59 protein-coding genes and 1 tRNA gene (1 of these 60 cut by a window edge) are annotated in these 53230 nt (G+C 68.7%); 31 read left to right on the top strand and 29 right to left on the bottom strand.

Features of this window, described 5'->3' with window-relative positions; genetic code table 11:
• Positions 1-260: the 5' portion of an iron-sulfur cluster biosynthesis transcriptional regulator SufR gene (gene sufR / locus H6G16_RS10265; RefSeq protein ID WP_242036355.1), read on the bottom strand. Its footprint begins 412 nt before the window's first position; the window shows 260 of its 672 coding nt (coding positions 1-260); its start codon is at positions 258-260; its stop codon lies off the left edge, out of view.
• Positions 261-435: 175 nt separating this feature from the next.
• Here sufR and H6G16_RS10260 point away from each other — a divergent pair, with 175 nt between their 5' ends.
• Genes H6G16_RS10260 through H6G16_RS10240 form a run of 5 tightly spaced genes read left to right on the top strand, consistent with a single transcriptional unit; the run spans position 436 to position 5519 of the window.
• Positions 436-789, top strand: coding sequence for a ferredoxin-thioredoxin reductase catalytic domain-containing protein (locus H6G16_RS10260; protein WP_190390229.1), 354 nt, complete (start codon positions 436-438; stop codon positions 787-789).
• 14 nt (positions 790-803) lie between these two features.
• Positions 804-2243, top strand: coding sequence for a Fe-S cluster assembly protein SufB (gene sufB / locus H6G16_RS10255; RefSeq protein ID WP_190390228.1), 1440 nt, complete (start codon positions 804-806; stop codon positions 2241-2243).
• A 47-nt stretch (positions 2244-2290) separates the two neighbouring features.
• A complete protein-coding gene (gene sufC, locus H6G16_RS10250; RefSeq protein WP_190390227.1) occupies positions 2291-3106 on the top strand; it encodes a Fe-S cluster assembly ATPase SufC in 816 nt (271 codons plus the stop codon).
• Positions 3106-4218 carry a Fe-S cluster assembly protein SufD gene (sufD, locus tag H6G16_RS10245; RefSeq protein WP_190390226.1) on the top strand — a complete coding sequence of 371 codons (1113 nt, stop codon included), beginning with the start codon at positions 3106-3108 and terminating at the stop codon, positions 4216-4218. Before sufC ends, sufD begins: the two co-directional genes overlap by 1 nt.
• A gap of 2 nt (positions 4219-4220) precedes the next feature.
• Positions 4221-5519, top strand: coding sequence for a SufS family cysteine desulfurase (locus tag H6G16_RS10240; RefSeq protein ID WP_242036363.1), 1299 nt, complete (start codon positions 4221-4223; stop codon positions 5517-5519).
• Here the strand turns inward: H6G16_RS10240 and H6G16_RS10235 are convergent, their stop codons facing one another.
• Positions 5520-6227, bottom strand: a complete 708-nt coding sequence (locus H6G16_RS10235) for a class I SAM-dependent methyltransferase (RefSeq protein WP_190390224.1) — start codon at positions 6225-6227, stop codon at positions 5520-5522. It lies immediately after the preceding gene.
• 18 nt (positions 6228-6245) lie between these two features.
• On the opposite strand from H6G16_RS10235, the gene H6G16_RS10230 reads away from it, so the two are divergent.
• Entirely contained in the window at positions 6246-6797 is a 552-nt protein-coding gene (locus H6G16_RS10230) for a DUF1543 domain-containing protein (protein ID WP_190390223.1), read from the top strand.
• A gap of 68 nt (positions 6798-6865) precedes the next feature.
• Here the strand turns inward: H6G16_RS10230 and H6G16_RS10225 are convergent, their stop codons facing one another.
• Together H6G16_RS10225 and H6G16_RS10220 are read right to left on the bottom strand one after the other, a co-directional pair.
• Positions 6866-7204, bottom strand: coding sequence for a P-II family nitrogen regulator (locus H6G16_RS10225; RefSeq protein WP_190390222.1), 339 nt, complete (start codon positions 7202-7204; stop codon positions 6866-6868).
• A gap of 10 nt (positions 7205-7214) precedes the next feature.
• Complete coding sequence (locus tag H6G16_RS10220; protein WP_190390221.1) at positions 7215-8666, bottom strand: ammonium transporter; 1452 nt, start codon at positions 8664-8666, stop codon at positions 7215-7217.
• Between the two features lie 157 nt (positions 8667-8823).
• On the opposite strand from H6G16_RS10220, the gene mtnA reads away from it, so the two are divergent.
• The 3 genes from mtnA (at position 8824) to H6G16_RS10205 (ending at position 11815) form a co-directional block, all read left to right on the top strand.
• The gene (mtnA, locus tag H6G16_RS10215) at positions 8824-9951 is read left to right on the top strand and encodes an S-methyl-5-thioribose-1-phosphate isomerase (RefSeq protein ID WP_190390220.1); all 1128 of its coding nucleotides are present in this window, start codon (positions 8824-8826) and stop codon (positions 9949-9951) included.
• A 104-nt stretch (positions 9952-10055) separates the two neighbouring features.
• Positions 10056-11129, top strand: coding sequence for a phosphotransferase (locus H6G16_RS10210; protein WP_190390219.1), 1074 nt, complete (start codon positions 10056-10058; stop codon positions 11127-11129).
• Between the two features lie 5 nt (positions 11130-11134).
• Positions 11135-11815, top strand: coding sequence for a class II aldolase/adducin family protein (locus H6G16_RS10205; RefSeq protein ID WP_242036354.1), 681 nt, complete (start codon positions 11135-11137; stop codon positions 11813-11815).
• Here the strand turns inward: H6G16_RS10205 and H6G16_RS10200 are convergent.
• Positions 11797-13161, bottom strand: a complete 1365-nt coding sequence (locus tag H6G16_RS10200) for a sodium/glutamate symporter (RefSeq protein ID WP_347238860.1) — start codon at positions 13159-13161, stop codon at positions 11797-11799. The two genes, H6G16_RS10205 and H6G16_RS10200, sit on opposite strands and share 19 nt — an antisense overlap.
• Positions 13158-15068: a prolyl oligopeptidase family serine peptidase gene (locus H6G16_RS10195; RefSeq protein WP_199289346.1), complete on the bottom strand. Its 1911-nt coding sequence runs from the start codon at positions 15066-15068 to the stop codon at positions 13158-13160. Before H6G16_RS10195 ends, H6G16_RS10200 begins: the two co-directional genes overlap by 4 nt.
• 213 nt (positions 15069-15281) lie before the next feature.
• Here H6G16_RS10195 and def point away from each other — a divergent pair, with 213 nt between their 5' ends.
• The 5 genes from def to H6G16_RS10170 all read left to right on the top strand — a co-directional run bounded on the left by def (position 15282) and on the right by H6G16_RS10170 (position 17317).
• Positions 15282-15866 carry a peptide deformylase gene (gene def, locus H6G16_RS10190; protein ID WP_242036362.1) on the top strand — a complete coding sequence of 195 codons (585 nt, stop codon included), beginning with the start codon at positions 15282-15284 and terminating at the stop codon, positions 15864-15866.
• A 10-nt stretch (positions 15867-15876) separates the two neighbouring features.
• Positions 15877-16074, top strand: coding sequence for a hypothetical protein (locus H6G16_RS10185; protein WP_190390217.1), 198 nt, complete (start codon positions 15877-15879; stop codon positions 16072-16074).
• 60 nt (positions 16075-16134) lie between these two features.
• A complete protein-coding gene (locus tag H6G16_RS10180; protein ID WP_347238859.1) occupies positions 16135-16773 on the top strand; it encodes a DUF3747 domain-containing protein in 639 nt (212 codons plus the stop codon).
• 86 nt (positions 16774-16859) lie between these two features.
• Positions 16860-17030 (top strand): 30S ribosomal protein S21, encoded by a 171-nt coding sequence (gene rpsU, locus H6G16_RS10175; protein WP_010304532.1) that lies wholly within the window; start codon positions 16860-16862, stop codon positions 17028-17030.
• 104 nt (positions 17031-17134) lie between these two features.
• Positions 17135-17317: a hypothetical protein gene (locus H6G16_RS10170; RefSeq protein WP_190390245.1), complete on the top strand. Its 183-nt coding sequence runs from the start codon at positions 17135-17137 to the stop codon at positions 17315-17317.
• Here H6G16_RS10170 and H6G16_RS10165 read toward each other — a convergent pair whose 3' ends face one another.
• Positions 17318-18898: a YifB family Mg chelatase-like AAA ATPase gene (locus tag H6G16_RS10165; protein WP_190390237.1), complete on the bottom strand. Its 1581-nt coding sequence runs from the start codon at positions 18896-18898 to the stop codon at positions 17318-17320. It abuts the gene before it with no gap.
• A gap of 61 nt (positions 18899-18959) precedes the next feature.
• Here H6G16_RS10165 and H6G16_RS10160 point away from each other — a divergent pair, with 61 nt between their 5' ends.
• Genes H6G16_RS10160 through H6G16_RS10150 form a run of 3 tightly spaced genes read left to right on the top strand, consistent with a single transcriptional unit; the run spans position 18960 to position 21534 of the window.
• A complete protein-coding gene (locus H6G16_RS10160) occupies positions 18960-19322 on the top strand; it encodes a histidine triad nucleotide-binding protein (RefSeq protein ID WP_190390215.1) in 363 nt (120 codons plus the stop codon).
• Between the two features lie 39 nt (positions 19323-19361).
• Positions 19362-21353: an ABC transporter ATP-binding protein/permease gene (locus tag H6G16_RS10155; protein WP_190390214.1), complete on the top strand. Its 1992-nt coding sequence runs from the start codon at positions 19362-19364 to the stop codon at positions 21351-21353.
• 4 nt (positions 21354-21357) lie between these two features.
• A complete protein-coding gene (locus H6G16_RS10150; protein WP_347238858.1) occupies positions 21358-21534 on the top strand; it encodes a chlorophyll a/b-binding protein in 177 nt (58 codons plus the stop codon).
• On the opposite strand, the gene H6G16_RS10145 is transcribed toward H6G16_RS10150, so the two are convergent.
• The 4 genes from H6G16_RS10145 to H6G16_RS10130 all read right to left on the bottom strand — a co-directional run bounded on the left by H6G16_RS10145 (position 21531) and on the right by H6G16_RS10130 (position 23656).
• Positions 21531-21995, bottom strand: coding sequence for a hypothetical protein (locus H6G16_RS10145; RefSeq protein WP_347238857.1), 465 nt, complete (start codon positions 21993-21995; stop codon positions 21531-21533). The two genes, H6G16_RS10150 and H6G16_RS10145, sit on opposite strands and share 4 nt — an antisense overlap.
• Before the next feature lie 8 nt (positions 21996-22003).
• Positions 22004-22393 (bottom strand): hypothetical protein, encoded by a 390-nt coding sequence (locus H6G16_RS10140; RefSeq protein ID WP_347238856.1) that lies wholly within the window; start codon positions 22391-22393, stop codon positions 22004-22006.
• 181 nt (positions 22394-22574) lie between these two features.
• Entirely contained in the window at positions 22575-23477 is a 903-nt protein-coding gene (locus tag H6G16_RS10135) for a Ycf66 family protein (protein ID WP_190390212.1), read from the bottom strand.
• A gap of 56 nt (positions 23478-23533) precedes the next feature.
• Positions 23534-23656, bottom strand: coding sequence for a photosystem II reaction center X protein (locus tag H6G16_RS10130; RefSeq protein ID WP_190390211.1), 123 nt, complete (start codon positions 23654-23656; stop codon positions 23534-23536).
• A gap of 90 nt (positions 23657-23746) precedes the next feature.
• Between H6G16_RS10130 and H6G16_RS10125 the strand changes: the two genes are divergently transcribed.
• Positions 23747-24091 carry a YggT family protein gene (locus H6G16_RS10125; RefSeq protein ID WP_190390210.1) on the top strand — a complete coding sequence of 115 codons (345 nt, stop codon included), beginning with the start codon at positions 23747-23749 and terminating at the stop codon, positions 24089-24091.
• 19 nt (positions 24092-24110) lie between these two features.
• Here the strand turns inward: H6G16_RS10125 and accC are convergent, their stop codons facing one another.
• Positions 24111-25469, bottom strand: a complete 1359-nt coding sequence (gene accC, locus H6G16_RS10120; protein WP_190390209.1) for an acetyl-CoA carboxylase biotin carboxylase subunit — start codon at positions 25467-25469, stop codon at positions 24111-24113.
• Between the two features lie 136 nt (positions 25470-25605).
• On the opposite strand from accC, the gene H6G16_RS10115 reads away from it, so the two are divergent.
• The 3 genes from H6G16_RS10115 to msrB all read left to right on the top strand — a co-directional run bounded on the left by H6G16_RS10115 (position 25606) and on the right by msrB (position 27514).
• A tRNA-Leu gene (locus H6G16_RS10115) sits at positions 25606-25687 on the top strand.
• Positions 25688-25739: 52 nt separating this feature from the next.
• Positions 25740-27044 (top strand): glycosyl transferase, encoded by a 1305-nt coding sequence (locus H6G16_RS10110; protein WP_190390208.1) that lies wholly within the window; start codon positions 25740-25742, stop codon positions 27042-27044.
• A 26-nt stretch (positions 27045-27070) separates the two neighbouring features.
• Entirely contained in the window at positions 27071-27514 is a 444-nt protein-coding gene (gene msrB, locus H6G16_RS10105) for a peptide-methionine (R)-S-oxide reductase MsrB (protein WP_190390207.1), read from the top strand.
• A 10-nt stretch (positions 27515-27524) separates the two neighbouring features.
• Here the strand turns inward: msrB and H6G16_RS10100 are convergent, their stop codons facing one another.
• Positions 27525-28628: a PRC-barrel domain-containing protein gene (locus H6G16_RS10100; protein ID WP_190390206.1), complete on the bottom strand. Its 1104-nt coding sequence runs from the start codon at positions 28626-28628 to the stop codon at positions 27525-27527.
• A 68-nt stretch (positions 28629-28696) separates the two neighbouring features.
• Positions 28697-32308, bottom strand: a complete 3612-nt coding sequence (gene smc, locus H6G16_RS10095; protein WP_190390205.1) for a chromosome segregation protein SMC — start codon at positions 32306-32308, stop codon at positions 28697-28699.
• A 98-nt stretch (positions 32309-32406) separates the two neighbouring features.
• Here smc and H6G16_RS10090 point away from each other — a divergent pair, with 98 nt between their 5' ends.
• Together H6G16_RS10090 and H6G16_RS10085 are read left to right on the top strand one after the other, a co-directional pair.
• Complete coding sequence (locus H6G16_RS10090; protein WP_190390204.1) at positions 32407-32829, top strand: DUF883 family protein; 423 nt, start codon at positions 32407-32409, stop codon at positions 32827-32829.
• Entirely contained in the window at positions 32826-33239 is a 414-nt protein-coding gene (locus H6G16_RS10085; RefSeq protein WP_190390203.1) for a phage holin family protein, read from the top strand. The genes H6G16_RS10090 and H6G16_RS10085 overlap by 4 nt, the downstream gene beginning before the upstream one ends.
• Here the strand turns inward: H6G16_RS10085 and H6G16_RS10080 are convergent.
• The 4 genes from H6G16_RS10080 to H6G16_RS10060 all read right to left on the bottom strand — a co-directional run bounded on the left by H6G16_RS10080 (position 33236) and on the right by H6G16_RS10060 (position 36881).
• A complete protein-coding gene (locus H6G16_RS10080; RefSeq protein ID WP_190390202.1) occupies positions 33236-33979 on the bottom strand; it encodes a histidine phosphatase family protein in 744 nt (247 codons plus the stop codon). The genes H6G16_RS10085 and H6G16_RS10080 overlap by 4 nt on opposite strands.
• A gap of 7 nt (positions 33980-33986) precedes the next feature.
• The gene (locus tag H6G16_RS10075) at positions 33987-35162 is read right to left on the bottom strand and encodes a THUMP domain-containing protein (RefSeq protein ID WP_190390201.1); all 1176 of its coding nucleotides are present in this window, start codon (positions 35160-35162) and stop codon (positions 33987-33989) included.
• A 373-nt stretch (positions 35163-35535) separates the two neighbouring features.
• On the bottom strand, positions 35536-36249 hold the full coding sequence (locus tag H6G16_RS10065; RefSeq protein ID WP_190390200.1) for a pirin-like bicupin family protein: 714 nt from the start codon (positions 36247-36249) through the stop codon (positions 35536-35538).
• On the bottom strand, positions 36246-36881 hold the full coding sequence (locus H6G16_RS10060; protein WP_347238855.1) for a DUF938 domain-containing protein: 636 nt from the start codon (positions 36879-36881) through the stop codon (positions 36246-36248). Before H6G16_RS10060 ends, H6G16_RS10065 begins: the two co-directional genes overlap by 4 nt.
• A 143-nt stretch (positions 36882-37024) precedes the next feature.
• On the opposite strand from H6G16_RS10060, the gene H6G16_RS10055 reads away from it, so the two are divergent.
• Positions 37025-37387, top strand: a complete 363-nt coding sequence (locus tag H6G16_RS10055) for a hypothetical protein (RefSeq protein ID WP_190390198.1) — start codon at positions 37025-37027, stop codon at positions 37385-37387.
• A 46-nt stretch (positions 37388-37433) separates the two neighbouring features.
• Here the strand turns inward: H6G16_RS10055 and H6G16_RS10050 are convergent, their stop codons facing one another.
• From H6G16_RS10050 to H6G16_RS10035, 4 genes are all read right to left on the bottom strand, one after another.
• Positions 37434-37778: a SemiSWEET transporter gene (locus H6G16_RS10050; RefSeq protein WP_190390197.1), complete on the bottom strand. Its 345-nt coding sequence runs from the start codon at positions 37776-37778 to the stop codon at positions 37434-37436.
• Positions 37779-38045: 267 nt separating this feature from the next.
• Positions 38046-38207, bottom strand: a complete 162-nt coding sequence (locus H6G16_RS10045) for a hypothetical protein (protein ID WP_190390196.1) — start codon at positions 38205-38207, stop codon at positions 38046-38048.
• A 65-nt stretch (positions 38208-38272) separates the two neighbouring features.
• Entirely contained in the window at positions 38273-38698 is a 426-nt protein-coding gene (locus H6G16_RS10040; protein WP_190390195.1) for a hypothetical protein, read from the bottom strand.
• 78 nt (positions 38699-38776) lie between these two features.
• Positions 38777-39241 carry a hypothetical protein gene (locus H6G16_RS10035; RefSeq protein WP_190390194.1) on the bottom strand — a complete coding sequence of 155 codons (465 nt, stop codon included), beginning with the start codon at positions 39239-39241 and terminating at the stop codon, positions 38777-38779.
• A gap of 163 nt (positions 39242-39404) precedes the next feature.
• Here H6G16_RS10035 and H6G16_RS10030 point away from each other — a divergent pair, with 163 nt between their 5' ends.
• The 4 genes from H6G16_RS10030 to H6G16_RS10015 are packed head-to-tail and all read left to right on the top strand — an operon-like array spanning position 39405 to position 44310.
• The gene (locus H6G16_RS10030; protein WP_190390234.1) at positions 39405-40388 is read left to right on the top strand and encodes a J domain-containing protein; all 984 of its coding nucleotides are present in this window, start codon (positions 39405-39407) and stop codon (positions 40386-40388) included.
• 25 nt (positions 40389-40413) lie between these two features.
• Positions 40414-41415 (top strand): porphobilinogen synthase, encoded by a 1002-nt coding sequence (gene hemB / locus H6G16_RS10025; protein WP_190390193.1) that lies wholly within the window; start codon positions 40414-40416, stop codon positions 41413-41415.
• Positions 41416-41458: 43 nt separating this feature from the next.
• The gene (locus H6G16_RS10020) at positions 41459-41854 is read left to right on the top strand and encodes a VOC family protein (protein ID WP_190390192.1); all 396 of its coding nucleotides are present in this window, start codon (positions 41459-41461) and stop codon (positions 41852-41854) included.
• Positions 41851-44310, top strand: coding sequence for an endonuclease MutS2 (locus tag H6G16_RS10015; RefSeq protein ID WP_190390191.1), 2460 nt, complete (start codon positions 41851-41853; stop codon positions 44308-44310). Before H6G16_RS10020 ends, H6G16_RS10015 begins: the two co-directional genes overlap by 4 nt.
• A 30-nt stretch (positions 44311-44340) precedes the next feature.
• Here the strand turns inward: H6G16_RS10015 and H6G16_RS10010 are convergent, their stop codons facing one another.
• Positions 44341-45564 carry an ATP-binding cassette domain-containing protein gene (locus H6G16_RS10010; protein WP_190390190.1) on the bottom strand — a complete coding sequence of 408 codons (1224 nt, stop codon included), beginning with the start codon at positions 45562-45564 and terminating at the stop codon, positions 44341-44343.
• 38 nt (positions 45565-45602) lie between these two features.
• On the opposite strand from H6G16_RS10010, the gene obgE reads away from it, so the two are divergent.
• Positions 45603-46607, top strand: coding sequence for a GTPase ObgE (gene obgE, locus H6G16_RS10005; protein ID WP_190390189.1), 1005 nt, complete (start codon positions 45603-45605; stop codon positions 46605-46607).
• A 21-nt stretch (positions 46608-46628) separates the two neighbouring features.
• Here obgE and H6G16_RS10000 read toward each other — a convergent pair whose 3' ends face one another.
• Positions 46629-46847 carry a CP12 domain-containing protein gene (locus H6G16_RS10000; protein ID WP_190390188.1) on the bottom strand — a complete coding sequence of 73 codons (219 nt, stop codon included), beginning with the start codon at positions 46845-46847 and terminating at the stop codon, positions 46629-46631.
• Between the two features lie 141 nt (positions 46848-46988).
• Here H6G16_RS10000 and H6G16_RS09995 point away from each other — a divergent pair, with 141 nt between their 5' ends.
• The gene (locus H6G16_RS09995) at positions 46989-47489 is read left to right on the top strand and encodes a hypothetical protein (RefSeq protein ID WP_190390187.1); all 501 of its coding nucleotides are present in this window, start codon (positions 46989-46991) and stop codon (positions 47487-47489) included.
• Here H6G16_RS09995 and H6G16_RS09990 read toward each other — a convergent pair.
• Genes H6G16_RS09990 through H6G16_RS09980 form a run of 3 tightly spaced genes read right to left on the bottom strand, consistent with a single transcriptional unit; the run spans position 47478 to position 51029 of the window.
• Complete coding sequence (locus H6G16_RS09990) at positions 47478-49394, bottom strand: ABC-F family ATP-binding cassette domain-containing protein (protein ID WP_190390186.1); 1917 nt, start codon at positions 49392-49394, stop codon at positions 47478-47480. The two genes, H6G16_RS09995 and H6G16_RS09990, sit on opposite strands and share 12 nt — an antisense overlap.
• On the bottom strand, positions 49391-50032 hold the full coding sequence (locus tag H6G16_RS09985) for a DUF2301 domain-containing membrane protein (RefSeq protein WP_190390185.1): 642 nt from the start codon (positions 50030-50032) through the stop codon (positions 49391-49393). Before H6G16_RS09985 ends, H6G16_RS09990 begins: the two co-directional genes overlap by 4 nt.
• On the bottom strand, positions 50025-51029 hold the full coding sequence (locus H6G16_RS09980; protein WP_190390184.1) for a glutathione S-transferase C-terminal domain-containing protein: 1005 nt from the start codon (positions 51027-51029) through the stop codon (positions 50025-50027). Before H6G16_RS09980 ends, H6G16_RS09985 begins: the two co-directional genes overlap by 8 nt.
• Before the next feature lie 78 nt (positions 51030-51107).
• Between H6G16_RS09980 and H6G16_RS09975 the strand changes: the two genes are divergently transcribed.
• Positions 51108-52073 carry an aspartoacylase gene (locus H6G16_RS09975; RefSeq protein ID WP_190390183.1) on the top strand — a complete coding sequence of 322 codons (966 nt, stop codon included), beginning with the start codon at positions 51108-51110 and terminating at the stop codon, positions 52071-52073.
• Here the strand turns inward: H6G16_RS09975 and H6G16_RS09970 are convergent.
• Together H6G16_RS09970 and H6G16_RS09965 are read right to left on the bottom strand one after the other, a co-directional pair.
• Positions 52052-52456, bottom strand: coding sequence for a hypothetical protein (locus H6G16_RS09970; protein ID WP_242036353.1), 405 nt, complete (start codon positions 52454-52456; stop codon positions 52052-52054). The two genes, H6G16_RS09975 and H6G16_RS09970, sit on opposite strands and share 22 nt — an antisense overlap.
• 61 nt (positions 52457-52517) lie before the next feature.
• On the bottom strand, positions 52518-52868 hold the full coding sequence (locus H6G16_RS09965) for a hypothetical protein (RefSeq protein WP_190390181.1): 351 nt from the start codon (positions 52866-52868) through the stop codon (positions 52518-52520).
• Between the last annotated feature and the right edge of the window lie 362 nt (positions 52869-53230).

The raw sequence follows: 53230 nt of genomic DNA, 5'->3' as shown, positions 1-53230 counted from the left end.
GGAAAGTGACCTTGCCCCTTGATGGTGAGGCGCCAGCGGTTGCTGGGGCGCCCGGGACCCTCCTGGGTGGGGCTGGCTTCCACCAGGCCGTCGTCCTCCAGGCTGCGCAGATGGCGGCGCATCACCTGCACCGACACCGTGAGGTGGTCGGCCAGCTCGCCCGCGGTGGCTTCGCCCTGGCGCAGCAGCAGGGTAAGGGCTGCCTCCCTGGTGGGCGCCGGATCGGCGGGCGGACGGGGCATCTGGGGGGTGGCGCTCATGGCAGACGCCGAACATCCACACGATGCCACGTCCCCCGGGTGGTTGGGGATGGGCGGACGCCAGTGTCCGGGCCGGTGCCCTAGGCTCATTACGGTAACGAAACGCCTGTGTTTCGTAACTGGGCCCTCCCTAGCTGGGGCTCCCTCGCGTTCCGATCACCACCCCCTTCGAGCCATGTCCGACGCCGCGGCCAGCCCGACCTCCGACAGCCTGGAGGTGATCCGTAAGTTCGCCGAGACCTACGCCCAGCGCACCGGCACCTATTTCTGCAGTGATCCTGGGGTCACGGCCGTGGTGCTGGCCGGCCTGGCCAAGCACAAGGATGAGCTCGGTGGCGCCCTCTGCCCCTGCCGTCACTACGAAGACAAGGAGGCTGAGGTCACGCAGGCCTTCTGGAATTGCCCCTGTGTGCCGATGCGGGAGCGCAAGGAGTGCCACTGCATGCTCTTCCTCACGGAAGACAACCCTTTCCGTGGGGATGCGCAGACGATTTCCCTGGACGACGTGAAAGCCCTTACTGCCGGCTGAGTCGGCTGACCGCGATGAGCACCGCAACCGTTGGCGATCTGGTTTCGCAGCCGTACAAGCACGGCTTCGTTACCGACATCGAAACCGAAAAGATCGCCAAGGGCCTCAGTGAGGATGTGGTGCGATTGATTTCGTCGAAAAAAGACGAGCCCGACTTTTTACTGGCTTTCCGCCTGCGGGCCTACCGGCAGTGGCTGCAGATGGAGGAGCCCAACTGGGCGGCCCTGGGGTATCCGGTGATTGATTACCAAAACATCATCTATTACGCGGCGCCCAAACAGCAGGAGAAAAAGGCCAGCCTCGATGAGGTGGATCCCAAGCTGCTGGAAACGTTTGAAAAGCTGGGAATTCCGCTCAGCGAGCAGAAGCGTCTCTCCAATGTGGCTGTCGATGCGGTGTTTGACAGCGTTTCGATTGCCACCACCTACAGGGAAAAGCTGGCCGAGCATGGAGTCATTTTCTGCTCCATCAGCGAAGCGGTCAAAGAACACCCCGATTTGATCGAAAAGTACTTGGGTACGGTTGTTCCCAGCAACGACAACTACTTCGCTGCGCTCAACTCTGCTGTGTTCAGCGACGGCTCGTTTGTGTTCATTCCCAAGGGCGTGGAATGCCCGATGGAGCTTTCCACCTACTTCCGGATCAATTCCGCCGACACGGGTCAGTTTGAGCGCACCCTGATCGTGGCCGAAGAGGGGGCATCTGTGAGCTACTTGGAAGGCTGTACAGCGCCGATGTTTGATACGAATCAGCTGCATGCGGCCGTGGTGGAACTGGTGGTGCTGGACGACGCGTCCATTAAGTACTCCACGGTGCAGAATTGGTACGCCGGCGATGAACATGGTGTCGGCGGCATTTACAACTTTGTGACCAAGCGGGGCCAGTGCCGTGGCGACCGCAGTCGCATCAGTTGGACCCAGGTGGAGACCGGCTCGGCGATCACTTGGAAGTACCCCAGCTGCGTTCTGCAGGGGGCCGATTCCGTCGGCGAGTTCTATTCCGTTGCCCTCACCAACAATCGCCAGCAGGCCGACACCGGCACCAAGATGATTCACGTGGGCCCCCGTACCCGCTCGACGATCGTGAGCAAGGGGATCAGCGCCGGCCATTCCTCCAACAGCTACCGCGGGCTGGTGCAAATTGGTCCCAAGGCGGTGGGTGCCAAGAACTACAGCCAATGCGATTCGATGTTGATCGGCGACCAGGCCGCCGCCAACACCTATCCCTACATCCGCTCCCAGCAGCCCGATGCGGCGGTGGAGCATGAGGCCAGCACCTGCCGGATCTCCGCCGACCAGCTCTTTTACCTGCAGAGCCGGGGCATTGGCTTTGAAGAGGCGGTGTCGATGATGGTGAGCGGCTTCTGCCGCGACGTCTTCAACCAGCTGCCGATGGAGTTCGCTGCCGAGGCCGACAAGTTGCTGGCCCTCAAGCTCGAGGGATCCGTGGGCTGACGCCCCGGTTCCCATCTGTGTTCTGTTGTTTTCCCTGACTGCCTTCCGTGATCCGTCCCGACGCCCCCCTGTTGCTTGAGATCCGGGATCTCCACGCCCGTGTGGAGGATCAGCCGATTCTCAAAGGCGTCAACCTGACCCTGCGTGCCGGCGAAATCCATGCGGTGATGGGCCGCAACGGCAGCGGCAAGAGCACCCTCTCCAAGGTGCTGGCTGGCCATCCGGCTTATACGGTCACCGCCGGATCGGTGACCTACCGGGGGGCTGACCTGCTGGAGCTCGACCCGGAGCAACGGGCCCGCATTGGCCTGTTCCTGGGGTTTCAGTACCCGGTGGAGATTCCCGGGGTGAGCAACCTGGAGTTTCTGCGGGTGGCCACCAATGCCCGCCGGGCGGAGCGGGGGGAGGAGGAGCTCGACACCTTTGCCTTTGAAGATCTGGTGCGGGAGCGCCTCAAGGTGGTGCAGATGGATCCCGCCTTTCTGGAGCGGAGCGTCAATGAAGGCTTCTCCGGCGGCGAGAAGAAGCGCAACGAGATTCTGCAGATGGCGCTGCTTGAGCCCCTGGTGGCCATCCTCGATGAGACCGATTCCGGCCTCGACATCGATGCGCTGCGGATTGTGGCCGAGGGGGTGAGCCAGCTGGCGGGGCCTGACAACGCCACCCTGTTGATCACCCATTACCAGCGCCTGCTGGATCTGATTACCCCCGACTACGTGCACGTGATGGCCGCTGGCCGGATCCTGCGCACCGGGGGCAAGGAGCTGGCCCTGGAGCTGGAGCGCACCGGCTACGACTGGGTTGATCAGGAGTTGGCCAACCTCGAGGCCACCAGTGAGCGCGAGCCGGTGGAGGTGGCCTGATGCCCGCTGTTGCGTTGCCGGCAACCGCTGACTGGTTGGCCGCGCTGGCGGGGGAGCCCCTGCCGGGACGCCGGCAGGAGGATTGGCGCTTCACCGACCTGGCCCCGCTGCAGGCCGTCGCCCCCCAGCTCTGGGCTGGCCCCGACCCCTTCGCCCACGTGGTCCTTCCTGCCGGCGTGACCCGTCTGGATGGGGCCGAGATCCAAGCCCTGGCTGATCCGATCCTGCACGCCACCGGCAGCGCCACCGCCTGGCCGGTGCGGCTCAACCAGGGTGCTTCGCCCCATGGCCTGGCCCTGCGGGTGAGCGGAGCCGCCGGTCCCCTGCAACTCCAGCTCGATGCCGGCGACGGCCCCGGGTTGCTGGCCCTGCAGCTGCTGTTGGTGCTCGAGGAGGGGGCCAGCTTCGAACTGCTGGTGCGGCACGCTTCCCGGGGAGCCAATGCCACCAGCCTGGTGACCCTGGTCCAGCTGGGCCGCGGCGCCCGCCTCAACCTCGGCGTGCTGGCGGCCGGTGACGCCCGCGCCAGCTTGCTCAGCCACCTGGCGATCAGCCAGGCCCCCGCCAGTGAGCTCCAGCTCACCACGGCCGTGGGGGGCTGGGGTTTGAGCCGGCTGGAACCCCGGGTGTGTCAGCTCGAGGGGGCGGCCCAAACCCGTCTGCGGGCCCTGCAGCTGGTGGATGGCCAGGAACTGGCGGATACCCACAGCCAGGTGAGCTTCGGGGGGCCCGAGGGCGAGCTCGACCAGCTCCACAAGGTGGTGGCCGATGGCGCCGGCCGCAGTGTGTTCAACGGGGCCGTGCGGGTGCCCCGCCAGGCCCAGCAGACCAACGCCGCCCAGCTCAGCCGCAGCTTGCTGCTCTCGGAGCGGGCCCGGGTGGACACCAAGCCCGAGCTGGAAATCGTGGCGGACGATGTGAAGTGCGCCCACGGGGCCACCGTGAGCCGTCTGCAGCAGAACGAACTCTTCTATTTGCAGAGTCGCGGCATTGCCGCTGACCAGGCCTCCAAGTTGCTGCTGCGCGGCTACTGCGAGGAGGTGCTGCGGGAATTGCCGGCCGCCGCCGCCGCCTGCCATCCCCTGCAGCTGCTGCTGCCGGAGCGCCCATGACCATGACCGCCGCCTCCCCGCCCACCCCCGGAGCCGATGCCGTGGCCGCGGCGCCCGATCTCGATCTCGCCGCCCTCACCCGGGCCGATTTCCCCCTGCTGGCCCAGACGGCCTGCCTGGGCCAGCCCCTGATCTACCTGGATCACGCCGCCACCAGCCAGAAGCCCCGCCAGGTGCTGGCGGCCCTGCAGCACTACTACGACCACGACAACGCCAACGTGCACCGCGGCGCCCACCAGCTCAGCGCCCGCGCCACCGAGGGGTTTGAAGGGGCCCGGGCCAAGACCGCCGCCTTCGTGGGGGCGGCCAGTCCGCGGGAGATCGTGTTCACCCGCAATGCCAGCGAGGCGATCAATCTGGTGGCCCGCAGCTGGGGGGAGGCCAACCTGCGCCCCGGCGACGAGGTGCTGCTCACGGTGATGGAGCACCACTCCAACCTGGTGCCCTGGCAGCTGCTGGCGGCCCGCACCGGTTGTGTGTTGCGCCATGTGGGCCTCACCGAAACCGGAGAGCTCGATCTCGTCGATTTGCGCAGCCAGATCACGGAGCGCACCAAATTGGTGAGCCTGGTGCAGGTGAGCAACACCCTCGGCTGTCTCAACCCGATTGCCCAGATCGCTCCCCTAGCCCATGCCGCCGGTGCGCTGCTGCTGGTGGATGCCTGCCAGAGCCTGGCCCACCTGCCGGTGGATGTGGCGTCCCTCGGCGCCGACTTCCTCGTGGGCAGTTCCCACAAGCTCTGCGGTCCCACCGGCATGGGCTTCCTCTGGGCCCGGGAGGCCCTGCTCGAGGCCATGCCCCCCTTCCTGGGCGGTGGCGAAATGATTCAGGACGTCTACCTGGATCACAGCAGCTGGGCCGAGCTGCCCCACAAATTCGAGGCGGGCACCCCCGCCATCGGCGAGGCGATCGGCATGGGTGCCGCCCTCGACTACCTCAACGCCCTGGGCCTCGAGCGCATCCATGCCTGGGAGCAGGTGCTCACCCGCCAGCTGTTTGATCGCCTGCGGGCGATCGAGGGCGTGCGGATCCTCGGCCCCACCCCCGAGCAGCAGCCCGATCGGGGCGCCCTGGCCGCCTTCACGGTGGATGGTCTGCATGCCAACGACATTGCGGCGCTGCTCGATTCGGCCGGCATCTGCATCCGCAGTGGCCACCACTGCACCCAGCCCCTGCATCGCCTCTACGGCATCCCCGGCTCAGCCCGCGCCAGCCTCAGTTTCACCACTAGCCCCGCCGAGATCGACCGCTTCGCCGAGGAGCTGGAGGGCACGATCACCTTCCTGCGCGAGCACAGCTAGTTAGGCCGGCGTCAGCACCGCCAGCGCTTCGGCGCTGTGGGAGCCCTGCCAGACCCACTGCCAGTGCCAGCCCGCGGCCCGGGCGGCCGCGGCGATGGCCTCCCGATCGGCGGGTTGGTCGTACTGGCTCACGTGCTCGATCACCTGAACCTGCTGCTCGGGGTTCAGGACCTGCCAGCCGCGCATCCGTTGGCAGTACCGCTCCAGGTACGCCGCCAGGGCTTCTCCCGGTTCGCGGAAGACGTCGGCGAGGAGCAATAGGCCATCGCCAGCGATACGGCGGCGGGCGGCCTGCAGAAACGTCGCCTTGGCGTCGTCGTTGAGGTGGTGAACGGCGAAGGCCGAGTGGAGGATGTCGATCGGTGGGCCCTGCTCCTGGATCCAGCTGAGCAGATCGCCTTCCTGCCAGCGGCAGGGATAGGCCACGGACCCGAGGGCCTTCTCCGCCAGGGGCAACACCGCGGCCGCCAGATCGACCCCCGTGTAGGAGGCCAGCGGCAGGCGCCGGAGCAGGGGCGCCAGCTGGGCCAGATCGCCGCAGCCCAGATCCACCAGGGCGGGGGAGGGAGCCGGGGCGGGCCGCGCAGCCAGCCAGCGGTCGAGGGCGGCGGCCGTCGCCCCAGCCAGGGCGCGGTGCTCCATCAGGTCATGGCTCACCACCGTGCGGTAGGTGGTCCATTGCCGTTCGAACAGCGCGAAGCTCGCCATTGGTCTGAGGATCTCCCCATGCACTCTGACGCGCACTCTGAAGCAGCCCCGCTGCTCTGGCTGGTGGTGCTGGGGGGCCGTGCGCCGGGCTGCCACGTCGAACTCCATGACGTGCGCTTCGTGGCCGGCCCCAGCATCGAGGCCACCCTGCCCGAGCTGCGGCGGCAGTGGTTCGGGAGGCGTGAGGGCCTGCACCTGGATGCCTACCTGGCGGTGCGGGCGGTGGATGGTTGGGCGGTGTGCCTCGGGCGTGAGCCGTCCGCGCCCCGGCCCGAGCGGCTCTGGTTCGTGAACCTGGGCGCCTATCGCCCCGACTCCCTCGCCGAGCTGCACCACTTCGGCCTGGTGGTGGCCCGCTCGCCCCAGGCGGCCAAGGCGGCGGCCAAGCGCCAGTGGCTGCGGGGCGCCTTGCAGCAGCACAAGGACGACCTCTGTGCGGTGGACGACTGCCTGGCGATCGAGCAGTTGGAACTGCTTGGCGGTGGGCGCTGGCACGTGCAGCTGGAGCCCCACCCCGAGGGCCTCAGCCCGAACCAGGTGCCGGATTGGTTTGGCTATCGGCCAATTTGAGCCCGCCCCGCTGCGTCCAGCTCGGGCCCCGCCAAGAAAAAGCCCCCCGGATGGGGGGCTCGCGGCCTTCAGAGGGCGACGTCGCCGCGTTCGCCGGTGCGGATGCGAATGGCGGTTTCGATGGCACTCACGAAGATCTTGCCGTCGCCGATCTCACCGGTTCGGGCCGCCTCGGAGATGGCGGTGATGGCCGCTTCCACCTTGTCGTCCGCCACGACGGCGGTGATGTGCACCTTCGGCAGGAAGTCCACGGTGAAGGCGTTGCCGCGGTAGCGCTCCACCTGGCCTTTCTGGCGGCCGAAGCCGCGCACATCGTTGATGGTCATGCCCACCACGTCGATGGCCACGAGGGCGGTTTTGACCGCATCCACCTTGGCGGGGCGGATGACAGCAGTGATCTGTTTCATGGCTGGGGGCTCAGTAGGTCATGGGGTCGTAGGCCTCTTCGCCATGGGCGACGAAGTCGAGGCCGCGTTCTTCCTGGTCGGGGGTGACCCGCAGGCCCACCACGGCGCCGACGATCCAGAGGATGATCGCGGTGCCAATGCCCACAAAGCCGTAGCTGATCAGCACGGCCTTGACGTGGGCGATGAACAGGGCGGTGTTGCCGCCGCTGGCCAGGATCTCCGCCGACTTGGGGAAGTAGTCGGCCGGCACCAGGGCCGGGATGGCCAGGGCGCCGGTGAGCAGGGCTCCCACCGTGCCCCCCACCCCGTGGACGGCGTAGGCATCGAGGGAGTCATCAAAGTTGATGGCCGCCTTCACCTGAATGGCGATGTAGCAGCAGATCGAGGTGGCGGCGCCGATGATCAGGGCCTGGGGCATGTAGACAAAGCCGGCGGCCGGGGTGATGCCCACCAGGCCGGCCACCGCACCGGTGGCAGCGCCCACGGCGGTGGGTTTGCCATCGCGGAACCAATCAATCAGGCACCAGGTGAGTAGGGCCGTTGAAGCGGAGAGGGTGGTGGTGAGGAAGGAGAGGCCCGCTCCCTTGGCGGCGAAGTAGCTGGCGCCGTTGAAGCCGAACCAGCCGAACCACAGCAGCCCAGCGCCCAACAGGATGAAGGGCACGTTGTGGGGAGGACGCTTGTTCTCGGACCAGTTGGTGCGGGGGCCAACGATGGCGGTGGCCACCAGGGCGGCCACGCCAGCGGCGATGTGCACCACGGTGCCGCCGGCGAAGTCGATGGCGCCGATTTCACCGAAGGGACCGATGTACCCCCCACCCCACACCATCTTGCACATGGGGCAGTAGATGAACAGGCTCCAGAGCAGGGCGAACCAGAACCAGGCCTTGAAGTTGATGCGCTCCACCAGGGCGCCGGAAATCAGGGCCGGGGTGATGATCGCGAACATGCCCTGGAAGAGGGCGAAGGAGGAGGCGGAGATGGCGAACCCATCCGCCAGCGGTGCATCTCCCAGCTCACCACCCACGCCGTTGAGCCACATCTGGCCGAGGCCACCGATGAAGGGGCTGCCGAAGCCGGTGTCGAAGGAGAGGGAGTAGCCCAGCACCACCCACACCACCCCGATCAGCCCCATCAGGAAGAAGCTCATCATCATCGTGTTGAGCACGTTCTTGGCGCGGGTGAAGCCGCCGTAGAAGAACGCCAGGCCTGGGGTCATCAGCAGCACCAGGGCCGAACCCATCAGCATCAGCAGGGTGTCGGCGCCGTCGGTGGGCACCTTGGCCAAGGCAGCCTTGGCAGACCCGGCCATCAGCGGCAGCAGGCCCGCACCGAAGGCGAGCAGCATCACGGCGTAGCGCCTCAGTTCAGGCTCCTGAACCTTGGCGAGCACCTGGGTGCGGAATCGATCAAAGACAGCCAGCGGGGTGGGACCGCTGCCAGCGAGGGGGATGTGGGCCATGAAGGGGTCGGGCCTCTCCAATGTTCAACATGAACCTTCCTGCCGCCCGGGGTGCTGTTTTGTATCGGATCACACTTTTGAGGGGATCTGTTGCTCTCCCCGAGGGGTGACCCTTCCGCGGGGATGATCACTGGACCACCGCTGGGTCGGATCCTTCATGAACATCGATGGCAAGGCCTGGCGCACGATCTGGCTGGAGCCGGATGGCCGCGCAGTGGGGGTGATCGACCAGACCCAGTTGCCCCATCGGTTCACAACGCGCAGCTTGAGCAGTTGCGCGGAAGCTGCCGAAGCCATCCGCACGATGGTGGTGCGCGGCGCCCCGCTGATCGGCGTGACCGGGGCCTACGGGCTGATGCTGGCCCTGCAGGCCGATCCGGGTGACGCCTCCTTGGCTGCTGCCTTTGAGGCGCTCAATGCCACCCGCCCCACGGCGATCAACCTGCGCTGGGCCCTGGAGCGGGTGCGGTCCAAGGTGCAGCCGCTGCCGCCGGCCGAGCGGGCCGAGGCGGCCCAGGCGGAGGCCGCGGCGATCGCCGATGAGGACGTCGCCATGTGCGAGGCGATCGGCGACCACGGGCTGCGCATCTTCCAGGAGCTGGCGGCGGCGCGGCCGGCCGAACGCCAGGGCCAACCCTTCAACGTGCTCACCCACTGCAATGCCGGCTGGCTGGCCACGGTGGATTGGGGCACGGCCCTCGCCCCCATCTACAAGGCCCACCGCGCCGGCCTTCCCATCCATGTGTGGGTGGATGAGACCCGCCCCCGCAACCAGGGCGCCTCCCTGACGGCCTTTGAGCTGGGTCAGGAGGGGGTGCCCCACACCGTGATCGTGGACAACGCCGGCGGCCACTTGATGCAGCACGGCCAGGTGGATGCGGTGATCGTGGGCACCGACCGCACCACCCGCCGCGGCGATGTCTGCAACAAGATCGGCACCTACCTCAAGGCCCTGGCGGCCCACGACAACGGCGTGCCCTTCTATGTGGCCCTGCCGGCCTCCACGATCGACTGGACGATCGATGACGGCGTGGCCGAGATCCCGATCGAAGCGCGCAGTGCCGAGGAGGTGACGGCCATCCAAGGGCGGCTGCTGGGCGGCGGGGGCGGCAGCTCCGTTGAGGGGCAGCTCGCCACGGTGCAGCTCACCCCCAACGGCAGCCCCGGCTTCAACCCCGCGTTCGATGTCACCCCGGCCCGGCTGGTGACGGCCCTGATCACCGAGCGGGGGGTGGCCCAGGCTTCGGAGCCAGGCTTGCGGCAGCTCTACGACCATGATGCGTGAGGCGGCCGTGACGTTCGCTGACGTCCATGGATTGGACGTTCCACCGCGATGCCTCATCGAATGAGGCGCTTGATCACCCCATGCCTGACCCGATGCTTGACCCCATGACTGACCCTGTGGTCCAGCAGCCCGAACCCGACTGGATTGGCGAGGTTCTCGGAACCACGGTGAAGAGCTTGGAGGCCAAGCTGCTGGGCGAAGCCAGGGGATTTCAATCCACCACCTGGCGACTGGAATTGAGCTGTGATCCCCCTGGTGCGGGCCCCGCCAGCGTGATCCTCAAAAGCGAAACCTCCGATCAGGATTTCAATGCGTTCAGCCGCCTGAACAATGCCTTCGGGCGGGAGGTGGGGGTGTACACCCATTGCACCCCCAGGCTCAGCAATCACCAGCCGGCGGTGTTTGCCACCCATGCCGGTGCGCCGTCCTGGTTGCTGATGGAAGATCTCACCCACCTGCGTTCCGGCGACCAGGTGATCGGCCTCACCTACCAGGAAACGTTGGCTTCGATCCAGCGCATGGCCGCCATCCACGCTGAATTCTGGATGGATCCGGCGTTGCACCAGCATGACTGGCTACCAAACCATGGCTTCTGGTTCTCCAATCCCAACGCCGAGATCGTTGAGGATTTTTTTGCCACCTACGGCGTGCGTTTTGGGTCGGATGTGTGCCAGCTGTATCGCGCTGTTCTCGAACAGACCAGCGCGGTGGATGCAGCCCTGGAGAACCGGCCCTGGACCCTCGTGCATGGCGACCTCCGCGCCGACAATCTGCTGTTCGCTCACACGGTGGAGGATCCCGAATCGGTGATCATCGATTGGTCCTGGGCGAGCCGCAGTGTGGCCGCGATCGACGTCGCGTTTCTGGTGGGCGGCAGTACGCCCCAGGCGCAGCGTTTGGGGCGCCATGACGACCTGCTGCTGGCCTGGCACCAGGAGCTGGTGAACCGCGGCGTGCGCGATTACCCGCTCAGCGAGGCGCGCTACGACATGCAGCTGTCGGCCCTGCGCTGCATCACCGCTGGTGTGGCGATGCACGGCTTCTCGCGGGGGCCGGATACGCCGATTCGGGCCGCCCTGTTCATGGATGATGCGATCCAGCGCCATGCCGCCTACGCCCTGGAAATCGACGCCTGGGCCGCCTTGCCGGATCCCTCCGGTTTCCCCCTGCGCCGCTGAACCCCTTGCCCGCCGTCCCCCCTGTCCTGGCCCCCGGCTCCGAGGCCGAGCTGCGTCAACAGCTGGTGACGGTGGCCCGGCGCCTGAATGCCTCGGGCCTCAACCAGGGCACCTCGGGCAATCTGTCGGTGCGGATTCCTGGTGGGCTGCTGATCACCCCCAGTTCCCTGCCCTACGAGCTGATGCAGCCGCAGGATCTGGTGGCCTTGGATCTGGCTGGGGGCTGCCGGGATGGGGGCTCCAGGCGTCCCTCCTCGGAGTGGCGCCTCCATGCGGACATCCTGGCGGGCCGGCCGGAAATTGCGGCGGTGCTCCACTGCCATTCCATCCACGCCACGGCCCTGGCCTGCCATGGCCGCGCCATCCCCCCCTTTCACTACATGACCGCGGTGGCCGGCGGCGATGACATCCGCTGCGCCCCCTACGCCACCTTCGGCACCGCTGAGCTGTCTGATTTGGCGGTGGCGGCCCTGGTGGACCGGCGGGCCTGCCTGCTGGCCCAGCACGGCCAGGTGGCCCTGGGAGCCAGCCTCGACCAGGCCCTGCGGATTGCCATTGAGGTGGAAACCCTGGCCCAGATGTATCTCCAGGCCCTGCAACTGGGCGAGCCGCCGTTGCTCAGCCCTGAGCAGATGGCGGCCGTGCACCACCAGTTCCGCACCCTGCTCTATGGGGCGGGGGCCTGAATCCGGGCGAGCAGCAGGCCGGTGCCCCCTGCGAGTACCACCACTGCCAGGCAGGCGCCTGTCCAGAGGGGTAAGCCCCAGCTCGCCACCGCCAGGGGTGCCACCACGGTGATCACCCCACCGGCCAGAAAGGGTTGCAGCAGCAGTTGTTTGATGGAGAAGGCCGGCAGCGCATCGCTGCGGTCGTCCGGGTCGGCCATGCGCAGCAGCAGCAGCAGGCCGCTGGCCGCCACACCGGTGGCCTGACCGAACTCAATCACCGCCCGCTCAAACCAGTCCGCCGGCAGAACCCGTGGCGCCAGCAGCAGGGTGACCCCCAGGTTCCAGGCCAGGCCGCTCACCGCCAGCACCGTGAGCGGCAGCCAGTCGGCCCGCAGCAGGCCCAGATCCAGCCCGGCGGTGGCGGCGGTGATCAGCAGATCCGCCGAGAGGGTGCCGATCTGGCTCTGCACCGGTGCGGAGGCCCAGTGGGCCTGGCCGCTGCGCTCCAGAACCAGGCGCATCAACAGCGAACCCACGATCGCCAGGGGAAACACCGGCAGGGAGTCGACCACCAGGGCGACGCCGTCACCCAGCCCCGCCGTGAGCCAGCGCAGGGCGGCCAGCAGGCCCACGCCCACCAGCACGGCCACGCCCGCCAGGGCCAGATTCACCGCCCAGGTTGCGGCGCCGGGGGCAGGCCCTGGGGGGGGAGTGGCTTCGGCATCGGCAGGGGTGCGGGCTGGGGCAGGTCGATCGGCCAGCAACCAGCCACGCTTGCGGGCCAGCACCACCACCAACCCGCCCACCAGGGTGGAGGAGAGCAGTCCCACGGTGGCCATGGCCAGGCCGAGGGCCTGGCCGCCGGGGAAGCCCAGGGCCGCATAGCTCGGACCCATGGCAGCGGCGGAGCCGTGGCCCCCCTCGTAGGCCACCTCAATCAGGCAGGCCATGATCGGGCTCACCCCCAGCCAGGGCTGCAGCACCAGCAGCACCGCCAGGCCGGCCACCACGTACTGGCCAAAGGCCAGCACCAGGGCCAGGGACACCTGGCCGGACACCGGTCGCCAGAGACCCTTCAGCTTGGGCAGCGGTTTGCCCAGCAACAGCGAGCCGAACACCAGGGTGAGCAGCACCAGGGGCAGATCGGCCCAGAGCTGGAGCACCTGGGGCGGCAGCAGCGGCAGGGGGCCGCCCGGGGCCAGCAGCAGGCCCAGCAAGCCAGCCACCAACGCTTCGGGGACGCCCCACAGCCGCAGCTGCAGGCGGGTGCCGATCCCCCGTCCCACCGCCAGGATCAGGCTGAGGCAGGCCATGGCGAAGGCCAGCAGTTCCAGATCGGGCAGCAGGGCGCTGATGGGGCTCACAGCTCGAAGTGGCGCCTGAAGAACGCTTCCGTGGCTTCGAGCACCTGGATTCGCACCCTGCCGCTGCGGAAGCCGTGGCCCTCACCGGCAAAGCGGTGCACCTCCACCGGGACGCCGTTGGCTTGCAGCGCTGCCGCCATCCGATCGGTCTGGGCTGGCGGCACCACCAGGTCGTCGAGGCCCTGGAAAAAAATCACCGGGCAGCGGATGCGGTCGGCATGGGCCAGCGGAGAGCGGGCTTCGTAGGTGGCTTGTGCGTCCGGCCAGGGCCCGATCAGGTCATCGAGATAGCGGGCTTCAAAGCGATGGGTCTCCCGCGCCAACGCGCTGGGGTCGGTGACGCCGTACCGACTCGCGCCGGCGCGAAAGACATCGGTGAAGCAGAGGGCGGCGAGGACGGTGAAGCCGCCGGCACTGCCCCCTTCGATGGCGATGCGCGCAGGGCTGGCTTTCCCCGCCGCCACCAGGGCCCGGGCAGCTGCGGCGCAGTCCTCCACATCCACCACGCCCCACTGGCCATCGAGCCGCTCGCGGTAGTTGCGCCCGAAGCCGGTGGAGCCGCCGTAATTCACATCCACCACCCCCCAGCCCCGCGAGGTCCAGAACTGGATGGCCAGGTTTAGGCCCCGTTGTGCCATGGCAGTGGGCCCGCCGTGGCCCTTCACCAGTAGGGGGGCCTCGGGATGGGCGCCGCCCCACGGCGGATAGAACCAGGCGTGGGTGGGGGCGCCGCCGTGGCCCGCAAACCACAGGGGTTCGGATGGACTGATCGCCTCCCGTGGAAGCGGGCAGGAGGCCAGTGGCGTGTGCAGCCACCTGCCGCTGTTGAGCTCCAACTCCAGCAGCCCCTCCGGGCTGGTGGGATTGCTGGCGATCGCCACCAGCCGCCCCGCTTCCGCACTCAGGCAGGCCAGATCGTCGAAGGGTTGCGCCAGGGGCTGCCAGGCGGCCGGAGTGCCCACCCGTTCCGGTGTCAGATGCACCCGGCCCAGCTGCCAGGCCCCCTCCCGACAGGCCGCAGCGATCAACTGCTGGCCGTCCCAGGCGGTGGTGCGCATGCCATACACCCACTGGGGCATGCCGAATTCGGCCTCCAGGGGCAACAGGGGCTGCCAGGTGCCGCTGCTGGTGTCGAGGCGCTGCAGATTCCACCAGCCCGAGGCGTCGCTGGCCACCACCAGTTCGGTGGGACCGATCCACAGGGGCTGAAACACCGAGATCGCCCCGGTGTCGCCGCCATCCCGGCCCAGCCCCATCACGGGCCGCGCTTCCGTCAGGTTGCCGTCTGCGGTCACGGCCGCGAGCCACAGTTGGCTGCGCTGCCAGGGCATGGCCGGTTGCTGCCACTCCACCCAGGCCAGCTGGCGGCCATCGGGGCTCAGGGCGGCATAGCCGCAGAAGTCGGCCGGCTGATGCAACCGCTGCGGTTCGCCACCGGCCAGGGGCACGGCCACTAGCTGGTCGCGGCCTTCGGCTTCCATCACGCCGAGCCAGCGTCGACGGGGCAGATCAATCAGTCCATCGGCGAAGGCCCGGGGCCCAGGGGTGGTGAGCCGCCGTGGGGTGCGGTCTGAGCCGGCGGGGTCGCTGGGCAGATGCAGATGCCAGAGGCAGCGATCGCCGTCGTCGATGAACACCAGATCGTTGCCCTCGATGGCGTAGACCCCGCCGCCGTACTCGTGCACCCGACTGCGCAGGTTGCTGGGGCTTGGGGTGAGCTCCATGGCCTCGGCGCTCCCTGCCGGTCGCAACATCAAGGTGGTGCGGCCCTGCTCCTGGGGGCGCTGTTCCAGCCACAGCAGTCGCCCATCCCGCAGCAGCGGTTCCTTGAGGCTGGGGGTGCGTCCCTCCACCAGGGCCGCGGATAGGGGCTCAGCTGGCCGCGCGCTGGTGGAGGCAGTGCTCAACGGGGTGCTCGAGGTTGGGTTCAACGGAGCGGAGCGGCGGAGCGTTTCAAGGGCGTCTGACAGAGCGTTTCACGGGGAGTTGCCCAAGGCGTTGCCCAGGGCTTGCTGGCTAGGGGGCGCAGCCTGCCTGGGGCTTCAGCCCACCGCCTTAGAATGGTGTGCAACGTTTTAAGTATCCCGTTGGCCCGCAGTTCCGCCGGCAGCTTCGCCCAGATGGCTCGCTCTGCGGTGCAGGCCACCCGCGGTGTGCAGGTGCCGAAGGAGGTGCTCGACGAGCCTCCCCTCACCATCCACACCCTGGGCGATGCGGTGCTGCGCACCCCGGCCCGCCGCATCAGCAAGGTGGATGAGAGCGTGCGGGACCTGGCCCGCGACATGCTGCGCAGCATGTACACCGCCCGGGGTATCGGCCTGGCGGCCCCCCAAGTGGGGGTGCACAAGCAATTGCTCGTGATCGATCTCGATCCGGAGAATGCCGCCACACCCCCGATGGTGCTGATCAACCCTGAGATCGGCTCCTTCGGGGCCGCCATCGAGACCTACGAGGAGGGTTGTCTGAGCATCCCCGGGGTTTACCTCAATGTGGTCCGACCAGCTGCGGTCGAAGTCACCTACCGCGACGAGATGGGGCGCCCCCAACGGGTCAAGGCCGATGGTCTGCTGGCCCGCTGCATCCAGCACGAGATGGACCATCTCAACGGCGTGTTGTTCGTCGATCGGGTCACCGATGAGCTGAGCCTCAACGAGGGGCTGCAGGAGAAGGGGTTCAACCGCGCCGACGTCCAATCCATTCGCTGAGAACCGTTCGATGCCCATGAAACCGCTGGCTGGTGTCTTCCTGGCCCTGGCCTGTCTGCTGGGCATCGCTGCCACTGGCTCGGTGTTTGAGCTGTCCTACGGCGAGCCCGACCTGGGGGTGCAGGCCACCCGTTGGATCCTGGGGCTGAGCCTGCCGGGCACGGTGGTGGCGCTGGTGCTCGCCATTCGGATCAACAAGCCGGCCTAGCCCTGGTGGGCTGACCTGCATACGATTGCGTTCACCGATCTCCCGGAAGCTGCGATGCGAGTGCCAGATCTGACCCTCCGTTGCCTGTCCTCGGCCGCCGCGGCAGTGGTGCTTGGGGCCGGAGCTGGCATGCCCGCCCGCGCCAGTGCCCTGTTCCAGGCCGTAGACCTCAGCCAGGAGCGCTTTGTGTTGGTGGCGGCCCCGATCGGGGATGGCACCCGCGCCCAGCTCAACATCTACGAGCAGGTGAAACCCACCCGGCCTTGCTTTGCCGTGGCTCCCGGGGCCCCCGCGCCGGTGGAGCCCCTGTTGGCCAGCTTTGATTTCACCGGGATCTGCAGCCGGTTCATCGATGCCAACGGCTATTCGGTGCGGGTGGGTGGTGCCGATCTGGCCACCAGCTATCGCCTCACCGTGCTCCGTCAAAGCGGCGACAACGTGCTGCTGGCCGTGCCCACCAAGGCTGGAGCAGGGCCGGAAATGGTCGTGGCCCGCACCCAGGGACCGGGCACCAACTTCCTGCAGCTGGTGTTTGAGCCGGGCTGGCAGCTCAAGCGCCGGGCCTACGGCGGCCGCTCTTTAGGCCATGTCTATCTCTACCGGGATAGCTGGCCCGATGCTGGGGCTGGCGGCCAGCAGGGGGTGTCTGCCGTCCCCGCCGCCGTCCCGGTCCAGCCCAGCCCAACCTCCCGTCGCTAGCACCAGGGTCAGGTTCAGCGATGCGCCGGGATGGGGCGTTGAGGCAGTTGCTACATTGAGCAACTCTGAGAGCTGCCCAGCGCTTCATGACCCAGGTCACCGTCGGCGAAAACGAAGGCATTGAATCGGCCCTGCGCCGCTTCAAGCGCCAGGTGTCCAAGGCGGGCATCTTTGCCGACCTGAAGCGCCTGCGCCATCACGAGACCCCCGTCGAGAAGTACAAGCGCAAGGCCCAGCAGCGCCGCCGCCGCCGCTGATTCCTGCGGTTTCCCCTCAAGGCCAATGGGAACAGGTGCTTTTACCTGTTCCCATTGGCTTTTGATGTCTTCATGCTGGAAGGGTCCTCCCTGAGGTCGCCGCCATGGCTGCACAGGTCAAATCCCTCGTCATGCCGATGCAGGCCCCCCTGCCTGCCCTTCGCGCCTTTGCCGGCTGGATCGGCGACAGCGTCGGCCATGCCTTTGGCAATCCCCGCGAGGAGCAGGCCAACTTGCCCCCCAACGTGGGCGTTCAGCCCTTCCGCGATGATCCTCGCCGTCGCTGATCAGGCCTGCTGGTCAAAGGACCGGTAGCTCAGGGCTTCGGCGATGGCCCCGGTGCTGATACCGGGCTCATCGCCGAGGTCGCTGATGGTCTGGGCGACCCGCAGCAGGCGCTCCCCTGCCCTGGCGCTGAGTTGCCTGTGCTGCAGGGCCCCTTCCCACACGGCCAGGGCTTCCGGCTCCAGCCGCACCACCTGTTGCAGTTGCCCTCCAGGGATGCGGCTGTTGCTGCAGCCGGCTGGGTTGCGGGTCGCCATGCGGGAGCGGGCCCGTTGGACGCGTTGCCGCACCACCGCCGTGGATTCCGGGGCCTGGCAGCCACCCGGGCCCGTTGGCGGCGTCCATTCAGCGGTGGATGGGCTGCGGAAGGGAGCGCTGAGGGCCGCACTGCTGGGACGCCGCATCACCACCTGGAGGTCAATCCGATCCAGCAGGGGCCCCGATAGCCGTCCCCAGTAGCGCCGCCGTTGTCCTTCGCCGCAGCGGCAACTGCGCTCCGGGTCGCCCCACCAGCCGCAGGGGCAGGGGTTGGTGGCGGCCACCAGGATGATGCGGCAGGGAAAGCGCGTGCGGTGCCGGCTCCGGTGGATCCACACCTCGCCCTCCTCCAGCGGTTGGCGCAGCTGGTCGAGCACGGCCTGGCGAAATTCCGTCAGCTCATGGAGGAAGAGCACGCCGTGGTGGGCCAGGGCCAGTTCGCCGGGCTGGGGCTGGCTGCCCCCGCCGATCAGGGCTGGTCCGGAGCAGCTGTGGTGGGGGCTTCGAAAGGGGCGCTCCTGCAGCAGGCCCTGGCTGCTGTCGAGCAGTCCGGCCACCGAATGCAGGGCCGTCAGTTCCAGGGCCTCCGCAGGGTTCAGCGGCGGGAGCAGGCCCGCCAGACGCCGAGCCAGCATCGTTTTGCCGCTGCCTGGAGGTCCGCAGAGCAGCAGGTGGTGCCCCCCGGCGGCGGCGATCTCCAGGGCGCGTCGGCCGTGGGCCTGTCCCTTCACATCGGCGAGATCCGGGGCCGCCTGGCCCGTACGGGCCGTGGGTCTGGAGCGGCGACGGCAGGCCGGGGGCGGGTCGTTGGCGTCGGGATGACCCAGATGCCACAGGGCCTGCGCCAGGTCGCGGACACCCCACACCCGCAGCCCGCTGACCAGGGCGGCTTCCCAGGCATTGCCCTCCGGTACGAGCAAGGCCCGGGCGCCCTGGCGCTGGGCGGCGATGGCGATGGCGAGCACCCCCCGAATCGGCCTCAGGGTGCCATCGAGTCCCAGTTCTCCGGCGCTCCACACCCCTTCACTCCGCTCCCCAGCCAGCTGGCCACTGGCCACCAGCAGGCCCAGGGCGATGGGGAGATCGAAGCCTGGTCCTTCCTTGCGCAGGGCGGCCGGGGCCAGGTTCACCACCACCCGGGTCAGTGGCACCTTGAGGCCGCTGTGGCGCAGGGCGGAGCGCACCCGCTCCCGCGCCTCCTGCACGGCCGCATCGGCCAGTCCCACCATCTGCAGGCCGGGTAGCCCCGGGGCCAGATCCACTTCCACCAGCACTGGCCTGGCCTCCAGGCCCTGCAGTGCCGCCGTCTTGCACCGTGCCAACATCACGCCCTGGGCCACTACAGCGCTAGTGCCACCCCTGTCCCATTCCCCGGTCCCCGCTGCAATGGCCAGCTCCCCCGATCCGGCGAGCCAAGACACCATCTTTGGACGCATCCTGCGCGGGGAGATCCCCTGCGATCAGGTGTATGCCGATGACCACTGTCTGGCCTTTCGCGACGTGGCTCCCCAGGCCCCGGTGCATGTGCTGGTGATTCCGCGCCAGCCGATCGCCCAGTTGTCCGAGGCCAGCGAGGAGCACCAGGCCCTGCTGGGCCATCTGTTGTTGGTGGCGGCCCGGGTGGCGCGCCAGGAGGGTCTGGAGGCGTTTCGCACCGTGATCAACAGTGGCGCTGAGGCCGGCCAGACGGTGTTTCACCTGCATGTGCATGTGATCGGTGGGCGTCCGCTGGCCTGGCCCCCCGGCTAGGGAACGACCCAGCGAGAATGGCCTGATCCGATCCGCCCCATGAACCCCCTCAAGGCCCTCCGCGACCAGCTGGCCAAGCTGCAGCGCCTGGCCCAGCCCTACTTTCTGCCGGTGGATGACACCCGGGGCTGGCAGTTCCTGGTGCTGGTGGCCGCGTTGCTGGCGGTGGTAGTGGGCAGCACGCTGCTGCTGCTCACCGGGGTGCTGGCCCTGAGCGGCGCCCTGATTCCCGAATTGCGCAGCCGTTTTCTGCCCGGGGTGCCCGAACAGGTGGCGGCGATCTGGCGCAGCCCGATTGGCCCGCTGGTGATGGTGTTGCTGGCTGCGGGCCTGGGCTGTTTTGTGGCCTTCCGAGCCAAGTTGCGCCAGGGGCGCTGGTTGCCCTGGTTGTTGATGGGGGTGATCACCCTGTTAATCCTGGTGATTAACGGCATCAATGTGGGAATCAGCTATATCGCCCGCAACATTGAAAATGCCTTGGTTGCGTACAAGGTTGAGGATTTTTGGAAGATTGTTGCGATCTACGCTTTTTGCCTGGTGCTGGCCCTGCCGATCCGGGCTGTTCAGAGTTACTTGATCCCCAAGCTTGGGCTGTTGTGGCGTGAATGGTTGAGTGGCCGCCTACTCACCCGCTATCTCTCGAATCGGGCGTACTACATTCTCAACCCTAATGATGAATCGATCGAAGAAATTGACAACCCGGATCAGCGGATCTCCCAGGATGCGGCCAGTTTCACGGGTACGAGTCTGAGCGTCACCGTTGAGATCATCTCGGCCCTGCTGACCTTTGTCAGTTTCATCATTGTGCTGTGGTCCATCAGTGACCAGCTCGCCCTGGTCTTGTTGGCCTATTCGGTAGGTGGAACCGCTCTTATCGTGTTTGCCAGCCGCAAGCTGGTGAATCTGAACTATCAACAGCTCAAGCTGGAAGCTGACTTTCGCTATGGCTTGGTGCACATCCGTGACAATGCCGAGTCGATCGCCTTTTATCGCGGCGAGCAGCAGGAGGCCAAGGAGGCCGAGCGGAGGCTGGGGGGTGCCATTCGCAACTACGACCGGCTAATCATCTGGGAGGCCCTGATCAGCGTGATTCAGCGCTCCTACGATTATTTCTCCCGCTTCCTTCCCTGGCTGGTGATTGCGCCGATCTACTTCTCCAAGGAGGTGGATTTTGGGGTGTTTGGCCAGGCCAGCATTGCCTTCAGCCAGGTGCTGTTTTCGGTCAGTTACATCGTCAACAACATCGACCGGCTGGCCGCCTTCTCCGCCTCCATCAGCCGCCTGGAAGGATTCCAGGGCAAGGTGGATTCGATCGGTCTCGAGGCCGTGGCCCTGGAGGCCAAGCTCGCCGCCACCACTGGGGGCCGTCCCGACGGCTCCATCCTGGTGAGCCATGTCGACCTGGTGCCGCCCCGCACCCAGCGCACCCTGATCCGTGATCTCAGCCTGGAAGTGGACCGCCACCAGCGGCTCCTGGTGGTGGGTCCCTCCGGTTGCGGCAAAACCTCCTTCCTGCGCATGGTGAGTGGTCTGTGGCCCCCGGCGGCCGGTCGGGTCGAGCGTCCCAGCGAGGGGGAGTTGCTGTTCATTCCCCAAAAGCCCTACATGCTGCTCGGCAGCTTGCGGGAGCAGCTCTGTTATCCCCTGCAGCCCGATCGCTTCAGCGATGAGCAGCTGCGGCATGTGCTCGAGCAGGTGCGCCTGCCCGAGCTGGTGCAGCGCTATCCCGATCTCGACATCATCCAGGACTGGCCCCGGCTGCTCTCCCTGGGGGAGCAACAGCGGTTGGCCTTTGCCCGGTTGCTGCTCAATTCGCCCCTGTTTGTCGTTCTCGATGAGGCCACCAGCGCCCTCGATGTGGCCACCGAGCGCCACCTTTACGGGCTTCTGGCGGAGCGGGAGATGGCCTTCGTGAGCGTGGGCCACAGGCCCACCCTCACCGCCTTCCACGACACGGTGCTGGAGCTCGATGGCACGGGGAACTGGCGCCTGTTGCCCGCGGCCGGCTATGACGTTGGCCGCCACGCTTGATCTGATGCCTGACGAGACTCCCGCCACCAGTGCCACCACCCGTGATGTGCCGTCCTTCGGCTGGAGCGGTTATGCCGAGCGGGTGAATGGCCGTTTCGCCATGGTGGGCTTTGTGGCCGTGCTGCTGATCGAGGCCCTCAGCGGGGACACCTTCCTGCACTGGGCTGGCCTGGTGCCCTAGGGGATCTGCACCAGATCCACCTGCCAGAGCCCGCCCCGACTGACCTGCACCGCCATCTGGCGGCCATCGGCCTGCAGCTGCACCTGTCTGGGCACGCCACTCGGCACCATGGCGATTGGCTGCAAGCTCTGGAGGGATCGGCGGTAGAGCACCAGCTCCGTGCGCCCCTCCAGTTGCCGCACCAGGGCGATTCGGTCGCCGGCGCCATCCACGCTGACGCTCAGCGGCTGGGCATCGGCCCGGTTGAGGCCCGGAAGGGGCAGGGGCTGCTGAAGCTCCAGATCCACCAGCATCACCTGTTCCCGTCCGCCCTTGCCGCTGATCAGGGCCAGCCAGCGGCCGCTCAGGGAGGGGTCGCGGTTGGCTCCCAGGCTCTCCAGCTGGCGATTGAGCGGGCCGATCGGCAACGGCATGGACCCCATGCAGCCGCTCAGCAGACCCCCCAGAAGGGTGGCGCACACCAGCCTCTTCACGGTGGGGCTCCCGGACCGCCGCCCTGGATGGCCACGCCGCCGGGGAGGTCGGGTTCCAGCAGGCCGGCCAGGTCAAAGGCCTGGACGCGCCACTGGCCTGCCTGCGCCACCTGCACGGCCAGCCGGCGGGCATCAGGCGCCAGGCTGAGGCGCACGGCGGTGCGATCCGCGGGCAGGGGCAGGCGATGCAGGGCTCCCGTGGCCCGGTCTTCAATCAGGGGCACCCTCTGGGCCCCTTGCTGCACCAGGGCCGCCACGTAGCGGCCGGTCCAGCTCAGGGAGGGAGAGCTGTGGGGCTGGTGGCCCTGGAAGTGACGCAGGCGAATCACCGTGCCGCTGGGTTGCTCCTGCAGCAGCAGCGTGGCGCGGCCGCTCCGTTCCACCACCGAGGCCAGGAAACGTCCTTGGCCGCTCAGGGCCGGATCCTGGCGGTTGGCCTCCAGAAATCCGCCGGTCGGCCCGGCGCTGCGCCGGGCGAGCCAGGCCCCTTCTCCGCAGCCGGCCAGCAGGAGCGCCAGAGCCGGCAGCAGCAGTATCGGTAGCCGGGAGGCCCTGGGCAGGGGGGATTCAGTCGTCGAAGCGCGAGCTGTTGTCCCGTGGACGGGGGCCGGGGCTGGAGGGGGGCTGGATCGGGGTGAAGTCGGCATCGCTGATGTCGCCGGCGGCGGGCCGGTTGGCCCTACCGCTGAGGGGGCTTCCCTGGGGAATCCCGGCTGGCCCCCGGGGAGGAGTTGTCGACGCCGGAGCACCTTCGGGTTCAGCGGGGCGGCGGCTGGAGCGGGGCATCCCCTCGTTGGAGGCCACCGGACGGCTGCCGCGGCGGGGTTCGTTGCCGCTGTCCCGGTCCCGCCGGCGGGCGCCGAAATCAGGGGCGGGGCGGCTGGCGGGGCTGCTGCCCGAGGGGGTGTAGCGGCCCCGATCGGGGGTGGTGGCGGGCGATTGGGGAGCCCAGTCATCCTCGGCCGGGCGCCGGCTCGCGGCCCGTTCCGGAATGGCTGCCCGACTGCTCGGCCGGCGGGCCCGGTAAAAGTCGTCGTCGCCGTCCTCGTCACGGGAGGGGATGCGGCGACGCAGGGCTTGGGGTTCATCGAAGCGATCCACGTCGCTCTCTCCCCAGGCCCGTCCACCCATGCGAGGCCTGTAGGGGCCCGGGGCGGGCATGGGTTCGTCGTCGTCGAAATAGGACGAGCGCCGGGCCTGTTCGGTGGTCACGCCCCGCAGCCGCACGCTCTCGTAGGCGAAAAACACCGTGGTGCCGGCCAGCAGGAACTGGCCGAACTGGAGAATCGGGTCGAGGCGCCAACCCTGGAAAAACAGAATGCCGCCGCAGAGCAGACCCACGGCGGCAAAGAACACGTCGTAGTCGCGGGCCAGGGCGGGCTTGAAGCTGCGCATGAAATAGAGCAGCGCACCGCCCACCGCCAGCACGATGCCCACGATGCTGGCCCAATTCAGGCTGGCGTTAACCACGGAAACTCACCCGTCGGACCGTTTCGCCAGTGTAGGCAGTTGGTCTAGAGCCGGGCTCAGAGGCGGCGATCGAGGCGATCGTTCTGGCTGATCAGCACCAGGGCGATGGTGATGGGCACCACCACGATCACGGCACCAGCCACCAGGCTGTTGAGGAAATTGGCGAGGGAAGGCGTCATGGCGGGGCCCGCTTTCAGGCGTCAAGCGTCGCGGAATCCTAGGCAGTGGCGGCCGCTTCCTACGCTGGACTCCCAGCTGCTTAGAGCTTTGTGACGGCCCTGCCCTCCGAATCCCTGTCCTGGCTGCCGTTGTTGTCCGGGTTGAACCTCGCGCTGGGGCTGGGCCTGGCGCTGTGGACCCTGCTGTTTCTGTTCCGCATCGTGCTCACCTGGTACCCCCAGGTGGATCTGAGCCGGGGCGCGATGCGCTGGATCGGGGCCCCCACCGAGCCCCTGCTGGTGGCCACCCGGCGGCTGATCCAGCCCATCGGTGGGGTGGATGTGACGCCGGTGGTGTGGGTGGGCCTGCTGAGCCTGGTGCGCGAACTCCTCGTGGGCCAACAGGGACTGGTGACGCTGGTGTTGCTGCGGGCCCAGGGGCTGGTGGTGGGCTAGTCGGCACGCTGAGCGGGGCTCAGGGGTTGGTCTGGGGCAGCATGTCCTGCTCGACAAACTTGGTGTGCACATCGCCGGCCTGGAATTCGGGCCGATCGAGCAGCTGCAGGTGGAACTCGATGGTGGTGGGGATGCCGGTGACGGCACATTCCGACAGGGCCCGGCGCAGACGCCGCAGGGCATGGGGCCGGTCGGTGCCCCACACGATCACCTTGCCGATCAGGGAGTCGTAGAAGGGTGGAATTTCGTAGCCCGTGTACACGTGGCTGTCGACCCGCACGCCGGGGCCTCCGGGGGGCAACCAGCCGGTGATCTTGCCGGGGGCGGGACGAAAATTCTGGCGCGGGTCTTCGGCGTTGATGCGCACCTCGATGGCGTGGCCGCAGAGCTTGATCTGGTCCTGGGTGACCGAGATCGGTTCCCCTCCGGCAATCCGCAACTGCTCGGCGATCAGGTCGACACCGGTGACCATTTCGGTGACCGGGTGTTCCACCTGGATGCGGGTGTTCATTTCCATGAAATAGAACTTGCCGCTGCGATCCACCAGAAACTCAACGGTGCCGGCGCCCTCGTAGCCAATGGTGCGGGCGGCGGCCACGGCGGCTTCGCCCATCTGGCGGCGCAGGTCGGCATTGATGGCCACGCTGGGCGCCTCCTCCAGCAGCTTCTGGTGGCGGCGTTGGATCGAGCAGTCGCGCTCACCGAGGTGCACCACGTTGCCGTGGCGATCGGCCAGCACCTGCACCTCCACGTGCCGGGGCCGGTCAATGAATTTCTCCATGTACAGGCCGGGGTTGCCGAAGGCCGCTTCCGCTTCCCCCTGGGCCGCCTTGAACAGGCTTTCGAGCTGGTCGGGACCCGGCACCAGGCGCATGCCGCGGCCGCCACCGCCGGCGGTGGCCTTGATCATCACCGGATAGCCCATGGACTCGGCCAGACGGGCGGCATCGGCTGGTGTGTCCAGGAGACCTTCACTGCCGGGAATGGTGGGCACGCCCACCGTCTGCATGGTGGCCTTGGCCGTCGACTTGTCCCCCATCGAGCGGATGGCTTCCGGGGAGGGGCCCACGAAGGTGATGCCGTGGTCGGCGCAGATCTCGGCGAAGCGGTCGTTTTCCGCCAGAAAGCCGTAGCCGGGATGGATGGCGTCGGCACCGCGGGAGGTGGCCGCCGCCAGGATGTTGGGAATGTTGAGGTAGCTCTTGCTGCTCGGCGCCTCGCCCACGCACACGGCTTCATCGGCCAGCTGCACGTGGAGGGCGTTCTTGTCCACCGTGCTGTAGACGGCCACGGTGGGGATCCCGAGCTCCCGGCAGGTGCGCAGGATTCGCAGGGCGATCTCGCCACGGTTGGCGATCAGCAACTTGCCGATGGGCATCCGCGGCGACTCAGCTGATACGGGCCAAAACGGACTGTATCAGTGCTTCCCAGGCCCGCCGGCATCACGGGGCGAGAGGGAAGGGCGATGGGTATATTGCACGCCGGAACGCCCTTGCGGCGGACCGTCCCCCCATGCGGATGTGGTGGAATTGGTAGACACGCACGTTTGAGGGGCGTGTGGCTTCGGCCTTACGAGTTCAAGTCTCGTCATCCGCATTTCTTTTTTCCTTTCAGCCAGCCGTTGCCTGAACCGAAGCGGGTTCCCAGGGTGACCCCCCCGCCACCGGTCTCGATCGTGCTGGTGAGCAATGGCCCGGGAGAGCTCTCCACCTGGGTGCGCCCCCTGGCCCTGCGCCTGCAGCGCTTGATGCCGCTGCGGCCGGCCGTGCCCGATGCCACTTGCAGCTTGCAGTTGGTGCTGGTGCCCTGCCCGAACGGCACGGGGCAGGAACACCGCGCCGCGGCGGCCTGGGGATTGTTTGAGCGCATCGTGCCGGCCCGGAGTTTCTGGTCGCTGCTGCTGCGGCCCCAGCGGTTCGGCCCCTGGGGCCGGCAGGGGGTGGTGGTGTTTCTGGGCGGTGATCAGTTCTGGACGGTGCTCCTGTCGGCACGCCTGGGCTACCGGCACCTCACCTACGCCGAATGGGTGGCCCGCTGGCCCCGCTGGAATGACCGGATCGCCGCGATGGGTCCCCTGGCGGCCGGGCGCCTGCCGCCGCGCTGGGCGGGACGCTGCACGGTGGTGGGTGACCTGATGGCCGATCTCTCGGAGATGGCCCGCACCGATGCACCGCTGCCCGAGGGTGAATGGGTGGCCCTGCTGCCCGGTTCCAAGCGGGCGAAGCTGCGGGTCGGCATGCCCTTTCTGCTGGAAACGGCCGATCGCCTGGCGGCCTTGCGGCCCGGCTGCCGCTTCCTGCTGCCCCTGGCCCCCACCACCAGCCTGGAGGAGTTGCTGGCCCAGGCCGGTGCCGCCAATCCGATCGCCCGTGCCTATCGCGCCGGTGTGCCCAGGATGCTCGCCGGCGATCTGCTCGAGACCCAGGCCGGCACCCGCATCCAGCTGGCCCGCGAGAACCCGGTGCACAGCGCCCTCAGCCAGTGCGCCCTGGCCCTCACCACGGTGGGGGCCAACACGGCGGAGTTGGCGGCCCTGGGGGTGCCCATGCTCGTGCTCGTGCCCACCCAGCACCTGCATGTGATGCAGGCCTGGGATGGCCTGGCCGGGTTGGTGGGGCGCCTGCCCCTACTGCGCTGGTTCTTTGGGGTGCTGCTGACCCTCTGGCGGCTGCGCCATCGCGGCTTCCTGGCCTCCCCCAACATTGCCGCCGGTCGCCTGCTGGTGCCGGAGCGGGTGGGCCCGATCACGCCCGAGGGCATTGCCGCTGAGGCCGCCGACTGGCTCGCCGCACCCGAACGCCTGGAGGGAATGCGGGCCGATCTGCGCAGCCTGAGGGGCCAGCCGGGGGCCGTGGCCAGCCTGGCCTCCCTGGTGCAGGAGCTGCTGCCCCCCGATCCGATGCCTCCCAATCAGATGCCTCCCGATCAGATGCCGCCTGGGCGGAGTGCCTAGGGTTGGCTCAGTTTTTTGATGGTCCGATGGCTGACGCCGCCAGCGCCCCCGACCCCTCGGCCTGTGGGCTCGACAGCGGCCTGGCTCGGGGTGCCTCTGAGGAGCAGTGGCGCCAAAAGCTCACCCCTGAGCAGTTCCGGATCGCCCGGCAGGGCGGCACCGAGCGAGCCTTTACCGGTGCCTACTGGAACCACAAGGGCACGGGGATGTACCACTGCATCTGCTGTGACGCCGAGCTGTACAGCAGTGCCACCAAATTTGACTCCGGCACCGGCTGGCCCAGCTTCTGGGATGGGGTGAGTTCAGGGGCCATCAGCACCCACACCGACAGTTCCCACGGCATGGTTCGCACCGAGATCCGCTGTGCCAACTGCGATGCCCACCTCGGGCATGTGTTCAACGACGGTCCGGCCCCCACCGGGCAGCGCCATTGCGTCAACTCGGCGTCCCTGGCCTTCAAGGCGCGCTGAGCGCCCGGAATCACCAGGGGTCGTCGAGGTCGTTGCTGGGCAGGTCTTCGGCGTCCACATCCAGCGGCTCGCGGTAGGGGCTGGGGGCGGGGCGTCGCTCCGGTTGCCGGGCCTCCAACGGCCGGCGCTCCACTGGCCTGGGCTCAAGCGGGCGGGGCTCGGAGAAGCGGGATTCGGGGGCGAGGGGTTCGGGCTCCAGGGGGCGCCTGGGGCTGCTGAAGCGGCTGTCGTCGTCCCGGCTGTCCAGGTCGTCGGATTCCTGGTACCGGGATGGTTCGTACCGGGTGCGCTCGTAGCGGGACTCCTCCTCATCGAGATAGCGGCGCTGGCGCAGCGGTTCCCGTTGGCGCTGGGCGTCCAGCTCCACGTAATCGAGCTCGTCCTCGGGCTCAAAGGCCCGGCTGGTGGCCGGTTGGATGCGGCGCTGCTCCTGCACCGCCGGCTGGCCAGCGGCCAATTGGTTCTCCACCGGCACCATGCCACTGCGGAACCGTTCCCGTTCCTCCTGCTCCCAGCTGGGCCCGCCGATCCCCAGTTTTTCCAGCAGGCCCGAGCCCAGTTGCTTGAGTTTCTCTTCGGCCCCTTCGTACACGATGATCCGGTCGGGACCGCTGCTGACGATCTCCTCGACCGTGAGCTCCCAGGTGCTCAGCACGCCCTCGCCCAGCAGCGGCACCCCCAGGGCCCCGATCACCAGGGTGGCCAGTTCGCCGGTTTCGATGTCGAAGCTGAACCCCAGCACCCGCCCCAGCTGATCGCCCGCTTCGGTGATCACCTGGCAGTTGATCACCTTGCTGTAGCGGTCGGGATTAAAGGCCTCGGCGAGGGAATCGACCGAATCCACCAGGATCACGTCGCCCACTTGGCGGATCCGATCCAGGGGCATCCAGCGGGGCAGACCGGGCAGAAAACGGGTCAGGGGGTTGTCGCGCAGCCCCAAGGCCACCACCTCGCGCCGGTCGATGTCCACCACCACCTCGCCCACGACGCCCAGCCGCCGGCCGGTGTCACGGGTGATCACCTGGGTGCCCATCAGCTCGGAGCGCAACCAGAGGCGATCACTGGGGGCAGCGGCTGATCCGAGATCAGCAGAGGGGGGAATGGAGGAGGTCAAAGAACGGGTCGTGTCCGTGGCCCAGTCGGCCCATTGTGACCCACCTGGCCCGCCGGGGAAGGGGTGTCTCAGGCGGCGGGCGGTAAACCGACCACCTGGGTGTGGGCCCCCCGGGCCTGGGTGACGCCGATGGTGCGGGTGGCGGCAGCGATCATCGGGCGCCGGTGACTCACCACCATGAACTGGGCCTGGTCGGCCTGGCTGGCGATCAGGGCGGCCAGGCGCTCCACGTTGACCCCATCGAGGAAGCTGTCCACCTCGTCGAGGGCATAGAAGGGCGACGGCCGGAACCGCTGCAGGGCAAACAGGAAGCTGAGGGCCGTGAGCGATTTCTCGCCGCCGCTCATGGCATTGAGCCGGCGCACCGCCTTGCCCTTCGGATGGGCCACCAGGGTGAGCCCCCCCTCCAGGGGGGCTTCGGGGTTTTCCAGCTGCAGGTGGCCTTCGCCATCGGAGAGGCCTTCGAAAATCGTGCGGAAGTGGCCGTCCACCGCCGTGAAGGCTTCCAGGAAGGCCTCCTGGCGCAGGGTGGCCACGGTTTCGATGCGCAGCAGCAGCTCTTCGCGCTCCTTGCTGAGCACCTCCAGCCGCTCCGCCAGTTCCGCCAGCCGGGTTTCCAGCTGCTCGAGCTCCTCGAGGGCCAGCATGTTCACCGGTTCGAGGGCCTCCATCCGCGCCTGCAGGCTGCGCAGCTCGGCCTGCAGGGCCTCCAGACCCGCCTCCCGCACTTCCTCGGGGATCTCCGGCAGGGGATCGGGCAGCTCCCGCTCGAGTTGGGCCAGGCGCAGCTGGTCGCCGCGCTGCTGTTCGGCCAGCGACTCCAGCTCCTCGCCCAGCCGCTGCACCTCCCACTGCTTCTGCTGCAGGGCCTGGCGCTGGGCGGCCAGCTGGGCTTCGGCGCCATCGCGGGCCCGCCGCCGCTCGCCGAAGCGGGTCTGCAGGTCCTGCTGCTGGGTTTCCAGGGCGGTGCGGCGTTCCTGGTCGGCCTGCTGCTGCTCCTTCCAGCGGGCCCGCTCCGCCACCAGGGCCTGGACGGCGGCCACCAGGCGCTGCTCATCGGCGCCGAGGGCATCGAGTTGGTTGCGCAGCCGCTCGGCGGCCAGGGCCCGCTCCCGTCGGGCGGCCAGCAGCCCATCCCGCTGGTGGCGGGCGGTGGCCAGGGCCGTATCGGCCGCTTCCAGTTCACTTTGCAGCCCTTGCCAGCGGGCGGAATCGCCCGAGGCCTGGACGGCGGCCTCGGCCTGCTCCAGGGCGGTCCGCTGCTGTTGAAGGGGCGCCAGCAGCGCCTCCAGCTCCTGCTGGCGCCGCAGATCGGTCCCCAGCGCCTCCTGCAGCTGGCTCAGGCGGTCCCCCAGTTGCTGCTGGCGCTGCAGCTGGGGGGCCAGGGCCCGCTGGGCGGCGCTGCGTTCGGCCTCCAGGGCAGCCTGCCGTTGCTGGTGCTCCAGCAGCTGGGGGCGCAGGGCCTCGAGTTGCTGGCCCAGTTCGGCCTCCTTGCGGCGGCAGGCCAGCAGGCTCTCGCCCAGCTCCAGCAGCCGCTGCCGCAGGGGCGCGGCCTCATCCCCCTCCTGGGCGCGGCCGAAGCTGAGCTGGCTGCCGCGTTGCTGCAGGCTGCCACCGGTCATGGCGCCACTCTTTTCCAGCAGGTCTCCCTCGAGGGTCACCGCCCGGCAGCGCCCGAGCTCCCGCCGGGCATTGGCCAGGGTGTCGAACACCAGGGTGTCGCCGAACACGTAGCGGAACACCTCGGCATAGACGGGCTCGTGGCGCACCAGATCCACCGCCTTGCCAAGGCGACCGGCCCCGCCGGCCCCGCTGTCGCCCCGCTGCAGGGCCGCTCCCGCACTGGCGCTGCCGCCCCCGGCTCCCCCCCGGATCTTGTTGAGCGGCAGGAAGGTGAGCCGCCCGGCCCGGCGGGTTTTGAGCAGCTCAATGGCCCGGGCGGCGATGCGGTCGTCGTCGACCACCACCTGGCCCAGGCGACCGCCGGCGGCCACTTCCAGCGCCAGGCGCACCCGCTCTTCCACTTCGCCCAGCTGGGCCACCGGGCCGTGGATGCCGTCGAGGCCGGCTTCGAGCAACACCCGCAGGGCGCCGGTGCCGCGGCTTTCCTGCAGGGTCTCGCGGCGGCTGTCGAGCCGGGCGATCTCCCGCTCCAGCTGGGTTTGCTCCTGCTCCAGCCGGCTGCGGGTGCGCTGCTGCAGGGCCAGGGCTTCGGCCAGCTCCTGCACCTGCTGTTGCTCCAGGCGGGTGGCTTCCAGCACCTGCTGCCAGGCGCTCTCGGTGGCCTCCAGCTGCTGCTGGCCGCTGCGCTGGCTGAGGCCCTCCTGCTGCTCCTCCTGCTGCAGTTCCGCCAGCCGCTCCTGGTGCTGCCGCAGCCGTTCCTGCAGCTGCTGGCGTTCCGCCTCCAGGGGCCCCAATTGCTCGGCGAGTTGCTGGCGGGCAAGGCTGCGCTGCTGTTGCTCCTCGAGCCAGCTGCCGGAGCGGCCAGCCACCTCGCCGAGGCGACGGCGGGAGAGCTCCACGGCGGCTTCGCCGTTGCGGCAGGCCTCCTCGGCGGCCTCCAGGGCCGCTTGGTCGGAGCTGCTCTCCAGGCTTCCCTGCTGCCGCCGCAGTTCGCCCTGGTTGTGGGCCAGTTCCTGGCGCTGCCGCTGCAGGGCTTCGGCATCGAGCTGGTGTTTTTCCGCCTGACGCGCCAGTTCGCGGCCACTGGCCTCCAACCCCGCCAGCTCCGCCTGCACGGCGATCAGCTGGTCTTCGCCGAGGGCCTTCACCTCGGCTTGGAGCTGTTCCAGGGCTGCGGCGGCGGCAGTCAGGGCCTCTTCACCGGCGGCGATCGCGTCGCGCTCAGCCTGTTGCTGGGCCGTGAGGGCCTCGCGGCGGCGCTGCAGCGTCGCCAGGCCCGCCTGGGCTGCCTCGAAGGCCAGCACCTGTTCCTGCAGCCGGCCGGTCTGGTGGCGCTGGCGCAGGTCCTGGTAGGTGCGGGCTTTGGCACAGTCGCGCTCCAGTTTCTGGCGGGAGCTCAGCAGCTCCTGCTGCACGATGCTGCAGCGCTCCTGGCGCTCCTGCACCTCGTCGAGTTTGCCGCGGGTCTGCTCGATGCGGCTGTCGAACAGGGCCACGCCGGCCAGCTCATCGATGATGCCGCGGCGGTCCCGGGCGCTCATCGAGACGATGCGGGTCACGTCGCCCTGCATCACCACGTTGCTGCCCTCCGGATCCACCCGCAGGCGCCGCAGCTGGCCCTGCAGCTGCTGCAGGTTGCAGGGCACGCCGTCGGCACTGAAGCTGCTGGCGTAGGTACCGCCCGGTGCCACCCGCAGGCGCCGGCTCACGGTCCAGTCCTTCTGGCCTGGGCGGATCCAGGGACCCTCCTCGGGGGGCTCCAGGCCGGCCTCCGCCTCGTCGGGTTGCCAGTCGCTCAGGTCGAAGCGCACGCTCACCGAGGTTTCGGCGGCCTTGCCCTCGCGCAGCATGGCGCTGTTGATCAGATCTGGGAGGCGGTCGGCCCGCATGCCCCGGCTGCTGGCCAGCCCAAGGCAGAACAACACGGCATCGAGGATGTTGCTCTTGCCGGAGCCGTTCGGGCCGGTGACCACGGTGAAGCCTTCGTCCAGCGGGATCGAGATCGAGCCGCCGAAGGACTTGAAGTGGGTGAGCTCGACCTGATTGATGTGAACCAACAGGCCCGTGCGCCGAGCAGCAGAAATGTAGCGGAGGGTTTCGAAAGCTCAACCCCCTCCTTACCTTGAAGGCTGAGCTGCGTTGTCGCCCCTCTCCCATGACCGCCGAAACGCCTCCCCGTGCGCCGAGCCCCGAGGGCTTTCGTGAACGCTTTGAGACGCTGATCCCCACCATTCAGCGGGAGTGGCCCGCCGTGGCCCGCCAGACCCTGGAGGCCACCCGGGGCAGCTTCGACGAGGTGGCGGAGGTGATCGCCAGCCAGACCGGCCGCACCGCCGCTGTGGTGAAAGACCAGTTGTGGGAGCTGCTGGAGGTGGCCAGCGGCCAGACCAGTCGCCTGGCGGACAACTTGGCGCCGATCGAGGCCCAGTTGGAGAGCCTGTTGGATGAGCTCAATGCCAGCCTGCGGCCGCGGATTGAGAAGCCGGTGCGGGAGCGCCCCTTGATGGCGATCGGCATCGCTGCGGGCGTGGGGGTGGTGCTGGGTCTGCTGCTGGCCTCGGGGCGGCGCTCGGCATGACGGAGTCGAACGGGTCGGGCCAGCCCCCGGAAGAGCGGCGCAGCGGTGTGGCCCGGGTGGCGGCGGGCCGGGTTGGCGCCCTGATGACCTCGGTGATGGACCTGCACGTGCGCATTGCCCTGCAGGAGGTGGATCGGGAGAAGCGGCGCCTGATCAGCGGGGCCCTGCTGATCAGTGGCGGACTGGCACTGCTGCTCCTGGCCCTCATCGGCGCCGAGCTGGCCCTGCTGCTGTGGCTGCACGGGGCCCAGGGACTGAGCTGGATCCATGCCGCCCTGGCCGTGGCCGCCCTGGATCTGGTGCTGGCCGGGGTGTTCGTGCGGGTGGGCGGCCAGCTGCTCAAGGGGCCCTACCTGCCCCAGACCATCGCCGGCCTGAGCAAGACCACCAAGGCGGTGCTGGGTCGCTAGGGCCCGGTAGTCGCTGCCGGTGGCCGGGCCCAGATCAGGGCCCGGATCTCTCCGGTGTGGAAGGGCTTCACCTGGCTGGCGTCCTGATGGGCGGCGGCGCTCTGGCCCTGGGCGCTGGTCTGCAGGATTTTCAGGGTGTCGCCGTGGGACACCAGCACCGTGACCCGGTCTGGATTGGCCGCGGCCTCCCGTTCCAGCCGGGCGATCAGGGCAGCACTGCGCCGCTGCACCGCGGCGGCGCTCTCCACGCCCCAGGGGGTTCCTTCGGGGTCGATGGCGTCCTGGTCCCAGACGCGGCGGTAGAGGGGCCCGCTCGGACTCTGGCCTTCCAGGCGGCCGAAATCCCGCTCCCGCAGGTCGGCTTCGAGGCGAATCTCCAGGGTCGGGGCCTGCTGGCGTTGCCAGTGCTGCAGCCGCGCCACCAGGATTTCTGCCGTTTCGCGGCTGCGGCTGAACGGCGAGCTGACAATCCACAGTTCTCCCTGCTGCCAGGCCCTGCGGATGGTGTCGCCATGGGCGGCAATCCAGGCATCGCTGGACTCCTGGGCCTCGTGCCGCCCCCGCTCCGTGAGCCCGTTGCGGGGATCGATCCCTGCGGCCATGGCGCTGCAGATCCGTTGCTGGGAGGAGGGCACGCTCTCGCCATGGCGCATGCCGAAGTAGCGGGCCATCGGCTGGCTGGGGTTGGCCTGCGCGGGCAGGCCCATCAGGATTCCAGCTAGCAGCAGGGGAATCAGCATGGGGCGGTCAGCGGATTTCGTAGTGCAGCCAGCGGCAGTCGATGCCGCCGTTGCTGATCGGGATGCGGCGGCTGGCCTTCATCTTCAGGGCCCCGGTGAGCTCGGGGTTGCCGCTGAGCAGCCACAGGCTCCAGCCGCTGCAGCGCTCCTTCACCATCCGCCCCAGGTCGGCGTAGAGGGGCTCGAGGGCATCCGTTTCGCCGAGGCGCTCGCCGTAGGGCGGATTGCACACCAGGATCCCGGGGTCGGGCGGCGGCTCAAAGTCGCGGCAGTCGCCCTGGCGCAGATCGAGGGCCGCGGTCACGCCGGCGGCCTTGGCGTTGTGGCGGGCCTGCTCCAGCACCCCCCTGTCCTGCTCCATCCCCACGATCGGGGCCAGGGGGGCTTCAGGCGGGAGGGCGAGGGCGGCGGCGGCCTCCCGCTCCTGCTGCCAGAGCTGGGGGTTGAAGTCGGGCCAGCGCTCCAGGGCGAAGGGGCGCCCGAGGCCCGGCGCCTTGCCCAGGGCCAGGCAGGCCGCCTCGATCAACAGGGTGCCGGAGCCGCAGAGGGGATCGGCCAGGGGCACCGAGCCATCCCAGCCGGTGAGGGCGATCAGGCCGGCGGCGAGGTTTTCCTTGAGCGGCGCCAGACCCATGGCGGCCCGGTAGCCGCGGCGGTGCAGGCTGCCGCCGCTGCCATCGAGGCTGAGGGTGGCCGTGCTGCCGTCCCGGCTGCCGGCGCCGCCCAGGTGGAGGTGGAGGGCCAGGTCGGGATCGTCGAGGTCGACCGAGGAACGGGCGCCCCACTGCTGGCGCTGCAGATCCACCAGGGCGTTTTTGACTTGGAGGGCGCTGTAGTGGCTGTGGTTCAGTCCGGGTGCCGTGCCGGTGGCGTCCACCCGGAAGGTGGTGCCGGGGGGCAGCCAGCGGGCCCAGTCGGCGGCGCGCTGCACGCCGTCGTAGAGGTCGTCGCGGCCCCGGCAGGGAAACTGGGCCAGCTCCCGCAGCAGCCGGAAGGGCAACCGGGCCTGCAGGTGCAGGCGGTAGTAGCCAGCCAGGTCGCTCTGGAAGCGCACGGCCCGGCGCAGGGGTGCGACGGCCCGGCAGCCCAGGGCCGTGAGCTCGGCCGCCGCGGCGTCCTCGAGGCCCGGTGGCACCACCGCCACTCCGTTGATTGCCTTGGCGTCTGGTTCGGTGATGCCCACCCCTGCGTCAGCCCGTGCCTGCTGCCACAATGAACCAGTCCGGTTTCGGCCGGACTAGGTGGCTCACACCGGTGCTTCGGACAGCGGTTCGATTCCGCTCAGCTCCATTCCCCCATCCCGGGGCTGCAATGGTTTCGACGGGGTATGAGGAGGGTGACTGAAGCCTGCTCGGTAAGAGCGAACCCGTAACAGCGAACAACATCGTTCGTTTCTCCCGTCAGACCGCCCCTGTGGCTGCCTGACCCTGTAAGGGAGATGGGGTGAGGTCAGCCTTATCACCCAAATGACCCATGGGCCCTGGAAGGGGCCTTTTTAGTAGGTGCCGTTCAGCCGGGTTTGCCCCTGCGGAACCACTGGGATCCCCCTCCGGCGTTCAGCCCAGTTCGAACAGCAGCAGGTCGGCGCCGCCGGAGCTGGCTGTGAAGTGGTCCAGGGCACCAGCTTCGAACCCGAGCCCATCGCCCTGTTGCAGGGTGCGGCCCGCCACCTGGCCGCCACCGCTGATCAGCTGGATCCAGCCCTGACTCCGAGCCGTGATTGCCAGGGGCAGGCTCTGGCCAGCCTCCGGTTGGGCCCGCCACAGCCGCACGGGGCGCTGGATTGCCAGGGCGCCCCCGCGCTGCTCGGGATCCAGGATCGACGTCCAGTTAGTCCCGATGCAGAAGGGTTTCTGGTCGTAGGCAGGGGCCAGGCCGGCCTGGCTGGGTTCAATCCAGATCTGCAGCAGCCGGCAGGCCTGCGCGCCCCCATTCACCTCGCTGTGCACCACCCCGGTGCCGGCGCTCATGCGCTGCACCTCACCGGCCCGCAGCAGCTCGGTGTGGCCCATGGAATCGCGGTGCTCGAGCTGGCCGTCCACCATCACCGTGATGATCTCCATGTCCCGGTGGGGATGCATGCCGAAGCCCCGGCCGGGGGCGATCGTGTCGTCGTTGATCACCCGCAGCGGCCCGAATCCCATCCAGGCGGGATCGTGATGGCCGGCAAAGGAAAAGGAATGCCAGCTGTCCAGCCAGTCGAGCTGGCTGTGGAAGCGCTCGGCGGCAGGGCGGAACACGGGAGCAGCGCCGGTGGTTGGGGCCGTCATGGCTGGAGTTGGCTGGCTTTCAGTGCCGCCTGCTGGAAGATCAGGGTGCGGTTGTTGGCGGGCATCGCCACATCGGCCAGCGGCTGGAGGCCCAGGGCGGCAGCCTGTTCCTGGAGTTCCAGCGCATCCCGCACCCCCATGGCCGGATCGAGGCTGCGGAGGTGCCCGTCGAAGGCGACGTTGCTGGCGGCGGTGTGGACGCCCCGATCGTGAAAGGGGCCGTAGAGCAGCAACAGCCCACCGGGCCGCAGCACCCGGGCGGCACCGGCCAGCAGGTGGGGCAGGGCCAGGGCCGGCATGATGTGGCAGGTGTTGGCCGTGAACACGGCGTCGAAGCGCTGGTGGGGCCACTGCCCAGCCTCGGTGACATCCAACGGGATCGGTCGGAGCAGCCGGGCACCGGATGCCAGGGGGATTGGGTGGAGGTTCGCCAGCTGGGCCTGGAGCATCGCCAGGACGCCCTCCCGTTCGCTGGGCTGCCAGACCAACCCCGGCACCTGCCCGCAGAAGAACGCGGCATGCTGGCCACTGCCTGAGCCGATCTCCAGCACCTGGGCGCCCTCAGGGAGCCAGTCCTGCAGCATCGCCAGGATCGGTCCCTTGTTGCGTTCGCAGGCGGGGGAGTGCAGCACCGTCTGCCCTGGCAAGGATCCATCCATTCTGGAAGCGGTGGGGCCCGGCAGGGGGCTTTGTTCGTGGTGGCGCAAGGGCTGGCCAGGGCTAGACCCCCCGTCTGGCGCGGCCTACGCTGAACCCCAAAAGCAAGGCAAGCTCGATGTCAAAATCTCAGCTGGAATTCACGCCTAAGCAAGATGTTGAGTTCCGGCAGTTTGTGGCCAAGCAGAGAATCGCTGCCATGGCCATTGCCGCGCTCGTTGTTTTTAAGGGGGTATCTAGCCTTCCGGCTCTGGCATCGCTGAATTGGCAGGAGGTTATGTTTGGAGTGGCCTCCTTCATCGCCGCTGGCTATTCCTGCTATGCCCTCTATCTGAGCAGCTCAAGGCTGTATAAGATCACGCAAACGAGTGGCCAGGACATTCACCATTTGTTTTCCGGGTTGCGCAGTCTGGAAAACTGCCTAGCGGCCCTGGCCCTTGCCATTCTTTTCAGTATCATTCCTGCCTACATCGCCGCTTAGTTGCCGGGTTCCGATAGGGGCTGGGGCCTCTGCTAAAGAGGCTTGCCTAGGTTCTTAGCTTGATTCTTTTCCGTTTGTGGCCAGTCCTGGGTGCGCTGATCTTGGAGCTGCGGGGATTGTCCAGCTGGTGATTCTCAAGCTTGCGTTGCAGGATTAGCCCGGAGAGCACAACGGTAATGGCATTGGCAATGATGAGAGGGCCATTGCCTGTGAGGGCTCCATAGATCAGCCACAGGGCAATCCCACTGGTAAATAAGGTGTACATGCTGAGCGAAATCCCTCGGGTATCGCTGCTGCTGAGCGTTCTCATCGCTTGGGGAATAAAGCTTGAGGTGGTGAGGGAAGCGGCCACGTAGCCCAGGATGTCAATGGCTGATGTTGGCTGGCTCATGGCAGGTTGTGGTGGGCGATCTTGGCGTTGAAGCTGAGCTTGCAGTTGATAATCCCTCAGAGGCCTTGCGTGGATATGTCGTGAGCACTTGATCTCGTCCAATGTCAGCGGATCTGGTGTGCCCCTCCTTGTGGATGGGGGCGACCAGGCTCGGCATCGGCTTCACCCCGTCAAACGTCTGCCCAAACGGGGCTGCCGCGCACGCCTTCAGCTGCTGTGGCCTTAACGGCGGCGGCGGCTGTAGATCGGCTTCTTGAATCGGTGGGCTCAGGCCGGGCTGGTGGTGGCCTGGCGCTGGATGGCGGCCCTCAGTTGGGGCAGCTTCGACTCCACCAGGTGGTACGAGGACACCAGGCAGCAGCAACGGATGCCGTCAGCCTCCAGACAGACCTGGATGCACTCGTTGCGCAGGGTGGTGATGTCGAGCACCGATCAACAGGGCAGGGGTCCAGACCCCTCTTAAGGCCACCTGGCGGGAGCCGCAAGCCCTCGCATCAAGGCTGTTGGCCCATAGCCCGCAACATTGCCCCCTGGCAGGGACCGCCGTGGGAGCAGAGGGGGATCCGCTGACCGTTCACGGAGGCGCCGCTCGGGGCGCCGCTGGCCAGGTTGGGCCCCGTGCGTGCAGGGCCAGCCCCACCCGTGGACGCCCCGGCGGCTGCGGCCGCACCGCCTCCGGCCTGGGCAGCGGTGGCCGTGCCCACCGTGGTGCGCGCCTTGTCGAGCACGCCCGTGTACGTCGGGGTCGACGCGCCCTGGAGGGTGCCCTGGATGGCGTTGGCCCCCACCATGGGGGCCAGTCCCTGGGCCTGGGCCCCATGGCTCAGGAGCGCCAGGGCGGCCACCAGGAGTGACGGGGCCAGGCCTGTACTGAGGCGTGCCGGCCGCAGGGGCGTCGTGATCGCGTGGGAGCGGGCCATGGGACAGGGGCGATGGGGTAAGAGGGGCGGCTCGGGTCAGCCCAGATCAGGGTTGCTTGCGGTCAGGGTTGCTTGCGGTCAGGGTTGCTTGCGGTCAGGGTTGCCTGGGGGCGCGGACGGGAAGCCACTCCAGATTTTGAGCTCTTCGATGGTCTGCACGCCTTCGCGGCGTTCCTTGCCCGCCAGGTCCCAGGTGGGAAAAGCCCGGATGTTGGCCGCGATGCAGCGGGCCCGGCCATCCTCGGACTTGTCGCACTCCACATAGGGCAGGGTGTTGCCCCCCTCCTTGCCGAACAGGTTTTTCTGTTGGAAGCAGGCCGGGCACCACCAGGCCCCATAAAAAATGGCGCCCTTCGCGCGTAGGTGGGCACTGAGGGCCTTCTGCTCGGGGGTGGAGGCCTGCATGGCTTCGCCCAGGCTGGGGGTGGTGGAGCTGCCCAGGCCCTGGACGCCGCTCCCCGCGCTGGCGGTGGCCGTGAAGCCCAGCAGCACCGTGCTCAGGCCGATCAGCAGGCTGGAACGCAGGGAACCGAGGGCGGCCATCCGGAGATGCAGGGGGATCCTGAGGCTAGGTCTGCCGAGTGGTGGGGACCCTGGTCTGTGGGCAAATCCTGAGGCGGCGGCGTTCGGCCTTCCGCCCTTTCGGGCGTCGGCAGAGGGCGCCAGAGGCTGAGACACTGGGAGGCCGGCGGTGGACACGAAGTCGATGGGCGCGAATGGCTACCGCGACTACTTCAATGTGCTGGGCGTGGAGCGGGGCGCCGACGCCGACACGATCAAGCGGGCGTTCCGGAAGTTGGCGCGCCAGTACCACCCCGATGTGAATCCCGGGGATGCGGGGGCTGAGGCCAAGTTCAAGGAGGTCAGTGAGGCCTATGAGGTGCTGTCCGATCCCGAAAAGCGCCGGCGCTACGAGCAATTCGGCCAGTACTGGAGTCAGGCGGGGGGCGCCCCCGGGGCGTCAGGCGTCGATGTCGACTTCGGTCGCTACGGCAACTTCGACGACTTCATCAATGACCTGCTCGGCCGTTTTGGCGGGCCGACGAGCGGGGGGGCACCGGGAGGCTTTGGGTTTGGCGCCGGCTTCCCCGGGGGCTTTGGCGGCCCCGGCTTTGGCGGTGGCGTACCGGGTGGGGCCCGGAGCAGCCCGGTCAATCTCGATGCCGAGGTGAGCATCAGCCTGTCCTTTGCCGATGCCTTCCGCGGTGCGGAGCGCACCCTGGCCGTCAATGAGGAGCGGGTGCAGGTGCGGATCCCCCCCGGCGTCAAGCACGGCAGCCGCCTGCGCCTCAAGGGCAAGGGCAACCTGCAGCCCGGCACGGGACGCCGCGGCGATCTATACCTCAACCTCCAGATGCAGGACCATCCGGTGTGGAAGCTGGACGGCGACCAGCTGCGGGCCGAGCTGCCCCTCAGCCTCGATGAGCTGGCCCTCGGCGGCGAGGTGCGGGTGGCCACCCCCGATGGCGAGGCCTCCGTGCAGGTGCCGCCGGGCATGACCCTGGGCCGCAGTCTGCGGCTCAAGGGCAAGGGCTGGCCCCTCAAGGAGGGCCGTGGCGATCTGCTGCTCACGCCCGTGCTCAAACTGCCCGAGCCCCTCAGTGCCGAGGAGCGGCGGCTGCTGGAGCAACTGCGGGCGGCCCGCAGTGCCGATCCCCGTTCGGGCTGGATCCAGGCGGCCCGTCTCTAGGATCCGCCCCAGCCAGATCGCCGCCATGGAGCTCACCTACCGTCCCCGTCGTCTGCGCCGCACCCCGGCCCTGCGGGCGATGGTGCGGGAGCATCACCTCAGCGCGGCCGACTTCATCTACCCCCTCTTTGTGCATGAGGGGGCCACCAATGAGCCGATCGGGGCGATGCCCGGAGCCATTCGCTGGAGCCTGGAAGGACTCGTGCAGGAGGTGGGACGGGCCTGGGATCTGGGCATCCGCTGTGTGGTGCTGTTCCCCAAGGTGGCCGATGGCCTCAAAACCGAAGATGGCGCCGAGTGCTTCAACGAGGGCGGCCTGATCCCCCGGGCGATCCGCCGGCTCAAGGAGGTGCACCCGGGCATGGCGATCATGACCGATGTGGCCCTCGATCCCTACTCCTGCGACGGCCACGACGGCATCGTCAGCAGCGAGGGGGTGGTGCTCAATGACGAAACCGTGGCGATCCTCTGCCGCCAGGCCGTGGCCCAGGCCCGCGCTGGCGCCGATCTGATTGGGCCCAGCGACATGATGGACGGCCGCGTCGGCGCCATCCGCGAAGCCCTCGACGAGGAGGGGTTCGAGCATGTGGGGATCATCAGCTACACCGCCAAGTACGCCTCTGCCTATTACGGCCCCTTCCGCGAAGCCCTCGATTCAGCCCCCCGCGCGGCCGCCGGCAAGCCGATCCCCGGCGACAAGAGCACCTACCAGATGGATCCGGCCAACGGCCGCGAAGCCCTCACCGAAGCCCTGCTCGATGAGCAGGAGGGGGCCGACATCCTGATGGTGAAGCCCGGTCTGGCCTACCTCGACATCATTCATCGTCTGCGCGGTGAAACCGAGTTGCCGATTGCGGCCTACAACGTCAGCGGCGAATACGCCATGGTGAAGGCCGCCGCTGAAAAGGGCTGGATCGACGAGCGGGCCGTGGTGCTGGAAACCCTGCTCTGCTTCAAGCGAGCGGGGGCCGATCTGATCCTCACTTACCACGCCTGTGATGCGGCCGCCTGGCTGCGCCAGGCTTGATCGGTTGACAGGGCTGAGAATGGCCATCCCCCCGCCGCCGCCCATGTCCCCTTCTGAAGGCCCAAGCCACACCCTGGGGCATGTGGCCGTGCGGGTGCAGGACATGGAGCGGGCCAAGGCCTTTTACCTGGGCCTGGGCCTGCGGCTCACGTGGGATGCCCCCGACTGGGCCTATGTGCAGTGGCCCCATACGGGCGCCGGTATTGCCCTGCTCAGCCCTGATTACAAGGCTGCTGGCCCCCACTTTGCCCTGCATTTTCAGAGCCGGGCTGAGGTGGAGACCCTGCGCACCAACCTGGTGGAGGCGGGCCATGCCTGTGGTCCGGTGCACGACCACCGCGATGGCACCGCCAGCTTTTACCTGCAGGATCCGGAAGGCAACTGGCTGGAGATGCTCTACGAGCCCGCCGAAGGCATCCCGACCAACGTGACCGGGTGACCACGCCGTCCACCGCCTCGCCCGCGATCCAACAGGAGGCCCTGGAGCTGCTGGAGTGGCCCCGGCTGGCGGAGCAGCTGGCCAGCTTTGCCAGCACCGCCGCGGGGCGTCGCGCCTGCCAGGCCCTGCCCCTGCCAGACACCGTCGCGGCCAGCCAGGCCCTGTTGGCCGAAACCACCGAGCTGCTGGGCCTCGATGGCCTGCTGGAGGGGGGGCTGAGTTTTCAGGGGGTGGCCGACATCGCCGCCTTGGTGGGCCACTGCGCCAAGGGCGGTACCGCCGCTGGTGAAGACCTGCTGGCCCTGGCCGGCACCCTGGCAGCGGCCCGCCGGCTGCGGCGCCAGATCGAGGATGCCGAGCTGCGGCCGGTGTGCTCGGTCCTGGTGGCCGACCTGCGCACCCTGCCGGAGCTGGAGCAGCGTCTGCACTTCTGCCTCGAGGAGGGTGGCCGGGTGGCCGATCGGGCCAGCCCGCCCCTGGAGGGGCTGCGGCGCCAGTTGCTCGGTGTGCGCGCCGATCGGCGCGAGCGGCTGCAGGAGCTGCTGCGTCGCTGTGGGGCGATGCTGCAGGACACGGTGATTTCCGAGCGCAATGGCCGGCCCGTGCTGGCGGTGAAGGCCGGCGCCGCCGCCCAGCTGCCCGGGCTGGTGCATGACAGCTCGGCATCCGGGCAAACGGTGTTCATCGAACCCCAGGCGGTGATTGCCCTGGGCAACCGCATCCGCGAGTTGGAGGGGCGGGAGCGGGATCTGGAGCTGGAGGTGCTGACGGCTCTCAGTGGCCAGGTGGGGGAGGAGGCGGAAGCCCTCGAGGGGCTCCAACAGGTGTTGCGGCGTCTCGATGCCGGCCTGGCCCGGGCCCGCTATGGCGCCTGGCTGGGGGCGGTGCGCCCCGAGCTGGTGGCGGGGCCCGAGGCTCCCTTCGAGCTGCGCGATCTGCGCCATCCGCTGCTGGTTTGGCAGCACAAGCGGGAGGCCGGCCATGGGGTGGTGCCCGTGAGCCTGATGGTGGCGCCCGAGCTGCGGGTGGTGGCGATCACCGGCCCCAACACCGGCGGCAAGACCGTCACCCTCAAAAGTGTTGGCCTGGCGGCCCTGATGGCCCGGGCCGGCCTGTTCCTGCCCTGCAGTGGCACGCCACGGCTGCCCTGGTGCGCCCAGGTGCTCGCCGACATTGGCGATGAGCAATCCCTGCAGCAGAACCTCTCCACCTTCAGCGGCCACATCCGCCGCATCGCCCGCATCCTCGAGGCCCTGCCGGATCCCGGGGGGGCCGCGTCCGATGGGGCCCCAGGGCCTGGCGCCGCGCTGGTGTTGCTTGATGAGGTGGGGGCCGGCACCGATCCCCTCGAGGGTTCAGCCCTGGCCACGGCCCTGCTCAAGCACCTGGCCGATCGGGCCCGCCTCACCATCGCCACCACCCACTTCGGTGAGCTCAAGGCCCTCAAGTACAGCGATCCCCGCTTCGAGAACGCCTCGGTGGCCTTCGACGTCGACACCCTCTCCCCCACCTATCGCCTCCAGTGGGGCATCCCCGGCCGCAGCAATGCCCTCGCCATCGCCCGCCGTTTGGGGTTGGGGGAGCCGGTGCTGGAGCTCGCCGCCTCCCAGCTGGAGCCCCTGGGCGAAGGGGAGGTGAACCAGGTGATTGCCGGCCTGGAAGACCAGCGCCAGCGCCAGCAGGAGGCCGCGGAGGAGGCCGCCGCCCTGCTGGCCCGCACCGAGCTGCTGCACGAGGAGTTGCTGCTGCGCTGGCAGCAGCAGACCCAGCAGAGCGCCGAGCTGCAGGAGCAGCGGCGCCAGCAGTTGGAGCGCTCGATCCGCCAGGGGCAGAACGAGGTCAAGCGGATCATCCGCCGGCTGCGCCAGGGCCAGGATGGGGGTCGCGCCAGCAGCTCTGCCCTGGGGGAAACCGCCCGTCAGGCCGGCCAGCGCCTCAAGAGCCTGGAGCAGCAGCATCGCCCCACCCCGGAGCGGCGCGAGCACCGCGGGTGGATGCCCGCCGTGGGCGATCGGGTGCGGGTGCTGTCCCTGGGCAAGGCCGGGGAGGTGCTGGCCCTGGCCGATGACGGCCGCGAACTCACCGTCCGCTGCGGCGTCCTGCGGCTCACCCTGGAGTTGGCCGGCATCGAGGGGCTGCACGGGGAGAAGCCGACGCCGCCGGAGGTGCAGGTGCAGGTGAAGGGCCAGCGGGGCCTGGGGGGGCGCGGTCCCGATGTGCGCACCGAGCGCAACACGGTGGATGTGCGGGGCCTGCGGGTGCATGAGGCTGAGGCGGCGGTGGAGGAGCGGCTGCGCGCCGCCAATGGCCCCGTCTGGGTGATCCACGGCATCGGCACCGGCAAGCTCAAGCGGGGCCTGCGCCAGTGGCTCACCACCGTTCCCTACGTGGAGCGGGTGCGCGACGCCGAGCAGGGCGACGGCGGACCTGGCTGCAGCGTGATTTACCTGAAGTAGGCCAGCCGAGCCCACTCCCTGCCCACGCCATCAGAGCCGAGGCAGCAGGGGGCCCTGGCCAGCGGTGGCGGGGGGCAGGGGCAGGGCCTCGCCGGCCCCGTCAAACAGGCGCCAGCCGCGGGGATCGACATCCAGGTGCACCGTGGATCCGGGCGGCAGGGCCTCTTCCGGGCCGACGCGCACCTGCACCAGGTGACCGCCCTCCTCCAGCCGGCAGGTGAGCAGCTGTTCGTTGCCCAGGGCCTCGCTGTGGCTCACCTCGGCCTGCAGGTTGCGGTTGGTGGCTGGGGCCAGGCGGAAGTGCTCGGCCCGCAGGCCTCCGGTGAGGTCCTGTCCCGTGCGCGCGGCCAGCCCCTCGGCCAGGGCACCCTCCACCGTGAGCCGGCGGCTGCCCAGTTGCAGTTGGCCGGCTCCGAGCACCTGCACCGGCAGCAGGTTCATGGGCGGGCTGCCGATGAACTGGGCCACGAACAGGTTGGCGGGCCACTGGTAGAGCTCCATCGGCGTGCCCAGCTGCTGCAGCCGGCCGGCGTTGAGCACGGCGATGCGGTGCCCCATGGTCATCGCCTCCACCTGGTCGTGGGTGACGTAGAGGGTGGTGGTGCCCAACCGCCGCTGCAACTCCACGATCTGGGTGCGGGTGCCGGTGCGCAGCTTGGCGTCGAGGTTGCTGAGGGGTTCATCCATCAGGAACACCGCCGGTGCCCGGGCGATGGCCCGGCCCAGAGCCACCCGCTGCTTCTGGCCGCCGGAGAGCTCCTTTGGCAGCCGGTCCAGCAGGTGATCGAGTTCCAGGGTTTCGGCCACCTCGGCAATCCGGGTGGCGATGCGCTCCTCCCGCGGCGAGCGCACCTGCAGGGGCCTGGGCAGCCGCCGGCTGGCCAGGTGGAGGCTGTCCTGCAGCTGCTGCAGGGCCGAGCGGTTGCGGCTGCGGCGCAGGCCGAACCCGATGTTGCCCGCCACCGTGAGGTGGGGGTAGAGCGCGTAGCTCTGGAACACCATGGCCACATCCCGCTGGGCCGGGCGCAGCTGGCTCACGGGCCGGTTGCCGACGTAGATCTCCCCCCCGCTGGGCTGTTCCAGGCCCGCCAGCAGCCGCAGCAGGGTGCTCTTGCCGCAGCCCGATGGTCCCACCAGCACCAGGAATTCTCCGTCCTGGATCTGCAGATCCAGCTGCTGCAGCACCTCCACCGGATCGCTACCCCTGCGGGGTGGGTAGGTCTTGCTGACCTGCTGGAAGCGAACCTCTGCCAAGACGGGCCTTCAGACGGCGCGATCCTAGGTTTGTCCCAATGCAATTCATTGATCAGGCCCGCATCGCCGTCAAGGCCGGCCGTGGCGGTGACGGGATCGTGGCTTTCCGCCGCGAGAAATATGTGCCGGCTGGGGGGCCTTCCGGCGGCGATGGCGGCCGCGGCGGCGACGTGCTGCTGGTGGCGGATGCCAACCTTCAGACCCTGCTGGACTTCAAATACAAGCGCCTGTTTGCGGCGGTGGAGGGCCGGCGGGGCGGTCCCAACCGCTGCACCGGCGCCAGCGGCGATCACCTGGTGATCAAGGTGCCCTGCGGCACGGAGGTCCGGGACGCCCGCACCACGATCCTGCTGGGCGACCTCACGGCCCCTGGGGATGAGCTCCTGGTGGCCCTTGGTGGCCGCGGCGGCCTCGGCAACGCCCACTACCTCAGCAACCGCAACCGGGCGCCGGAGAAGTGCACCGAGGGCAAGGAGGGTGAGGAGTGGCTGCTGCAGCTCGAGCTCAAACTGCTGGCCGAGGTGGGCATCATCGGCCTGCCCAACGCTGGCAAGAGCACGTTGATTTCGGTGCTCTCAGCCGCCCGGCCCAAGATCGCCGATTACCCCTTCACCACCCTGGTGCCCAACCTCGGCGTGGTGCGCCGGCCCAGTGGCGATGGCACCGTGTTTGCCGACATTCCCGGTTTGATTGCCGGGGCGGCCCAGGGGGCTGGACTCGGCCACGATTTCCTGCGCCACATCGAGCGCACCCGCCTGTTGATCCACCTGATTGATGCCAGCGCCGAGGACGTGCTGGCCGATCTTGAGGTGGTGCAGCGGGAGCTCACGGCCTACGGTCATGGCCTCGATCAGCGGCCGCGGCTGGTGGTGCTCAACAAGATCGAACTGCTCGACCCCGCAGCCCTGGAGACCGCGCTGGAGATGGTGCGCCAACAGGTGAAGTCCCAGGGGGAACAGCCCGTTCTGGCGATTTCCGCGGCCGCTTCAAAGAATTTGCCGGAGCTGCTGGCCGCGGTGTGGCAGCAGCTCGGCATTGCCTAAAGGCCCAGGTCCCCGGGAATTTCAGTCGTCGTAGACGCGGCACTCGGGAGCCGAGGGGTTCAGGTCGCAGAACACCTCGAGGGGGGTGGGGTCGTGGCTGTCCTCAGGATGGTGTTCCTTGAACTCCTGGAGCCCCTGCAGCTCCTCTTCCAGGTGGCGAACCTTGGCGAGATCGCCGGCGGCCCGGGCGGCCTCGATCTCGCTCTGGTCCTTCTGGATGTGCTCGTCGATGCTTTTCATTTCGGATACCGGCTGGCTAGAGCCGGAGTTCACCGCGCCCCACCTTACGGGTGCCGGCTGACCTTTCGCCTTTCTGTGGCCTGCTGCCGATCGGCGCTGCCGTGGCTAACAGCAGGACAAGCGCATTGCAGGGGCACCTCCATGGCACGCATCAAGCAGCGGCGGGGCCGCCACTTCATGGACGAGAACGGCCGCCTGTTCTGGATCAACGGTCCGGAGGAGCACTGCTATCTGTCGGAGCAGCGCCAGTGGCGCCGCGATCTGAACTTCGACGATGTGTTGGATTGGAAACAATGCGCGCCCAGTGGTTTGGTCAGCCAGCGGTTCCCGTCCCTCCAGGCCGCCTGCGAGGCCTATGAGCATTGCCAGATCACCTGGTGCCAAGACCTCTACCTGCGCCGCATGGGCGACCAGATGGCGGCCCATCGGGCGGCGGATGACTACAAGCCCACCGCGATGAAGGAGGCGGAGGCCCAGGGGGCCAGGGTGCGGCAGCAGCCCTGGTTGCTGCCAGAACCGGCGGGTCCGGTGTGTGGACTGCCGCCCCGGCAGGGTGCGACGGCTGGAGCCCCCCTGGAGATGGCCCACCCCCACCGCCGCCGCCGCTCGGCCGCGGGGATCGCCGCACCCTCAACCCGCTAGTTCGCTCAGGGCCAGCCACCGTTCCTCGCCGGCGTGGATCTGCTCGCTCAACTCCGCCAGCTGCTGGGTGAGGGCTTCTAAAGCGGCGTAGTCGCTGCCGCCTGCACCGAGGGCCAGCTCCAGCTGGCGGCGCTGCTCCTCCCACAGCGGCAGCTGGGTTTCGAGATCGGCCAGTTCGCGGTTCTCCTTGAAACTGCGTCGCCGCAATGCCGGACGTTCGCCGCGGCTGGGGGCTCGGGCCGCTTGGGCAGGTTGGGCGGGTTGGGCCGCACTGCAGGCCAGCCGGGCGGCCTCCAGGCGGGCGGCGCTGGTCTCCAGGTAGGCGCTGTAGTTGCCCTCAAAGCGCTGCAGCTCGCCGTTCTCGAAGCAGAACAGCCGATCCACGGTGCGGTCGAGGAAGTAGCGGTCGTGGGAGACCACCACCACGCAGCCGCGGAAGTCTTCCAGGAAGTCTTCGAGCACGCTCAGGGTCTGGACGTCCAGGTCGTTGGTGGGCTCATCGAGCAGCAGCACATTCGGCGCCTCGATCAGCAGCCGGCAGAGGTGCAGCCGCCGCCGCTCACCGCCAGAGAGCTTGGCCACTGGCTGGTGCTGTTGGGCGGGGGGGAAGAGGAAGCGCTCCAGCAGCTGGGAAGCGCTCAGCTCCTCGCCATCCACCGACACCCGACTGGCGGCGGCCTGCACCACCTCCAGCACCTTCTGGTCGGGCTTGAGCAGCACGTCGCTGTGCTGGTCGAAGTAGGCCAGCTTGACGGTGGCCCCCAACTCCAGGCTGCCGCTGCTGGGCTGGCGCCGCCCTGCGATCACCTCCAGCAGGCTCGACTTGCCCACACCGTTGGGCCCGATGATGCCGATCCGGTCTTCCGGGCTGAAGTCGTAGCTGAATTGGCGCAGCAGGGGCCGCGCTTCGGGGCCTTCGCCCGCATTCACCCCCAGCGCTTCGGCCGTGATGGCCCGTTTGCCCAGCCGCCGGCTGCTGGTGGCCAGGCTCACCTGGCCGCGGCTCTGGCGCTGGGGGGCTTCCCGCATCGCCTCGATCCGCTGGATGCGGGCTTTCTGTTTGGTGCTGCGCGCCTTGGGGCCCTGCCGCAGCCAGGCCAGTTCCCGCCGCAGGGTGCCCTTGAACTTGGCGGCCGAGGCGGCTTCCGAGGCCTCCTCCTCGGCCTTATGGGTGAGGTAGGTGGCGTAGTTGCCGGCGTAGCTGCGGGCCAGGCCCCGATCCACCTCCACAATCCGCCGGGTCACCCGATCCAGCACGTAGCGGTCGTGGGTCACCAGCACTAGGGCACCCGGGAAGCGGTCGAGATAGCTCTGCAGCCACTCCACCCCATTGGCATCGAGGTGGTTGGTGGGCTCATCCAGCAACAGCACATCCGGCTCGGCCACCAGCGCTGCGGCAAGGGCCACCCGTTTGCGGTATCCGCCCGAGAGGTCGCCCACCTTGCGGTCGGTTTCGGCGATGCCGAGCCGTTCGAGCACCTCGCGGCACTGCTGTTCGAGCCCCCAGGCGTTGAGCTGGTCCATGCGCCCGTGCAGGTCGCTGAGCCGGGCCAGGGTGGTGGCGTTGTCGGGTGCATCCGCCACCGCCTGGCTCAGGGCCGTGTGCTGGCGCAGCAGCGCCATCTTTTCCCCGCTGCCGGCGAAGACCTGCTCCAGTACCGTGTGGTCGGGGTCGAGTTCGGGCTCCTGCTCCACCAGCACCACCCGGGTGCGGGGGGCGCAGCGCCGCTGGCCGCTGCCCAGGGGCTCGTGCCCGGCCAGCACCTTCAGCAGGGTGCTCTTGCCCGCTCCGTTGGGGCCGATCAGCCCCAGCCGCTCCCCCTCGCCCACGTGCAGGGTGAGGCCCTCAAACAGGGTGCGGATGCCGAAGTCCTTGCCGCCTTCCACCAGGCTGATCAGGCTCAAGGCGCGGCTCCCGAGCTGCTGGCTGCCTGGGCCTTGAGGTAGGCGAAGACGCTTTTGTCTCCCACATCGGCGGCGGCGGGCATGGGGAACTTGCGCAGGCACAGCACCAGCAGCAGGGCGCTCTCGAGGGCCAGCAAGGTGGCGGTGGCCGAGCCGCCCAGCAGGCCACCCAGGTGGCCGAGCAGGGCGATCGGCAGCAGCAGCGTCACCCCGATCGCTTCGGGACGGCGAAAGCAGAAGAACTCCTTGAAGCCCACCCCCGCCAGGGCGGCGAAGAAGGGGCCGATGGCCAGGATCCAGAGGGGCTGGTTGGTGAGGGCCGCCACCATGCCCCCAGGGCCGCTGCGGGCCGCCAGCACCAGGGCGCCGGCGCAGCCCAGCAGCCAGAAGAGCTGCAGGGCCCGGTGCAGGGGCACGAGGTAGATGTGAATCCAGCGCAGGGCCAGGCCCAGACCCACCGCCATCACCACCATCCAGGGCCAGAGCTGGCCTGGGCCGAACTGGCGCCATTGCAGCAGCAGGCCCGCCTGCCCCGCGGCCACGGCGGTGAGGGCCAGGCGGTAGCCGAGCACCTCGCGCCGGTCGGTGGCATCAATCGTGAAGGGCCCGTAGACCCCTTCAAACACGGGATCAGCCATGGTCGTTTCCCGGATCACGCATCGGTTGGGTCTCCCCGGGCCCTCCCAGAGCGGGTGGACCTTCCACCAGTGTGGCGAGGGGCGGTCCCGCTGGAACGATTCCCGAGGGATGGAGGGGGAAGAGGGCGCCGAAGTAGTCCCGGCGCCAGGCCTCCGGCCAGCAGGTGGCCGCCACCCCCGGCAGGGCGTGGAAGCGGCGTCGCCAGTGCCACAGGGCCGGCAGTTGCCACAGGGGCAGGCGGCTGCAGCCGAACAGGGGGGCGTACACCAGCTCCAGCCGGATCAGGGTGGGGAACAGCACCACGTCCGCCAGGCTCAGCCGGGGGCCGCTCAGCCAGGGCGCGTCCGCCAGGGCCTGGTTGGCGTCCCCCAGCGCCGCAAACAGCGCGGCTTCGGCCCGGTCGTAGGCCGCCTGGGTGCGGGCAAAGCCGCAGCGGTAAACCCCATCGTTGACGCTGCCCTGCAGCCGGTCTCGCCAGTGGTCGGTGGCCGCCTGCTGGGGGGCCGGTTCCAGATTGGGGGCGTCGGGGCAGGGCCAGCGGTTGAGCAGTTCGATCAGGCGGGCGCTCTCGCCTACCAGGATGCGCCGTTCGCGGCGGGAATAGAGGGCCGGCACCGTGGCCCGCTGCCCCGCATCGGCACCCGAGCGCCGGTAGAGCTCGATCAAGGTGTGGCAGCCGTCGAAGGCCTCGGCAAAGCGCCAGCGCCCCTCGGCCGGGTCCGGGTCCACCACCACCAGGGTGATGCTGGCCCCCAGGCCCCGCAGGCTCCACACCAGCCAGGCCCGATGGGCCCAGGGGCAGCTGCGCCCCACGATCAGCACGTGGCCATCGGCTGCGGTGGCATCACTGGGCAGGGGGGGCAGGGCGGTGAAGGCCCCCGCGGGCCGGCGGTAGTTGCCGTCGGCATCGGCCGGCCCCAGACCCCCCATCAGTTGCTGCCATTGCCAGTGCCACAGGGAGCGGGCGGTGCGCACCAGCGGAGCGGGTGGGGCCATGGATGGGGAGGCGGCAAGGGTCTGAATCTGCGTCAGGCTGGGCTTGAAATCCAGCGCCTGCCGGCGACCTTCCCGCTGATGCGTTCGAATCCTGCGCCAGCCAGGGTGCTCGTGGTGGCTGGGACCCACGGCAACGAGCGCAATGCCCCCTGGCTGCTGGACCACTGGTGTCGCCATCCAGGGGCCCTGGCCAGCTGCGGCCTGGATCTGGAGCTGGTGGTGGGCAACCCGGCCGCCCACGCCCAGAACCGCCGTTACCTCGAGCGGGATCTCAACCGCTGTTTTGACCCCGCCCTCCTGGCCGACCCCTCCTTGGCGGGGCCGGATCTGCAGCGCGCCCGGGAGCTGGTGGCCCGCCATGGCCCCGAGGCCGATGTCCCGTGCCTGGTGGCGCTGGATCTGCACAGCACCACCAGCGCCATGGGCAATTCCCTGGTGATCTACGGCCGGCGGCCGACCGATCTGGCCCTGGCGGCAGGCCTGCAGGCGCGGCTGGGCCTGCCCATCTATCTGCACGAGGCCGACACCGCCCAGACCGGATTTTTGGTGGAGCGCTGGCCCTGCGGACTGGTGATTGAGGTGGGGCCCGTTCCCCAGGGGGTGATCACGGCCCAGATCTGCCGCCAGACCCAGCTGGCGGTGGAGGCCGCGCTCGAGGTGCTGGCCGCCGCCCAGGCCCGAGACCTGCGCCTGCCCCCCCAGCTGCTGGTGCACCGCCATCTCTGCAGCCTCGACCTGCCCCGTCGCCCCGATGGAACCCCGGCGGCCTGTCTGCACCCGGCGCTGCAGCATCGGGACTGGTGGCCGCTGCAGCCCGGTGATCCCGTGTTCACCGGGCCTGGGGGGGAACCCATCGGCTTCGTTCCACCGCCGGGGCTGGAGGATCAGCCGGTCTGGCCCGTGTTTGTCAACGAAGCCGCCTATGGGGAGAAGGGCATTGCCCTGAGCCTCACCCGGCGGGAAAGCTGGCCGGTGTCTCCCGGGTGGCTCCAGGCCCTCACCGAGCTGGCCTCCCAGTTGGCTCAGCGGGGCGCGCCGTTGTAGTCGACGCCCAGCACGGTGCGCCCATCGCTGGAAATGCGGATCTCGGTCTCCACCGTGGGGGCCAGGTTGAGTTGCTGCCAACCCGGTGCCCCACCGAGGAAGCGGAACTCATAGCCGTCACTGGTGGAACTGATCAGGCACTGGTTCCCCGCGTTGGCGGTTTCGTACATGCACTGGGCTGGGCGGTAGACCGCCAGGCCGCCGTTGGTTTGGATGGCGGTGTTGCGCGCCAGGTTGAGGGCCCGAACGGCGCTGAAGGGCACCGGAGCCTCCTGGGCCAGGCCTGCCTGGGGCGCCAGCAGGGTGATGCCACCGGTCGCCGTTCCGGCCAGCAGCCCCGAGCAAAGGGCAGCCGCAGCTGCAGAAGCCAAACGGCTGGGCATGGGTCGCAAAGGCAAAGCGTTCAACCAGCTCAACCCTGGCCCATGGCCCTGTCAAGGGGCCTCAACCACACACCAGGGTGGACTGCTCCTTGGTGCAGGGCAGGTCGGTTTTGCTGCCGTCGGCCCAGTAGATGCGTAGCCGATCGTCCTCGGTGCCGCTGCGGTAGGTGAGCGACTTGATCGCTCCGGCCGGAGGCTTGCCGGCGGGGTCAGCCCCATTGCCTGGGCTCACCGCGTTGAGCTTTTGCTCCAGCTGCTGGATCTTCAGCTCCAGCTGCTCCTGGCGCTGTTGCAGGCGCTGGACCTCCGCGGACGGTTGCCGTTGGCAGCCGCTGATCAGGAGAGCGGTGCCGGCCAAGGCCGCCAGGGCGCCACGGACGGGCAGGGCGTGAAGCGGGGAAGGCAGTGCCATGCCGGGAGGAGGCCTGTGCTGGGCAACTCCTAGCAGTGGCAGCAGGCCCTGGCTACGGATTGCCGCCCCCGCGGCACACATCAGCAGGGCTTATTGGAGTCATCAGCAGCGCTGGGGCGCCCAGGTGGCGGCCTTCTCACCAGTGCCGCAATCTTCCGTTACAGTTGCGTGTGACGGGATTCCGTCCGGCGGTTTTCGCCCTGGCGGTTTACCGCCCTCCATACCCGTTCCTCTGGAACACCCTTCTCTCGTTCTCATGACAACCACTATTCAGCAGCGCCAAGGCGCTTCTGCGTGGAACCAGTTCTGCGAGTGGGTCACCTCCACCAACAACCGCCTGTACGTGGGCTGGTTCGGTGTGC

The sequence above is a fragment of the Cyanobium sp. FACHB-13342 genome (assembly GCF_014697415.1).
Classification (GTDB): Bacteria; Cyanobacteriota; Cyanobacteriia; order PCC-6307; family Cyanobiaceae; genus Cyanobium_A.
The sequence above is the reverse complement of the archived record's forward strand: the minus strand, read 5'-3'. Positions and strand labels throughout refer to the sequence as shown.

Excerpts from the sequence above, each read along its gene's own strand:
- H6G16_RS10165 (WP_190390237.1), bottom strand. The coding sequence starts at position 18,898 with ATGTTGGCACGGTGCAAGACGGCGGCACTGCAGGGCCTGGAGGCCAGG.
- rpsU (WP_010304532.1), top strand. The coding sequence starts at position 16,860 with ATGACCCAGGTCACCGTCGGCGAAAACGAAGGCATTGAATCGGCCCTG.
- H6G16_RS10225 (WP_190390222.1), bottom strand. The coding sequence starts at position 7,204 with ATGAAACAGATCACTGCTGTCATCCGCCCCGCCAAGGTGGATGCGGTC.
- H6G16_RS10150 (WP_347238858.1), top strand. The coding sequence starts at position 21,358 with ATGCCTGACGAGACTCCCGCCACCAGTGCCACCACCCGTGATGTGCCG.
- H6G16_RS10020 (WP_190390192.1), top strand. The coding sequence starts at position 41,459 with ATGTCCCCTTCTGAAGGCCCAAGCCACACCCTGGGGCATGTGGCCGTG.
- H6G16_RS10240 (WP_242036363.1), top strand. The coding sequence starts at position 4,221 with ATGACCGCCGCCTCCCCGCCCACCCCCGGAGCCGATGCCGTGGCCGCG.
- hemB (WP_190390193.1), top strand. The coding sequence starts at position 40,414 with ATGGAGCTCACCTACCGTCCCCGTCGTCTGCGCCGCACCCCGGCCCTG.
- H6G16_RS10220 (WP_190390221.1), bottom strand. The coding sequence starts at position 8,666 with ATGGCCCACATCCCCCTCGCTGGCAGCGGTCCCACCCCGCTGGCTGTC.
- H6G16_RS10000 (WP_190390188.1), bottom strand. The coding sequence starts at position 46,847 with ATGAAAAGCATCGACGAGCACATCCAGAAGGACCAGAGCGAGATCGAG.
- H6G16_RS10035 (WP_190390194.1), bottom strand. The coding sequence starts at position 39,241 with ATGGCCGCCCTCGGTTCCCTGCGTTCCAGCCTGCTGATCGGCCTGAGC.
- H6G16_RS10065 (WP_190390200.1), bottom strand. The coding sequence starts at position 36,249 with ATGACGGCCCCAACCACCGGCGCTGCTCCCGTGTTCCGCCCTGCCGCC.
- H6G16_RS10185 (WP_190390217.1), top strand. The coding sequence starts at position 15,877 with ATGCCCATGAAACCGCTGGCTGGTGTCTTCCTGGCCCTGGCCTGTCTG.
- H6G16_RS10230 (WP_190390223.1), top strand. The coding sequence starts at position 6,246 with ATGCACTCTGACGCGCACTCTGAAGCAGCCCCGCTGCTCTGGCTGGTG.
- H6G16_RS09975 (WP_190390183.1), top strand. The coding sequence starts at position 51,108 with ATGCGTTCGAATCCTGCGCCAGCCAGGGTGCTCGTGGTGGCTGGGACC.
- H6G16_RS09980 (WP_190390184.1), bottom strand. The coding sequence starts at position 51,029 with ATGGCCCCACCCGCTCCGCTGGTGCGCACCGCCCGCTCCCTGTGGCAC.
- sufD (WP_190390226.1), top strand. The coding sequence starts at position 3,106 with ATGCCCGCTGTTGCGTTGCCGGCAACCGCTGACTGGTTGGCCGCGCTG.
- H6G16_RS10085 (WP_190390203.1), top strand. The coding sequence starts at position 32,826 with ATGACGGAGTCGAACGGGTCGGGCCAGCCCCCGGAAGAGCGGCGCAGC.
- H6G16_RS10210 (WP_190390219.1), top strand. The coding sequence starts at position 10,056 with ATGACTGACCCTGTGGTCCAGCAGCCCGAACCCGACTGGATTGGCGAG.
- msrB (WP_190390207.1), top strand. The coding sequence starts at position 27,071 with ATGGCTGACGCCGCCAGCGCCCCCGACCCCTCGGCCTGTGGGCTCGAC.
- H6G16_RS10155 (WP_190390214.1), top strand. The coding sequence starts at position 19,362 with ATGAACCCCCTCAAGGCCCTCCGCGACCAGCTGGCCAAGCTGCAGCGC.
- H6G16_RS09965 (WP_190390181.1), bottom strand. The coding sequence starts at position 52,868 with ATGGCACTGCCTTCCCCGCTTCACGCCCTGCCCGTCCGTGGCGCCCTG.
- H6G16_RS10160 (WP_190390215.1), top strand. The coding sequence starts at position 18,960 with ATGGCCAGCTCCCCCGATCCGGCGAGCCAAGACACCATCTTTGGACGC.
- H6G16_RS10235 (WP_190390224.1), bottom strand. The coding sequence starts at position 6,227 with ATGGCGAGCTTCGCGCTGTTCGAACGGCAATGGACCACCTACCGCACG.
- H6G16_RS09970 (WP_242036353.1), bottom strand. The coding sequence starts at position 52,456 with ATGCCCAGCCGTTTGGCTTCTGCAGCTGCGGCTGCCCTTTGCTCGGGG.
- H6G16_RS09985 (WP_190390185.1), bottom strand. The coding sequence starts at position 50,032 with ATGGCTGATCCCGTGTTTGAAGGGGTCTACGGGCCCTTCACGATTGAT.
- H6G16_RS10055 (WP_190390198.1), top strand. The coding sequence starts at position 37,025 with ATGTCAAAATCTCAGCTGGAATTCACGCCTAAGCAAGATGTTGAGTTC.
- H6G16_RS10030 (WP_190390234.1), top strand. The coding sequence starts at position 39,405 with ATGGGCGCGAATGGCTACCGCGACTACTTCAATGTGCTGGGCGTGGAG.
- def (WP_242036362.1), top strand. The coding sequence starts at position 15,282 with ATGGCTCGCTCTGCGGTGCAGGCCACCCGCGGTGTGCAGGTGCCGAAG.
- accC (WP_190390209.1), bottom strand. The coding sequence starts at position 25,469 with ATGCCCATCGGCAAGTTGCTGATCGCCAACCGTGGCGAGATCGCCCTG.
- H6G16_RS10040 (WP_190390195.1), bottom strand. The coding sequence starts at position 38,698 with ATGGCCCGCTCCCACGCGATCACGACGCCCCTGCGGCCGGCACGCCTC.
- H6G16_RS10080 (WP_190390202.1), bottom strand. The coding sequence starts at position 33,979 with ATGCTGATTCCCCTGCTGCTAGCTGGAATCCTGATGGGCCTGCCCGCG.
- H6G16_RS10170 (WP_190390245.1), top strand. The coding sequence starts at position 17,135 with ATGGCTGCACAGGTCAAATCCCTCGTCATGCCGATGCAGGCCCCCCTG.
- H6G16_RS09995 (WP_190390187.1), top strand. The coding sequence starts at position 46,989 with ATGGCACGCATCAAGCAGCGGCGGGGCCGCCACTTCATGGACGAGAAC.
- H6G16_RS10260 (WP_190390229.1), top strand. The coding sequence starts at position 436 with ATGTCCGACGCCGCGGCCAGCCCGACCTCCGACAGCCTGGAGGTGATC.
- sufB (WP_190390228.1), top strand. The coding sequence starts at position 804 with ATGAGCACCGCAACCGTTGGCGATCTGGTTTCGCAGCCGTACAAGCAC.
- H6G16_RS10090 (WP_190390204.1), top strand. The coding sequence starts at position 32,407 with ATGACCGCCGAAACGCCTCCCCGTGCGCCGAGCCCCGAGGGCTTTCGT.
- H6G16_RS10130 (WP_190390211.1), bottom strand. The coding sequence starts at position 23,656 with ATGACGCCTTCCCTCGCCAATTTCCTCAACAGCCTGGTGGCTGGTGCC.
- mtnA (WP_190390220.1), top strand. The coding sequence starts at position 8,824 with ATGAACATCGATGGCAAGGCCTGGCGCACGATCTGGCTGGAGCCGGAT.
- obgE (WP_190390189.1), top strand. The coding sequence starts at position 45,603 with ATGCAATTCATTGATCAGGCCCGCATCGCCGTCAAGGCCGGCCGTGGC.
- H6G16_RS10050 (WP_190390197.1), bottom strand. The coding sequence starts at position 37,778 with ATGAGCCAGCCAACATCAGCCATTGACATCCTGGGCTACGTGGCCGCT.